The sequence below is a fragment of the Paraburkholderia sp. EB58 genome, assembly GCF_050436665.1.
Taxonomy (GTDB): Bacteria; Pseudomonadota; Gammaproteobacteria; order Burkholderiales; family Burkholderiaceae; genus Paraburkholderia.
In genome coordinates this window covers 1-57,545 of the sequence record NZ_JBNDMQ010000042.1, presented here as the reverse complement: position 1 = coordinate 57,545, position 57,545 = coordinate 1, and the positions used below count along the sequence as shown (strand labels likewise).

52 protein-coding genes and 2 pseudogenes are annotated in these 57,545 nt (G+C 60.3%); 36 read left to right on the top strand and 18 right to left on the bottom strand.

Annotated elements, in window-relative coordinates; translation table 11 throughout:
* Window positions 1-6: 6 nt before the first annotated feature.
* The 12 genes from P3T40_RS38245 to P3T40_RS38190 all read left to right on the top strand — a co-directional run bounded on the left by P3T40_RS38245 (window position 7) and on the right by P3T40_RS38190 (window position 11,761).
* The gene (locus P3T40_RS38245) at window positions 7-879 is read left to right on the top strand and encodes a LysR family transcriptional regulator (protein ID WP_429272887.1); all 873 of its coding nucleotides are present in this window, start codon (window positions 7-9) and stop codon (window positions 877-879) included.
* A 159-nt stretch (window positions 880-1,038) separates the two neighbouring features.
* Window positions 1,039-2,037 carry an ABC transporter substrate-binding protein gene (locus P3T40_RS38240; protein ID WP_429272886.1) on the top strand — a complete coding sequence of 333 codons (999 nt, stop codon included), beginning with the start codon at window positions 1,039-1,041 and terminating at the stop codon, window positions 2,035-2,037.
* The gene (locus P3T40_RS38235) at window positions 2,034-2,891 is read left to right on the top strand and encodes an ABC transporter ATP-binding protein (RefSeq protein WP_429272885.1); all 858 of its coding nucleotides are present in this window, start codon (window positions 2,034-2,036) and stop codon (window positions 2,889-2,891) included. Before P3T40_RS38240 ends, P3T40_RS38235 begins: the two co-directional genes overlap by 4 nt.
* 56 nt (window positions 2,892-2,947) lie before the next feature.
* Window positions 2,948-3,697 carry an ABC transporter permease gene (locus P3T40_RS38230; protein ID WP_429272884.1) on the top strand — a complete coding sequence of 250 codons (750 nt, stop codon included), beginning with the start codon at window positions 2,948-2,950 and terminating at the stop codon, window positions 3,695-3,697.
* Window positions 3,698-3,723: 26 nt separating this feature from the next.
* A complete protein-coding gene (locus P3T40_RS38225; RefSeq protein WP_429272883.1) occupies window positions 3,724-4,455 on the top strand; it encodes an ABC transporter permease in 732 nt (243 codons plus the stop codon).
* Window positions 4,456-4,515: 60 nt separating this feature from the next.
* On the top strand, window positions 4,516-5,352 hold the full coding sequence (nadC, locus tag P3T40_RS38220) for a carboxylating nicotinate-nucleotide diphosphorylase (RefSeq protein WP_429272882.1): 837 nt from the start codon (window positions 4,516-4,518) through the stop codon (window positions 5,350-5,352).
* 216 nt (window positions 5,353-5,568) lie between these two features.
* Entirely contained in the window at window positions 5,569-6,390 is an 822-nt protein-coding gene (locus P3T40_RS38215) for an ABC transporter ATP-binding protein (RefSeq protein ID WP_429272881.1), read from the top strand.
* Window positions 6,387-7,205 (top strand): ABC transporter permease, encoded by an 819-nt coding sequence (locus tag P3T40_RS38210; RefSeq protein ID WP_429272880.1) that lies wholly within the window; start codon window positions 6,387-6,389, stop codon window positions 7,203-7,205. Before P3T40_RS38215 ends, P3T40_RS38210 begins: the two co-directional genes overlap by 4 nt.
* Entirely contained in the window at window positions 7,187-8,230 is a 1,044-nt protein-coding gene (locus P3T40_RS38205) for an ABC transporter substrate-binding protein (RefSeq protein ID WP_429272879.1), read from the top strand. The genes P3T40_RS38210 and P3T40_RS38205 overlap by 19 nt, the downstream gene beginning before the upstream one ends.
* On the top strand, window positions 8,227-9,507 hold the full coding sequence (locus tag P3T40_RS38200) for an amidase (RefSeq protein ID WP_429272878.1): 1,281 nt from the start codon (window positions 8,227-8,229) through the stop codon (window positions 9,505-9,507). Before P3T40_RS38205 ends, P3T40_RS38200 begins: the two co-directional genes overlap by 4 nt.
* A gap of 3 nt (window positions 9,508-9,510) precedes the next feature.
* Complete coding sequence (locus tag P3T40_RS38195; protein WP_429272877.1) at window positions 9,511-10,191, top strand: GntR family transcriptional regulator; 681 nt, start codon at window positions 9,511-9,513, stop codon at window positions 10,189-10,191.
* 67 nt (window positions 10,192-10,258) lie between these two features.
* Window positions 10,259-11,761, top strand: coding sequence for an amidase (locus P3T40_RS38190; RefSeq protein WP_429272876.1), 1,503 nt, complete (start codon window positions 10,259-10,261; stop codon window positions 11,759-11,761).
* A gap of 47 nt (window positions 11,762-11,808) precedes the next feature.
* Here the strand turns inward: P3T40_RS38190 and flhD are convergent, their stop codons facing one another.
* From flhD to P3T40_RS38170, 4 genes are all read right to left on the bottom strand, one after another.
* On the bottom strand, window positions 11,809-12,126 hold the full coding sequence (gene flhD / locus P3T40_RS38185; protein WP_429272875.1) for a flagellar transcriptional regulator FlhD: 318 nt from the start codon (window positions 12,124-12,126) through the stop codon (window positions 11,809-11,811).
* Window positions 12,127-12,393: 267 nt separating this feature from the next.
* Window positions 12,394-12,771, bottom strand: coding sequence for a YkgJ family cysteine cluster protein (locus P3T40_RS38180; protein ID WP_429272896.1), 378 nt, complete (start codon window positions 12,769-12,771; stop codon window positions 12,394-12,396).
* A 272-nt stretch (window positions 12,772-13,043) separates the two neighbouring features.
* Window positions 13,044-14,444, bottom strand: coding sequence for a mercuric reductase (locus P3T40_RS38175; protein ID WP_429272874.1), 1,401 nt, complete (start codon window positions 14,442-14,444; stop codon window positions 13,044-13,046).
* 125 nt (window positions 14,445-14,569) lie between these two features.
* Window positions 14,570-15,109, bottom strand: coding sequence for a carboxymuconolactone decarboxylase family protein (locus P3T40_RS38170; RefSeq protein WP_429272873.1), 540 nt, complete (start codon window positions 15,107-15,109; stop codon window positions 14,570-14,572).
* Window positions 15,110-15,221: 112 nt separating this feature from the next.
* On the opposite strand from P3T40_RS38170, the gene P3T40_RS38165 reads away from it, so the two are divergent.
* Window positions 15,222-16,196: an AraC family transcriptional regulator gene (locus P3T40_RS38165; RefSeq protein ID WP_429272872.1), complete on the top strand. Its 975-nt coding sequence runs from the start codon at window positions 15,222-15,224 to the stop codon at window positions 16,194-16,196.
* On the opposite strand, the gene P3T40_RS38160 is transcribed toward P3T40_RS38165, so the two are convergent.
* Window positions 16,193-18,493 carry a bifunctional diguanylate cyclase/phosphodiesterase gene (locus tag P3T40_RS38160; protein ID WP_429272871.1) on the bottom strand — a complete coding sequence of 767 codons (2,301 nt, stop codon included), beginning with the start codon at window positions 18,491-18,493 and terminating at the stop codon, window positions 16,193-16,195. The genes P3T40_RS38165 and P3T40_RS38160 overlap by 4 nt on opposite strands.
* A gap of 222 nt (window positions 18,494-18,715) precedes the next feature.
* Between P3T40_RS38160 and P3T40_RS38155 the strand changes: the two genes are divergently transcribed.
* From P3T40_RS38155 to P3T40_RS38135, 5 genes are all read left to right on the top strand, one after another.
* The gene (locus P3T40_RS38155; RefSeq protein WP_429272870.1) at window positions 18,716-20,905 is read left to right on the top strand and encodes a S46 family peptidase; all 2,190 of its coding nucleotides are present in this window, start codon (window positions 18,716-18,718) and stop codon (window positions 20,903-20,905) included.
* Window positions 20,906-21,389: 484 nt separating this feature from the next.
* Window positions 21,390-23,657 carry a beta strand repeat-containing protein gene (locus P3T40_RS38150; protein ID WP_429272869.1) on the top strand — a complete coding sequence of 756 codons (2,268 nt, stop codon included), beginning with the start codon at window positions 21,390-21,392 and terminating at the stop codon, window positions 23,655-23,657.
* 56 nt (window positions 23,658-23,713) lie between these two features.
* Window positions 23,714-25,429 (top strand): ShlB/FhaC/HecB family hemolysin secretion/activation protein, encoded by a 1,716-nt coding sequence (locus P3T40_RS38145; RefSeq protein WP_429272895.1) that lies wholly within the window; start codon window positions 23,714-23,716, stop codon window positions 25,427-25,429.
* 196 nt (window positions 25,430-25,625) lie between these two features.
* Window positions 25,626-27,539 (top strand): potassium transporter Kup, encoded by a 1,914-nt coding sequence (locus P3T40_RS38140; protein WP_429272868.1) that lies wholly within the window; start codon window positions 25,626-25,628, stop codon window positions 27,537-27,539.
* Window positions 27,540-27,563: 24 nt separating this feature from the next.
* Window positions 27,564-28,769 (top strand): alpha/beta hydrolase family protein, encoded by a 1,206-nt coding sequence (locus P3T40_RS38135; protein ID WP_429272867.1) that lies wholly within the window; start codon window positions 27,564-27,566, stop codon window positions 28,767-28,769.
* Window positions 28,770-28,794: 25 nt separating this feature from the next.
* On the opposite strand, the gene P3T40_RS38130 is transcribed toward P3T40_RS38135, so the two are convergent.
* Window positions 28,795-29,679 (bottom strand): LysR family transcriptional regulator, encoded by an 885-nt coding sequence (locus P3T40_RS38130; RefSeq protein WP_429272866.1) that lies wholly within the window; start codon window positions 29,677-29,679, stop codon window positions 28,795-28,797.
* 151 nt (window positions 29,680-29,830) lie between these two features.
* On the opposite strand from P3T40_RS38130, the gene P3T40_RS38125 reads away from it, so the two are divergent.
* Both P3T40_RS38125 and P3T40_RS38120 read left to right on the top strand, forming a co-directional pair.
* Window positions 29,831-30,862: an NAD(P)H-quinone oxidoreductase gene (locus tag P3T40_RS38125; RefSeq protein WP_429272865.1), complete on the top strand. Its 1,032-nt coding sequence runs from the start codon at window positions 29,831-29,833 to the stop codon at window positions 30,860-30,862.
* Window positions 30,863-31,020: 158 nt separating this feature from the next.
* Window positions 31,021-31,785: a ParA family protein gene (locus P3T40_RS38120; protein ID WP_429272864.1), complete on the top strand. Its 765-nt coding sequence runs from the start codon at window positions 31,021-31,023 to the stop codon at window positions 31,783-31,785.
* A 180-nt stretch (window positions 31,786-31,965) separates the two neighbouring features.
* On the opposite strand, the gene P3T40_RS38115 is transcribed toward P3T40_RS38120, so the two are convergent.
* The 4 genes from P3T40_RS38115 to P3T40_RS38100 form a co-directional block, all read right to left on the bottom strand.
* On the bottom strand, window positions 31,966-32,427 hold the full coding sequence (locus P3T40_RS38115) for a hypothetical protein (RefSeq protein ID WP_429272863.1): 462 nt from the start codon (window positions 32,425-32,427) through the stop codon (window positions 31,966-31,968).
* A 199-nt stretch (window positions 32,428-32,626) separates the two neighbouring features.
* Window positions 32,627-32,995 carry a BON domain-containing protein gene (locus P3T40_RS38110; RefSeq protein ID WP_429272862.1) on the bottom strand — a complete coding sequence of 123 codons (369 nt, stop codon included), beginning with the start codon at window positions 32,993-32,995 and terminating at the stop codon, window positions 32,627-32,629.
* Between the two features lie 316 nt (window positions 32,996-33,311).
* The gene (locus P3T40_RS38105; protein WP_429272861.1) at window positions 33,312-33,935 is read right to left on the bottom strand and encodes a LysE family translocator; all 624 of its coding nucleotides are present in this window, start codon (window positions 33,933-33,935) and stop codon (window positions 33,312-33,314) included.
* A gap of 573 nt (window positions 33,936-34,508) precedes the next feature.
* Complete coding sequence (locus P3T40_RS38100; RefSeq protein WP_429272860.1) at window positions 34,509-35,399, bottom strand: LysR family transcriptional regulator; 891 nt, start codon at window positions 35,397-35,399, stop codon at window positions 34,509-34,511.
* Window positions 35,400-35,773: 374 nt separating this feature from the next.
* Between P3T40_RS38100 and P3T40_RS38095 the strand changes: the two genes are divergently transcribed.
* The 8 genes from P3T40_RS38095 to P3T40_RS38060 all read left to right on the top strand — a co-directional run bounded on the left by P3T40_RS38095 (window position 35,774) and on the right by P3T40_RS38060 (window position 43,056).
* Complete coding sequence (locus P3T40_RS38095; protein WP_429272859.1) at window positions 35,774-36,553, top strand: SDR family NAD(P)-dependent oxidoreductase; 780 nt, start codon at window positions 35,774-35,776, stop codon at window positions 36,551-36,553.
* A gap of 44 nt (window positions 36,554-36,597) precedes the next feature.
* Window positions 36,598-37,281, top strand: a complete 684-nt coding sequence (locus tag P3T40_RS38090; RefSeq protein ID WP_429272858.1) for a hypothetical protein — start codon at window positions 36,598-36,600, stop codon at window positions 37,279-37,281.
* A 35-nt stretch (window positions 37,282-37,316) separates the two neighbouring features.
* Window positions 37,317-38,156 carry a fumarylacetoacetate hydrolase family protein gene (locus tag P3T40_RS38085; RefSeq protein WP_429272857.1) on the top strand — a complete coding sequence of 280 codons (840 nt, stop codon included), beginning with the start codon at window positions 37,317-37,319 and terminating at the stop codon, window positions 38,154-38,156.
* A 162-nt stretch (window positions 38,157-38,318) separates the two neighbouring features.
* A complete protein-coding gene (locus P3T40_RS38080) occupies window positions 38,319-39,047 on the top strand; it encodes an SDR family oxidoreductase (protein ID WP_429272856.1) in 729 nt (242 codons plus the stop codon).
* Between the two features lie 22 nt (window positions 39,048-39,069).
* Window positions 39,070-39,399, top strand: a complete 330-nt coding sequence (locus P3T40_RS38075) for an NIPSNAP family protein (protein ID WP_429272855.1) — start codon at window positions 39,070-39,072, stop codon at window positions 39,397-39,399.
* Between the two features lie 43 nt (window positions 39,400-39,442).
* Complete coding sequence (locus P3T40_RS38070; protein WP_429272854.1) at window positions 39,443-40,324, top strand: alpha/beta hydrolase; 882 nt, start codon at window positions 39,443-39,445, stop codon at window positions 40,322-40,324.
* Between the two features lie 73 nt (window positions 40,325-40,397).
* Window positions 40,398-41,807 carry an MFS transporter gene (locus P3T40_RS38065; protein ID WP_429272853.1) on the top strand — a complete coding sequence of 470 codons (1,410 nt, stop codon included), beginning with the start codon at window positions 40,398-40,400 and terminating at the stop codon, window positions 41,805-41,807.
* A 166-nt stretch (window positions 41,808-41,973) separates the two neighbouring features.
* Window positions 41,974-43,056: a porin gene (locus P3T40_RS38060; protein WP_429272852.1), complete on the top strand. Its 1,083-nt coding sequence runs from the start codon at window positions 41,974-41,976 to the stop codon at window positions 43,054-43,056.
* A gap of 314 nt (window positions 43,057-43,370) precedes the next feature.
* Here P3T40_RS38060 and P3T40_RS38055 read toward each other — a convergent pair whose 3' ends face one another.
* The 4 genes from P3T40_RS38055 to P3T40_RS38040 all read right to left on the bottom strand — a co-directional run bounded on the left by P3T40_RS38055 (window position 43,371) and on the right by P3T40_RS38040 (window position 47,774).
* Window positions 43,371-44,195: an alpha/beta fold hydrolase gene (locus tag P3T40_RS38055; protein ID WP_429272851.1), complete on the bottom strand. Its 825-nt coding sequence runs from the start codon at window positions 44,193-44,195 to the stop codon at window positions 43,371-43,373.
* A 195-nt stretch (window positions 44,196-44,390) separates the two neighbouring features.
* Window positions 44,391-45,038: a cysteine hydrolase gene (locus P3T40_RS38050; protein ID WP_429272850.1), complete on the bottom strand. Its 648-nt coding sequence runs from the start codon at window positions 45,036-45,038 to the stop codon at window positions 44,391-44,393.
* A gap of 487 nt (window positions 45,039-45,525) precedes the next feature.
* Window positions 45,526-46,896, bottom strand: coding sequence for an MFS transporter (locus P3T40_RS38045; RefSeq protein WP_429272894.1), 1,371 nt, complete (start codon window positions 46,894-46,896; stop codon window positions 45,526-45,528).
* Window positions 46,897-47,228: 332 nt separating this feature from the next.
* Window positions 47,229-47,774 carry an arsinothricin resistance N-acetyltransferase ArsN1 family B gene (locus P3T40_RS38040; protein WP_429272849.1) on the bottom strand — a complete coding sequence of 182 codons (546 nt, stop codon included), beginning with the start codon at window positions 47,772-47,774 and terminating at the stop codon, window positions 47,229-47,231.
* Window positions 47,775-47,960: 186 nt separating this feature from the next.
* Here P3T40_RS38040 and P3T40_RS38035 point away from each other — a divergent pair, with 186 nt between their 5' ends.
* The 7 genes from P3T40_RS38035 to P3T40_RS38005 are packed head-to-tail and all read left to right on the top strand — an operon-like array spanning window position 47,961 to window position 52,763.
* Window positions 47,961-48,293 carry an ArsR/SmtB family transcription factor gene (locus P3T40_RS38035; protein ID WP_429272848.1) on the top strand — a complete coding sequence of 111 codons (333 nt, stop codon included), beginning with the start codon at window positions 47,961-47,963 and terminating at the stop codon, window positions 48,291-48,293.
* A complete protein-coding gene (locus P3T40_RS38030; protein WP_429272847.1) occupies window positions 48,290-48,730 on the top strand; it encodes an ArsI/CadI family heavy metal resistance metalloenzyme in 441 nt (146 codons plus the stop codon). The genes P3T40_RS38035 and P3T40_RS38030 overlap by 4 nt, the downstream gene beginning before the upstream one ends.
* 27 nt (window positions 48,731-48,757) lie before the next feature.
* Window positions 48,758-49,279 carry an arsenate reductase ArsC gene (locus P3T40_RS38025; protein WP_429272846.1) on the top strand — a complete coding sequence of 174 codons (522 nt, stop codon included), beginning with the start codon at window positions 48,758-48,760 and terminating at the stop codon, window positions 49,277-49,279.
* Window positions 49,266-50,336, top strand: a complete 1,071-nt coding sequence (gene arsB / locus P3T40_RS38020) for an ACR3 family arsenite efflux transporter (protein WP_429272845.1) — start codon at window positions 49,266-49,268, stop codon at window positions 50,334-50,336. Before P3T40_RS38025 ends, arsB begins: the two co-directional genes overlap by 14 nt.
* A 12-nt stretch (window positions 50,337-50,348) precedes the next feature.
* Entirely contained in the window at window positions 50,349-50,771 is a 423-nt protein-coding gene (arsC, locus tag P3T40_RS38015) for an arsenate reductase (glutaredoxin) (RefSeq protein ID WP_429272844.1), read from the top strand.
* Window positions 50,771-51,535, top strand: a complete 765-nt coding sequence (gene arsH, locus P3T40_RS38010; protein WP_429272843.1) for an arsenical resistance protein ArsH — start codon at window positions 50,771-50,773, stop codon at window positions 51,533-51,535. The genes arsC and arsH overlap by 1 nt, the downstream gene beginning before the upstream one ends.
* Window positions 51,504-52,763, top strand: coding sequence for an MFS transporter (locus P3T40_RS38005; RefSeq protein ID WP_429272842.1), 1,260 nt, complete (start codon window positions 51,504-51,506; stop codon window positions 52,761-52,763). The genes arsH and P3T40_RS38005 overlap by 32 nt, the downstream gene beginning before the upstream one ends.
* Here P3T40_RS38005 and P3T40_RS38000 read toward each other — a convergent pair.
* The 3 genes and pseudogenes from P3T40_RS38000 to P3T40_RS37990 all read right to left on the bottom strand — a co-directional run.
* Window positions 52,738-53,769, bottom strand: a pseudogene (locus P3T40_RS38000) (multidrug effflux MFS transporter); the annotation flags it as partial. The gene P3T40_RS38005 and the pseudogene P3T40_RS38000 sit on opposite strands and share 26 nt — an antisense overlap.
* A 78-nt stretch (window positions 53,770-53,847) precedes the next feature.
* Window positions 53,848-54,543, bottom strand: a complete 696-nt coding sequence (locus tag P3T40_RS37995; protein WP_429272841.1) for a glutathione S-transferase family protein — start codon at window positions 54,541-54,543, stop codon at window positions 53,848-53,850.
* Window positions 54,544-54,552: 9 nt separating this feature from the next.
* A complete protein-coding gene (locus P3T40_RS37990) occupies window positions 54,553-55,305 on the bottom strand; it encodes an SDR family NAD(P)-dependent oxidoreductase (RefSeq protein WP_429272840.1) in 753 nt (250 codons plus the stop codon).
* Between the two features lie 233 nt (window positions 55,306-55,538).
* Between P3T40_RS37990 and P3T40_RS37985 the strand changes: the two are divergent.
* A pseudogene (locus P3T40_RS37985) lies at window positions 55,539-56,433 on the top strand (LysR substrate-binding domain-containing protein).
* A 713-nt stretch (window positions 56,434-57,146) separates the two neighbouring features.
* Here the strand turns inward: P3T40_RS37985 and P3T40_RS37980 are convergent.
* A partial coding sequence (locus P3T40_RS37980; RefSeq protein WP_429272839.1) for a transposase occupies window positions 57,147-57,545 on the bottom strand: 399 nt, incomplete at its 5' end.

Genomic DNA, 57,545 nt, shown 5'->3' with positions numbered 1-57,545 from the left:
CCCATCATGATGCGCGAGCTCAAGACCTTCCTGGCGGTAGTGCGCTACGGCACGTTTGCGGGCGCCGGCTCGCACATCGGTTTGACGCAGTCAGCGGTGAGCGCGCAGATCCAGCGTCTGGAAGAGGATCTGGGATTCGCGCTGTTCGATCGAACCGGCCGCTCGGCGACGCTCAACGCAGCGGGCAAGCAGACCGTCGAAGTGGCGGAAGAACTGCTCTCGGTCTACGCGCGGCTTGCCGACCGGGGCGGCGCGGCGGAACAGTCGGGCTTGCTGCGGGTGGGCGCGATCGCGTCGGCACAGGGGTCGTTTCTGGTCAGCGCGATCCAACGGTTTCGCCAGGACTCGCCGGGCTGGCGCATTCGGGTCATTCCGGGAGTCTCGCTCAATCTGCTGGCGCAGGTGGATTCCGGCGAGGTGGATGTGGCGGTGATCATCAAGCCGCCGTTCGCGCTGCCGTCTGAATTGAAGTGGCGTACGCTGACGTTAGAGCCTTTCGTTTTGCTCGCGCCGCGCGAGCTGGCCGATCGCCCGTGGCGTTCGCTGCTCAAATCCGAACCATTCATCCGCTACGATCGCAATTCGTTCGGCGGCAGGCTAGTCGAGCGCTTTCTGCGCAGAATTCGTATGACAGTCAACGACGTCGTCGAACTCGACGAATTGCAGGGCATTGTCGGGCTGGTGGCGCACGGCGTCGGCGTCGCAATCGTGCCGCAGGCGGCAGGGCTCCACGTGCCGAAGACGGTAGCCGCATTGCCGCTTGGCGATGACACCTTCATTCGCGAGGTCGGGCTCGTCGAACGGAACAGCCGCAATCAGCAAAGCGCGGCAGCGGATTTGGCCGAGTGCATTGACCTCGTGACCCGCACACGGCGTTAAAGTCGTGCCGTGGCGTGAGTTGTGCATCGTGCGCGAGGCATGGGATGATCCCGCCCAGCGTGCATTTATGGCGTGTAACTATCATTTGCGATGCGGCGTGTTTGTGCTGGAAGCCCGCGAGGCTACAGTTGTCCGCTTTCCTGGTCGGGAGTGATCTATATGAAGTGGTTCGTCAAGCGGGTCTGCGCAACACTCGGTGCGTGCCTTGTGCTATCGGCGGCCAGCCTCCTCTACGGGCCGGCAACGCAGGCCGATGAAATCTCCGTCACACAGTGGGGCAGCAGCCTCTACGGCCTTCCGTATGCGGTCGCGATGGACAAGGGCCTGTTCAAGAAGGCCGGCGTCGATATCACCGGCATTCTCACCTCGGGCGGCGGCGGGACGACCGTGCGCAACATTCTCGCCAGCAAGACGCCGTATGGCGAAGTCGCGGTAGCGGCGGCGCTGGCCGCGCAACGCCAGGGGCTCGACCTGGTCATCGTCAATGTCGGCACGCGCAGCGTTGCCGAAGCCTCGATGGTTACGATGCCGAGTACCAACGTGCAAACGGTTGCGGATCTGCCAGGCAAGAAGGTCGCGATCACGTCGCCCAAAGGCGTCTCCGAAATGCTCTTGCTGATGGTGCTCAAGCAAAAGGGCGTCGACGCCAGCAAGGTGACCCGGGTCGCTTCGGGTGGCTATGTCAACGGCCTGACGATGCTTGAACAGGGCGCGGTCTCCGGCGCGGTGCTGATCGAACCGCTGTCGATTGTGCGCAAGGCCAATTACCGCACCGTCTATCGCGCTGGCGATGTCCTGCAGCCGATGACCACCTCGGTCGGCATCACCACCCGCGAATTTGCCAAGACGCATCCCGACGAACTGCGCGCCATCATTGCAGGCCGCCGCGCAGGCGTGGACGCCGTATACGCGGACCCAGCCAGTGCCGCCACGCTGCTGCAGACGAGTTTCAAGCTCACGCCCGACATCGCGCGCGAAGCCGTGAACAATATGGTCAAGTCGCGCATGTGGAGCGACGGCGAATTCACCCGTGCCGAACTGGACCGCATGACCGACGGCCTGAAACTGATTGGCGAACTGAATGGCGATGTCGACTGGTCGAAGCTGGTGGACACCAGCTTCCTGCCGGCTGACCTGAAAGCCAAGAGCACGCTATGAAGGCACGACCCTCGCATCCCACGCTGCAGGTAGTGGAATCGCCCACTCAGCGAGCGCCCGCGTCGCCCGAGGCGCATGTTGAACTCGCAGGCGTCACCCGTTACTTCGCGAAGAACGATTCGAAGGAGCTGTTTCATGCGCTCGGTCCGATCGATCTCACCCTGACGCGCGGCGAATTCTTCTCCGTGGTGGGGCCGTCAGGTTGCGGCAAATCCACTTTGCTCGAAGCGATTGCCGGGCTCTCCAAGCCGAGTTCCGGCACCGTCACGTTTGAAGGTCAGCCCGTGAAGGATGTCCCCGACGGCGTGGGCGTCGTGTTCCAGGAGGATGCGTCGTTTCCGTGGCTGAATCTGCGCGACAACATTTCGTTCGGCCTACGCATGGCGGGCGTCGATGGCGCCGAGATCAAGCGCCGCGTCGACTACGCGATTGGCTTCATGGGACTGAAGGACTTCGCCAACGCGTACCCGTCGCAGTTGTCGGGCGGCATGCGGCAGCGCGTGTGTATCGCCAGAACGTTGGTGCTGCAACCGCGCCTCATTTTGCTCGATGAGCCGTTCGGCGCGCTCGACCAGCAGACACGCTTGCTGATGGGCGACGAGTTGCTGCGCCTGTGGCGCGAAACTTCAGCGACGGTGCTGCTGATCACGCATGCACTCGATGAGGCCGCGATGCTCTCTGACCGGGTTGGCGTGATGTCGGCGCGGCCGGGTTTGTTTATCGACATCGTCGAAACGGGCTGGGAGCGTTCGCGCGACAGCCGCGTCGTTTCAACGCCGCGTTTTGGCGAGATCAACGCCCGTTTGTGGGAAAAGCTGCGCGTCGAATCGCTGAAGGTGATGGGCGCTCACTAGGCGCACGGTGCGTGTGGGTGCGCCCGGTTGTTTGCATACGAGCCTGGGAGTTCGAAGTGAAGGCCGAAAGTCTGATCCGTATTGCTGTAGTGGCCGGCTTTATCGTGTTGGTCGAGTTGCTGTGCCGCAGCGGCATCATTCCATCCAGCGTACTGATTCCGCCGTCTGCGATGGTTACGCACGGCATTGACCTGCTGCGCGGCGGCAAATTCGATCACGACATCGTGACGAGCCTGGTCAATATCGTCGTCGCCTCGATTGTCTCGGTGCTGCTTGGGTTCGTGCTGGGGCTTGGAATTCACGCGCTGCCATCGGTGCGCCGCTCGATCGAACCGCTGTTATCGAGCTACTACGCGATTCCCACCTTCATCTTTTATCCGGTCTTCATCGTCATCTTTGGCATTGGCTCGCTGCCGATCATCGCGATTGCCGTGATGCTCTCAGTCGTGACCATGATCACGGCGACGCTGAACGGGCTGGATCGGATTCCGCGCGCGTTGCATAAAAGCGCCCAGGTGATGCGGCTCTCGCGCTGGCGCTCGGCCATCTACATCAAGCTGCCTGCCACGCTGCCGTATCTGTTCACCGGCGTGAAGCTGTCGGTGGCCTATGCGTTCATCGGCGTGATTGCCTCGGAATTCATCCTGTCGGGCTCGGGGATCGGCTATGCAATCGGCTATGCGTATAACAACTTCCAGAACGACGACATGTATTCGCTGATGCTGTTCGTGCTCGTGCTGGTCACGCTCGTGAACGTCGTGCTGAACCGCATCGATCAGCGGTTTCAGGCGCGCCGGCGACGCTGAGCATGCGAACACCAGGAGAATTCGCCATGAAGAGATTCGTCGATTCGTTGCTGGTTGCGCTGGCCGTTGTCGTGTGCTGGCAGTGCCTGCACTGGGCCGTCGGCAACAGTTCGCTGTGTTCGCCATGGAGTGCCGTGCAGGCGCTGGCCCAGATGCTCGGTACCACGGCGTTCTGGGGCAACGTGGGCGAGACCGCGAGAGCCCTGGCTTACGCGCTTGTTATCGCGCTCGCCGGTGGGGTGGCGCTCGGCGTGGTGCTCGGTGTGAACCGCCTCTCCGGCGTGGTCGCGGAGCCGATTTTGCTGAACCTGTATTCGCTTCCCAAGGTCACGTTGTATCCGCTGGTGTTGCTGGTGTTCGGGTTGGGTCTGTCGGCCAAAGTGGCCTTTGGCGTCATGCACGGGCTGATTCCGATCCTGATGTTCACCATGAACGCGATTCGCGAGATGCGGCCGGTCTACCTGCGTGCGTCGAAAGCCATGCGTCTGTCGCTTGCCCGCACGATTGTTCACGTCGTGCTGCCGGCGATTATTCCCGAAGTCGTGTCCGGCTTGCGGCTCGGTTTTTCCCTGACGTTGCTGGGCGTGTTGATCGGCGAAATGTTCGCTTCGCAGCGCGGGCTCGGCTATCTGTTGACGAGCGCGATGAACCTCGGAGATATCCGCACGATCATGGCGGTCGCCCTGTTTCTCACGGTGTTTGCCCTCTCATGCAATGGCTTGTTGATGATGGCCGACCGGCGCCTGAAGCATCGCTGAGCGGTCCGTCACGTTTTGTGAAACACTGATTTTATTTCTTTCAGGAAAGGCAGAGACAACATGTACGACGTATTTCAGACGGATCGCCTGATCGACCTTTGGTTGACCGAGGACATCGGCTATTGCGACCTGACCGCGCAGTTGATGATCGAAGCGCACGAGACCGGCGCATTCTTTATGAACGCACGCGAGACGCTGATTGTGGCGGGTGTCGACGTCGCCGCGCGCATCTTCAAGCGCTATGACCCGACGCTCGAAGTGTCTGTGCGAGTCAAGGACGGTGACAAGATCGAGCGCGGCACGGTGATGCTCGACGTGAGCGGCACGGCGCGCAGCGTGCTGACGGCGGAGCGCACGGCGCTCAACATCGTGCAGCGCCTATCGGGTATCGCGAACCTGACCGAGCAGTATGTGGCGGCCGTGGCCGGCACCAAAGTGCGCCTGATCGATACGCGCAAGACCACGCCGGGTTTGCGCATGCTCGAAAAGCATGCGGTCACCTGCGGCGGTGGCCTGAACCACCGGCTCGGCCTCGACAACGGCGTGATGATCAAGGACAACCACATCGCTGTGTGCGGCGGCATCGCCAAGGCCGTGCAGCGCGCCCGCAAGCAGTTGCCGGTGCTGACGAAGCTCGAAGTCGAATGCGAGAGTCTGGAGCAGGTCAAGGAAGCGCTCGCCGCGAACGTGGACGTGATCATGCTCGATAACATGTCGGTCGAGGACATGACCCGCGCGGTCGAAATCGTCAGCGGCCGCGTCTTGCTGGAGGCATCCGGCGGCATCAGCCTCGCCACCATCGGCGCGATTGCGAAGACCGGTGTCGACTATATTTCCACCAGCAAGATCAATCAGGCGGCAGCGTGCGTCGACATTGGTCTGGACGAGGCGGAGTGAGCGTTTTTTTTATTTCGAGTTGTGGAGCATTTTTTTTTCGCTCATTGTGCATTGTGCACAACCGATTCCGGCACAGCTCGTTGAGCGACTTTCTGGCACCTTGCAGGCTCCCTGATTGCGAGCCTGGTGGGGTACGTTCGTCCGCAAAACCTGCCGCACCGGGTTTTGAGCATGCCAACGTACTCACCGAACAGGATGATGCCAGTGGATTCTGCAATGGCCGCGCCTTCGAGTCAGCCCGAAGCAGGCGCAAGCTTGATCGTAGCGGGGCTCAATCATGGATTCGAAACCGACGACGGCGTACAGACCGCGTTGTTTTCGAGTCTTAACTTCAGCGTAGGGCCGGCCGAGATCGTTTCGATCGTCGGCCGCAGCGGTGCAGGCAAAAGCACGCTGTTCAACCTCATTTCGGGTTTGCTCACCGCGCAGGCGGGCCGCATTGAAATCGGTGCGCGTCCGGACGGCACCAGGGGCCGCATCGCCTACATGCTGCAGAAAGATTTATTGATGCCGTGGCGTTCAGTACTGCAAAACGCGTTGCTTGGCATCGAGCTTTACAGAAAGGTGACGCGCGCCGATATCGAGCGTGCCCGCGACATGCTGGCGCGCTATGGTCTCACCTCGGTGCTCGATGCGTATCCGCAGGCGTTATCCGGCGGCATGCGGCAGCGGGTGGCGTTGACCCGGACCTTGCTTGTCGATCCCACCCTTGTGCTGCTTGACGAACCCTTCTCGGCGCTCGACTATGAGACGCGGCTCGCGCTTGAGGACGACGTGATGTCGCTGCGTCAAAGCACTGGTACGAGCGTCGTGCTGGTCACGCACGACATCGAGGAAGCGATTGCCATGAGCGATCGTGTGATCCTGCTCGGCGGGCGGCCGGCGCGCATCGAAGACTCGGTTGACGTCAAGCTTTCGACCCAAGGTCCGCGCACAGCCGTATCGGCCCGCGAGGCGCCGGAGTTCCGTACCTTGCATAAGCGAATCTGGGGCGGACTGCGCAGTAATACCATCCATCATGCGGGAGCGTCGACATGAGTGACGCAGTAATTTCAGCAGGCGCAGCGCGCCAGCGGCCACGCGCCAAACGTTTGAAGAGCCGGGCGGCCACGGGTACGGTCGTCACGCTGATCATGGTCGCGTTGGTGGTGTTCTGGCAGGTGGCCGCCGGGCATGCCTGGATCAACGGTCAGTTGTTCGGCTCGCCGCTCGGCATCTACAAGGCTGCGGACATCGGGCTGACGCAGGGTACGCTGGTGCCGGACACGCTCACCACCCTTATCGAAACAGTCCTCGGGCTCGTGATTGGCAGCGGGCTGGGGATCGCGCTCGGTCTACTGCTGTGGTTCGTGCCGCGCGTCGCCGGTGTCACGGAAGGGTTCGCAGTAATCCTAAACAGTATTCCAAAGATTGCGCTCGGACCGCTGATCGTTATCTGGTTCGGTTCGGACATGACTTCGAAAGTCTGGCTAGCCGGCATCTCCACCTTCGCAGTGGCCATGATTTCTTCGTGCGCGGCCGCGCGCGAGGTCGACATTGACCTGTTGAACCTGTTTCGTTCATTCAATGCGAAACCGGGCATGATCTTTCGCAAGCTGATCGTGCCGGGGGCGTTGCCGTGGATTTTCTCCACGCTGCGCGTGAATATCGGCTTCGCGTTGATCGGCGCTGTCGTCGGTGAGTACATTGCATCCCAATCTGGCCTCGGTCACGCGGTATTTGTGGCCGGCTCGCTGTTCGACCTCAATACGGTCTGGCTCGGCATCATCATTTTGACGTTGATGGCGACGCTGCTCTCCTGGATCGTTCAACTCGCGGAAAATCGGATCATTTCATGGAAAACGAAACGATGAAGCAGTCATTCATGTCAGTGCAAAACAGATCGTTGCGCAACAGGCTCGTCGCAAACGGGTTCAAACAGGTCTTGGCTAGGGGCGCGTTGCTCGCCGCAGCAGCGGCCGCAACGCAACCGGCAGTCGCCGCGCCGGAGAAGGTCGTCGTCTATCAGGCGTTCCAGTCCATCATGTACCTGCCGCTCTATGTTGCGATGGACAAAGGGTTCTTTGCGCAGAATGGTCTGGATGTGCAGAAAGTGACGGCGGGCAGCGGCGCGCAGGGTGTGGCTGCCGTGATCGGCGGCCATGCCGATTTCTCCCTGCAGGATCCGATGACGGCCGCGCTGGCCAATCTGAAGGGTGCGACGCTTGTCAACGTGGCTAACGTCGTGGCCGGGGTGCCGGTATGGGTCATCGCGCCACCGGATTCCGCACTCAAGAGTCAGGCCGATCTGGGGGGTAAAACGGTCTCGACGGCGCTGCCGCCTACGACCAGCACCTATCTGTTGCAGCGCTTGATCAAGCAGGAGAAGCTTGCTGACGTAAATCTGAATACGGTGCAGATCGGCACCGAGCTCGCGCCCGTCACAGCGGGACGCGCCGCTGCCGCCGCGCTTTACGAGCCGCAAGTGGATCAGGGCATCGCCTCGGGCTACAAGGTGATCTATGCGTTTCCCAAAGCGTATCCCGGCGGCTACGCCTTTTCGACGATGGATACGCTAGCTGCCACGATCAAGTCGAAGCCGGCGATGGTGGCGGCCTTCGTGAAGTCCATTGCCCAGGCAGAAGCGCTGATCCAGCAATCACCCGACATGGCAAAAGCGGTGGCCGTTGCCGAGTTTCCGACGCTCGACAAGAAAATCGTGGAGAGTGCAGTCGACCGCCTGACCAGCCAGAAAATCTATGCTCCGACGCCTGAGATCTCCGAGCAGGCATTCCGCAATGCGCTGGACCTGCAGGAGTACATCGGCAATATCAAGCCCGGCAGCGTGACGTACGACAGCGCGGTAGACGATTCCTTTGCCAAGGCCACTGCAAAATGAGCGCAAAAACGGACTCATTCGTTGCTGGGCTGATGGCGAGTCGTGGCAATGAGCAAACTTGTCGCGCACGACTTGAAGCGGCGCAGCGCCGCGCGCAGGAATGCGAACCCTGGTTGAAGGCCTTTGTCTACCGCCCTGATGCTTATGAGACCGGAGGCGCTGCGGCAAAGCCACTCGCAGGCGTGCCGATCGGCGTGAAGGATCTGATGGCAACCAAGGACATGCCCACCACCTACGGTTCGCCGATTTACGCGGGATTCAGGCCAACTGAGGACGCGTGGATTGTCGACCGTATCAAGGCGTTCGGCGGTGTCGTATTCGGCAAGACGGTGACGACCGAGTTTGCCTGGCGCGAACCGGGACCGACGGTGAATCCATGGAACCGGCTTCATACGCCCGGCGGTTCGTCGAGCGGTTCGGCGGCGGCAGTCGGGGCCGGCATCGTGCCGCTTGCCATCGGCACGCAGACGGTGGGCTCGGTGATCCGGCCGGCCGCGTTTTGTGGCGTGGTCGGCTATAAACCGAGCCACGGTAAGGTGCCTTCGGTGGGCGTGCATCCGTTAGCGCCTTCGCTCGATCACATTGGTTTTTTTGCCCGCACGGTGGAAGGTGCTGCGGTTTGCCACGCACTGTTCGTGGACGCCAATCCCGACGCGATTGCGGATCTCAATGCGTGGAGCGAATACTTTACGGTGCGGCGGCCGAGCAAAATGGGTGTCGTACGAACGCCTTTCTGGGAGCGTGTGAGCGACGAACAGAAGGCCAATTTCGAAGCAACGCTCGCACGGCTGCAGGCCTCCGGTGCGACGCTTGTCGAATTGGACCCGTTTGACAGCATGCCGTCGATGCTCGACGCGTTGCAGACTATCTTGCAGGTGGAGGCGGCGCGCGCGGTCGGGCCCGCGGCGGCGGAGCATCCTGACCTGATCAGCCAGCATATGCGCGCGTTGACGACGGCGGGCGCGGCGGTCCCGGCCGAGAAGTATGCGGCGGCGTTGGAACTGCAGGCGAGGATGCGCAACGAGTACGAGGCCTGGATTGACGGTTGCGACGCGATTGTGACCGTCCCGGCGACCGGCCCAGCACCCGAAGGTCTGGCCGACACCGGCGACGCGACCTTCTGCGCGCCCTGGAGTCTGCTTGGTGTGCCCGCCGTCACGGTCCCCTCAGGACGCTCGCAAAGCGGTCTGCCATTGGGCTTTCAGGTGCTCGGCAGACAGGGCGACGATTTACAGACCCTGCAAACGGCCGCATGGATCGAAACGGTACTGGGGTAAGCATTGGCCAGATTCTATCGGACAGCTCAACAATATGTGCTGAGCACGTTGCGGGCGGAGATCCTGCAAGGCCTTTATCCGGCCAACACGCACCTGCGCCAGGAAGAGGTGGCGAAGCGCCTTCATGTCAGCACGACACCGGTACGCGAGGCGTTTCGTGACCTGCGGGCGGAAGGGCTTGTATCGATCGACACGAATAAGGGTGTATTGACGAGAGGACTGACAGTGGCGGACGCGGCAGGCATCTATGAACTGCGGATGATGCTCGAGCCCATGCTTGCGCAACGCGCCTGCGTGCGCATTACGGCCGCCGATCTCGAGGCCGCGAAACGCAGCCACGAGGCCATGGTGGCCACGCGTTCTCCGGAGGAGTGGTCGCTGCTCAACGAGTCGTTCCACGAAAGCCTCGTGAAGAGTCAGGCGCAAACGCGCTTATTCGATATCGCTGAGTCGCTTTCGCGTGCGGCCCGTCCGTACGTGAGTCTTTCGATGCATGTGAACGAGGACATCATGGCATCGAACAACAGCGAACATGCGGCACTTCTGGCAGCATACGAGGCGGGCGACGCCGAAGCCGTGTATTCACAGACCCGCAGTCATCTGGAGAACACGCGGGATGCGGTGGTCGAATATGTGAACCAATGGCTGGCCGCTGAGAGCCCGCTTCAGATGAAATCGGGCTGACGCTGTGACCTTGCGCTACTGTGGACCGGGTCGCGGAGAGCCGATAGTCGGCCGTTAAAGAGTGAATATGGATTCCCTTGCCTTGAACACCTTGTCGGCGGTGGACGCCCGACGACTGATCGCAAGCCGTCAGGTTTCGCCGGTCGAACTGCTCGAAGCGTGCATCGCGCAGATGCATGCGCTCAACCCAGCGGTCAATGCCCTTGCGGCAACGCGTTTCGAGCATGCGCGTAGTGAAGCACGCGTCGCGGAACAGGCCGTCATGCGCGGCGAAAAGTTGGGCCTGTTGCACGGTTTGCCGCTTGGCGTGAAGGATCTGGAGGAGACCGCAGGCTTACTGACGACCTACGGTTCACCGATTTTCCACGCCAACGTGCCGTTGCACGATAGTGCGATGGTCGCGCGTTTGCGTGCAGCGGGGGCGATTCTGACCGCGAAGACCAATACGCCGGAAATGGGCGCAGGCGCCAATACACGCAATGCCGTCTGGGGCGCCACCGGCAATCCGTTCGATCCTGCGTTGAACGCGGGAGGCTCGTCGGGCGGCTCCGCAGTTGCTTTGGCAACGGACATGCTGCCGCTGTGCACGGGTACCGATACGGGCGGCTCACTGCGCATCCCTGCGGCGCTTTGCGGTATCGTGGGCTTTCGGCCTTCACCAGGCCTTGTGCCGGGCGATACGCGGTTGCTCGGCTGGTCGCCGCTGTCGGTATCGGGACCGATGGGTCGCGATGTTGCGGACACGCGTTTGCAACTGGCGGCGATGGTGGGCTTGCACGATGGCGAGCCGCTCGGGGTCGAGTGCGATTTCCGGACGATCCTTCGGGCACGTGAAGTCGATCTCAACACGCTGCGAATCGGCTACACAGAAGACTTCGATGCATGTGAGGTATCTCACGCGACGCGGCAGACCTTTCGCGCGAAGATCGCCGCACTGTCGCGTTACGTCGGGGTATGCGAACCGGTGAAATTGGAGTTGGGCGAGGTGGACCGCTGCTTCGACGTGCTCCGCGCGCAGAACTTTATCGCGAGCTTCAAGGAGATCTACGAGCGCGATCCTGACCTGCTGGGATCGAACACTCGGACCAACTACGAGATGGGACTCGCCATGTCGCTCGGTGACGCGGTGTGGGCACATGCCGAGCAAACCCGGATATTCCGCCGTTTTCAGGCGATGTTCGATCGCTACGACCTGATCGTCTCGCCAACCTGCCCGGTTTCGCCATTTCCCTGGCAAAGGCCTTATCTCGCGGAAATGGATGGACGTCCGCTCGAAAACTACTATCGGTGGCTTGGGTTGACGTATGTCGTGAGCTTGTTGACGAATCCCGCGCTGTCGTTGCCGTGCGGGGCGGATCATGCCGGCCTGCCGTTCGGGCTCCAGCTCGTGGGGCCGTTTCGCGGCGACCGCCGCGTCCTGGATATCGCTCAGGCGCTTGAAAGCGCGTTCAGCCGTGACGACGCGTTGCGACGGCCCACGCCGGATCTCGGCAAATTGGCCGAGGCGCGGGTGGCGTTGAAATCGATTGTCACGCATGCGCCCGACGAGGTATTGGCACGGGGAGGCTAGGTGATTCAAGAAACTGGAACCCGGTACTCGAAATTCAGGAATCCTCCTTAGACGAATTGTTCAGCCTTTTGACTGGCGAGCAGGATCGCCGTATGCGCGGGCGTCACATCTACGTGTCCGTCGGATTGAGTCAATGTAGACAGGATGGTGTGGTTGTTTAGACGAGACTGGCACAGCAACTGATCGGACGCAGCGAGCTTGACCACTTGCGCGAGGGTGAGCGTCGCAAGAAGCTCGGCGCTTTGCGCCGACAGCCCGAGCCGGAACATGCCGATCAGCCTGTCCTCGCGAAGCAGACGCTGGGCCAGCATGACATAGGACAGGTTGACCTCCCTGATGAGGCTTAGCGTGTCGCCCTCGTTCATGTTCTTCAATTCCCTCGGTGAACGATCCGCCGTGTTTATTACCGCGATCGCGTGGCGCACTGATGCCTCGTACGCGGGTACAGGCGCACGTTTCAGCTTGCGGTGATTTACGGCTAGAAACACTAAGTTACATTTAGATACGTTTGAGAGGAGTGTGGAGAATCCCTCAGCTAAAGACAACTTCGGTGAAAGTTGCGGAAAGGTAAATGGCCGGCTGGCGATTACGGCGTCTTACTTTGGGCTAAGGTCAGACGCTGTCCTCGAAGATTAAAGCCACGAAGCTTGTGCGTGTGTGCAACAAGTGGCCTGAAGTGGCGGCAATCCAATGTTCGCGCGGAGGCGCTGACAATCAGGATTGGGAGACCCGTCTTCAAGCCATACGCGATACTCTCGACACGGCGTGGGTCGCTGCGCATAGATGGCGCAGCCAATTCCCGGTTTCCCCACTTCACCCAGCAACGCAACGCATCGCCCAGCCCCGGCTTCGGTACCCTTCATGCATGCGATGACTGGGTTGACCTTGCTCACGAGTTCATCTGGAACCGTCCCGCCGTGACCGGCCATCTCGCCGATGTACATGGAAATCCTGAAGTGCTTGCAGCAAGCTCCACATGAAAGGCATGGGTTGCTCGCGTCGTCGGGCATGTCCACGAAAACACGATTATCTTCTTGAATCCTGATGATTTGTACTTGCTCGTCGGCTGACATTTTTTCTCGACCTGCGCGACTTATTCAAGGCAGGGCAAGATTAAACGCATCGATATAAATGCCGCGCAAAAAAATACGCGCAAGTCGAAAAGAATGCAGCACGAGTGACCAGCTTCCGGGTTGAGCGTACGCCACGCGAGAAGCCCGTCGATCTCTGACGGGCTTCGCACAACAAGCGCTTTTTGCCTTGACCTAGCCGCCTACGGTCCTCATTCCGTTGCTCTCGCAGGCACGTTCGACAGAAGCGGCCCGAATCCTTCAGCGAAAGTCAGGTGCGAGATGACCGCATCGCGGAGCGTCTGATATGGAAGCCCAGCGAGTATCGCCGTCTGCATCGCGGCCATCACTTCTCCCGCTTCCGAGCCGATCATCGTGAAGCCCAGAATGCGATCATCGTTCGCGCTGACGAGGACCTTCATGAAGCCCTGTGTTTCATCCGTTGCTTCCGTTCGCAGCACGTTGCTCATCGGCAGCGTCGCGACACGTACCGCGATGCCGTCGCGCTGCGCATCGCTTTCGCTCAAGCCCACGCGCGCGAGCGGCGGATCGGTGAACAGCGTGTACGGAACCAGACGGTCGGACGTTCTGCGATTTCCGCCGGCCATGTTGTCGCGCACGATCCTGAAGTCATCGACCGATACATGCGTGAACTGCGGACTGCCCGCGACTTCACCGATCGCCCAGACATCTGGCGCCGACGCTTGCAACCGGTCGTTCACGCGAATGTATCCGCGTTCGTCAAGCTGGATGCCTGCCTGCTCCAGGCCGATGTCGGCCGTGTTCGGAATGCGTCCTGACGCAACAAGAATGTCGCTGCCATCAATCGTCTGCTCTCCTGAAGCCATGCGCACGACAATGCGGACCTGCGTTCCGGAGCGGCCTTCGACACCGATCACTTCGGCACCCAGCACAACGTCAATCTCTTCCGCCCGGACAATGCGCATCATCTCTTCGCTAACGTCCGCGTCTTCGCGACTCATCAGCCGGGACCCGCGCTCGACGATTGTCACACGGCTGCCGAAGCGGCGATAAGCCTGCGCCATCTCAATGCCGATATAACCGCCACCCAGCACGACGAGATGCGACGGCGCGTAGTCAAGATCCAGCGCCCCGATATGGGTCAACGGCTCGGCGGCGCCCAGTCCCGGCACATCAGGAATCGCGGCGTGCGTGCCTACGTTCACCACCACTTGATCACCGCTGAGCGTGCGCGTACCGCCATCATTGAGTTGAACCTCGATCGTCTTCGGTCCGACAAACCGGCCAACGCCCATAATCAATTCAGCGCCGCTCGACGCATACGCCTGCACATGAAACGCTGCTTCTCTTTCGATCATGCCGCGCTTGCGCTCGCGCACTTTTGCCATGTCGACGGAGACGGGACCCGTCGTCATGCCAAACTGAGCAGCATTTCGCGTCAGATGCGCAACTCGCGCGCTCCAGATTTCGTTCTTGCTAGGCAAGCAAGCGACGGCGGGGCAGGAGCCGCCTACCCACTGCCGTTCGACCACGGCCACGCGTTGTCCGGATCGGCCCAGATGCCACGCCAACAGCTTACCGCCTTGCCCACTGCCGAGAATCAACGTATCGAAATGTTCAACTTGAGACATGATTTCCTCACATTCAGCTAAAGGTTAGTTAGTACTGCGAGGCAGGAATCCAGCCGTCTGCCTGAGAACATACGCGTAGCGGGCGGTGCGCCATTGCATGAGCTATCCGCCCGGCAACGCGGGTGTCACTTGACCGGCGGAAAATCGACGTCGGTGTCGTTAATGCGGTTGAACGTGTTAGTGAAGATCGTCATGGCGATAGTCAACGAGATATCGGCCAGTTGCGTGTCGCTGTAGCCGGCAGCACGAATGGCCGCAAATTCGCTTTCGCTGATCGTGCCGCGCGTGGTCTGCAGATTCAGCACGAAGTGGACAAGCGCATCGCGCTTTGCATCTCCCGTCGCCTGACCTGCGCGAATCTGCTTGAGTGCTTCGGGCGACAGGCCGACCATCTTCCCCAACATCGCGTGCGCGGCGACACAGTAGTCACAGCCGGTCTGCTCGCTAACGAGCAGCTTGATAGTTTCCAGATCCTGCTTGCTCAGACTGCTGGACGCCAGCGCACCTTCGGCGTTCAACGCGGCGCTCAATGTTGCGGGAGCGAGATGGCCCAGCGCCGCGAACAGGTTAGGCACGCTGCCGCCGGCGATTTTCCGGACTTGTGCATAGACATCGGCGGTAGCGCCAGTGGCGTTCGTAACAGCGGGGATAGCGATGCGACTCATGATGGACCTCATTCAGTGGTGGTTAGGAGCCTCCACTTTAGAGCGACATAATGAGCTTGTTGAGACCGTAAATTATCAATAAAATGCTCAAAAGTATCATCTGAGGCAAAACATGTCACCTCCACTGGATTGGCTCAGCCGCCTGCTCGGCATGATGACCGTGCGCGGCCAACTGGAACTTCGATGCTCGTATGGCGCACCCTGGCAGGTCGTCTACGGCGATTCGGATGCAGGCGAGATGCCCTATCACATCGTGCTCAGCGGGTCCGCCATCCTGGAGACGCCCGGCACCGGCAGGCCGCAGAACCTTTGCGCCGGCGACATCGTCATGTTGACGCACGGTTCCGCCCATATCCTTCATGACGGCAGTGGGGCGCGGCCGAAGCCTGCACGTCAACGTGAAGGCTTAAATCTGATCATTAGCGAAAATAAAGGGACTGGCGAGCGCCTTGACATGCTCTGCGGCCGAATCGTTTTGGCGCCGCCACATGACCGGTTTGTTCGCGCGTATCTGCCTACTCGGCTTGTCATCCGAACATCGACCGCCGAGGGTTCCGGTGACGGCGAGACGCCTGCCCAACTGAACGGCCTCGTGGCGCTGATGCGGGGGGAATCGAACCTGGGCAACCTGGGAGGCTACGCGATGATGAACGCGCTGTCGGCGGCTCTTTTCGCGCTGGCGCTACGCATGGCCAGCGAGTCCGACGAAGCCGCCACCGGGCTACTGGCACTCGCTGGATATCCGCGTCTAGCCCCGGCACTCGCGGTCATATTCAACGAGCCGGCACGCGAGTGGACCCTGTCCACATTAGCCGACCTCTGCAGCATGTCGCGCGCGACACTGATTCGTCACTTTCAGGAGAAGGTGGGACGCTCGCCCAATGACCTTTTGACCGATGTCCGAATGGCGTTGGCCGCCAATGAGCTGAAACGGCCAGGCGTTTCCACCGAGGTCGTGGCCGAGAACGTCGGCTACAAGTCCGTGGCTGCATTCAGGCGCGCCTTCACTCAACACATGGGCATGACGCCGGCGGACTGGCGCCGTTCCGAGTTGCAGAAGCTGCATGCCCCGGTCACGAAACCTTAGCCCGATCCACCAGCCGGTGTTTGCTGCCGATGCTTTTCCACCCAGCGCGCAAAGTCTTCCGGCGGCAGCGGCGGCGAGTACAGATAACCCTGGTACATTAGGCAGCCGTGGTGATGCAGAAAATCGCGCTGTGCTGGCGTTTCTACGCCTTCAGCGACGACACTCAGCTTCAACATGTTGCCAATGTTTATGACAGTCTGTGCCAGAGATTCGGCCATTGCGTCGACCCCGATACCCCGCACAAAGCTTCTGTCAATCTTGAGCTCTTTGACGGGGAACCGGTGCAGATAGGTCAGCGACGAGTAGCCTGTACCGAAGTCATCGATCGACAGCGCTATTCCAAGGGCATGGATCGCCTCGAGCGACGTATGAATACCATCGGCCGACTCGTCAAACATGACTCGCTCGGTCATCTCCAGGATGAGGCTGGCAGGCTTCAGACCATGAACTCGCAAGGTGTGCGCGATAAAGCCTGGATAGTCTGGACGCTTGAAGTCGGCGGCACAGACATTCACGGATATGTTGGGTACGTTGATTCCCACGGCGCGCCACTCAGCGAGTTGACGGCAAGCCTCGTCCAGCACCCAGGCATCCAGTTTTGCAATCAGGCCGCTTTCTTCCGCGATGGCAATGAAGCGGTCCGGTGGAACGATCCCGAGTTTCTCGTCGTGCCACCGAACCAGGGCCTCGGCCCCATGCAGTGCTCCCGTCACATCGACCTTGGGCTGGTAGGCAACGCTCAGGCCTCTCCCTTGCAAGGCACGTTGCAGCGCGATTTCCAGTTCGAGCTGTTCTTTGGCCTGACGCTCATACAGGGGAGCATAGAAATGCACCTGGTTGCGTCCCGTGCTCTTCGCCTTGTACATTGCCATGTCTGCATTACGCAGCAGGGTATCGGCGTCCTGTCCGTCGTGTGGATACAGTGAGACGCCGATGCTCGCACTCAGCGTGATGCTGGTGTCGTATTTTGCGTTGACGGTGATAGGTTGGTACAGGGCCTGCAGGATCCGCCCGGCTACGTGGGCCGCCCTATGTACGTCACAGTTTTGCAGCACGGCCAGAAATTCGTCTCCACCGAGGCGACCAATCACGTCTTCACCTCGGACGCAATTGCGCAGACGCCGCGCGATTTCGCTCAACACTTCGTCACCGGCAGAATGGCCCTGCGTATCGTTGACGCGCTTGAAACGGTCCAGATCGATAAACAGTATCGCGAACTGTGACGAATCCCGGCTGGCGTTCGTTAGGATACGGAACGTTTCCTTGTTGAGTTGCGCCCGGTTGGGCAAGCCGGTCAAGGCATCGAACCATGCCAGCGTCTGCAACTGACGTTCCATTGCGAATCGCGTACGCAATTGTCCGCTGAACATCAGAACCAGCATGATGGTAAGCGCGTTCAGTATGGCAGTCACCATACCAATGGCAAATGCCCGCTTACGCCAGCCGGCGTAGATGTCTTCAGTCGCCAGACCAACGACCACGACCAGTGGATATTTCCCGATCCGTCTGAAACTGTACAGGCGCTCGATGTGGTCGAGTACAGCAACGTCGACATAGGTTCCCTGATCCGATTGCACGAGCGGGGGAAAGGAATGGCCGCCGGCGAGTGTGCTGCCTATATCGTCCCTGTGATACGGTTGCCGCATCAGGACAGTGCCGTCTGTGCGCAACAGGGTGAGGGTTCCGTGATCGCCGAGTATCGAGCCTTCGAACAATTGATGGAAATAGTTTAGCCGGAGCGTACCTGCAACAATACCTGCGAATTGGCGGTTTGCATCATTGAGACGCAGGCTTAGCGCTATCGACGGTTGCACAGTATTGCCCACCCGCGGCACGAAGGGCTTGCTGAGATACAGCCCCGTCCCTTTCTGCTGTTGTTGAACTACGAAGTAATCGCGGTCGCTCACATTGAACGTTGGCGGCGGATTCGAACGGGAGTCGAGGACGGCGTTGCCAGCAGCATCTGCCGCGAATATCACGCCCAGTTCTCCTACACTGTTGGCCGCGCTGAAAGCGACGAGCCGCCGGACTTCGGGAGGGAGCTGGAGGATGCTGGGGGTCTCCATACTGGTCACGACATCCCGCATTGCAAGCTGGTAGATGTCGAGATTACGCTCGGTCTCCTTTTGCAGGGAGAGCACGAGGTTCTGTGCGGTATTGCGGGCCTGCGCCATGGCGTCCAGCCTCATCTGATACAGCGAGACCGCCGTGACGCCGGTGGTGGCAAGCGTGATGCCAATCCCCGCGAAAATGAACAGGACCGGCTTTGCCAGAAGGGAATTCCTGATTCGAATCATAGTCTTCCGGAACGAGGAGCCAGCCACGCGATGGCGCGGCACTTCAGGCAGTATATCGACAAGGATGGCGAAATCTTTACGCCCAGCCTGGTCACGACGATTGCAGAGCTTTCGCGAACCTAACGAATGTCGACTTTGTCATTTTGGGCGGATTGCGAGGAAGAATCGAGTGAGTTAGGCTAGCCCGTTCGCGAAAGTCACACAAAAACCCTTGAGGACATAATGCTAAAGACTTCGTTGGCGGCAGGCATGATGCTCGTTGCGTGGACAATATTCAACTTGAATGACGCGTACGCCGATGAAGGCATGTGGCAGCCGCCGCAACTGCCAGGCTTGGCTGGCCGACTTGAACAACGCGGGCTGGCTCTCGATCCCAAACAACTCTCAACGCTTAAGTCATGGCCGCTCGATGCAGTCGTGAGCCTTGGGTTTTGTACGGCATCCTTCGTTTCGCCGGATGGCCTGCTTGTGACGAATCACCACTGCGGCTATTCCGCCTTGCAATACAACTCCACGCCGCAAAAGAATCTGATCAACGACGGATTTCTCGCGCACACCAAGGGCGACGAACTGCCGGCCGACCCAACCCAACGTGTCTACGTGACCGAGCAGATCAGCGACGTCACGGATCGCATCAACGCTGCGCTCAAGCCGGAGATGGACGGCTATGCACGCTTCGTTGCCATCGATCAGGTAAAAAAGGATCTCGTAGAAGCCTGCGAGCAACCAGGCTATCGCTGCGACGTGTACACCTTTAGCGGCGGCTATGACTATCAGCTCATCAAGCAGAAGGAACTGCGAGACGTACGGCTCGTGTATGCGCCGCCATTATCCATCGGCAACTTCGGCGGTGACGTCGACAACTTTATGTGGCCGCGTCACACAGGCGATTTCACCTTCCTGCGAGCTTACGTCGCGAAGGACGGCAGTTCGGCATCGTATTCGAAGGACAACGTGCCTTATCGTCCGAAGGACTGGCTTACGGTCAATCCGAAAGGTGTGCGTGCCGGCGACTTTGTGATGGCGGCGGGCTATCCGGCGCAGACAGACCGCTACCGGCTGGCCGACGAATTGCAAAGCACGATTGATAGGGAATACCCAGAAAGGATCAGCGCCTGCAAGGACCTGATCGCGATGCTCGATACCGCAGGCAAGACCCATCCGGAAGTCGACGTCAAATACGCGGACTTCGTCGCGAACCTGAACAACGCGATGAAATTCTGGCAAGGCACTCTCGATGGGCTGGCGCGCAGCAATGCACTTGCCGTGAAGCGTTCCCAGGAAGCCGCGCTCGATCAATGGCTTGCTCAGCAAAAGCCCGGCGGCGCACTCGACGGCGCCGGGTTGCAGGCGGGCGTCGCGAATCTGCGCCAACTCGTCGATGCACAGTTGAAATTGAGTGACCGTGATTTCGTACTGCGTATCATGCAATATAACGGGTTGTTTCACGCGTCCTATCAGATCGTACGTCTTGCACAAGAAAAGCAGAAGCCCGACCTTGCGCGTGAGGACGGCTTTCAAAAGCGCGATGAAATCAGCTTGCTCGGCGAGCAGCAACAGCTCGATCGCCGGTTCGATCCGGGTGTCGATCAGCGGATGTTCGTCTACGACCTGCAACACTACGTAAAACTGCCGTCCGGTGAACGTCTGCCGGCACTTGACCGATGGCTTGACGGCGCGAGCGACGAAGCCGCCCTGACGCGTAAAGTTGCGGCGCTTTATGCCGGTACGAGGCTGACCGACACCGCGGCGCGGGTAGCGTTGCTGTCGACGACGCCCGCGCAGATCGACGCGAGCAACGATGCGTGGATCAAGCTGATGCGCGACCTGATGCCCGATCTGCTCGCCGTTGAGCACGAACAGAAGACGTTTGAAGGCAACGAATCCGCTGCCCGCGCCAAATACATGGCTGCGCTGGTTGCGTTCAACGCAGCGCACGGGCTGCCGGTTTACCACGATGCGAACAAGTCGCTGCGCGTCACTTTCGGCACGGTACAGGGCTACAAACCACGTGATGCGGTCGAATACATGCCGTTCACGACCGTCGAAGGCATCGTCCAGAAAAACACCGGAGTCGAGCCGTTCAACGCGCCGCCGGCGGAACTGGCGGCGATTCGAAGCAAGGCGTTCGACGGGTTCGGTTCGGCGGAGAACGGCACGCTGCCCGTCAATTTTCTTGCGAACCTCGATATCACCGGTGGCAACTCTGGCTCGCCGACGTTGGACCGCAATGGGCAACTGGTCGGTCTCGCATTCGACGGCGATTGGGAGGGCGTTAGCTCCGGCTGGCTGTTCAACCCCGATGAAACGCGCTCGATTCAGGTCGACGTACGCTACATGCTATGGGTGATGCATCACCTCGACCACGCGGATAATCTGCTCGACGAAATGCAGGTGCCAACGATCCACTGACCGTGCGCGACGGCCGCTTCGCAAACTGTTATTTTGTGCCGTCGCAAATGATTCAACGCCTCAAATCGACCTATACAAGTATTGTCAAGGGAACTGTGCGGTAGACCACTTAACCTTCATTATTCCTCAGACATATTGGGCTAATTTTCGTGGCGAGTGCTTTTATAATGAATCTTGCCCGGTCGATATTGATTCACCCCATTCCATCGTTTAATGTTTTTCCGGGCGTCAAATACCTGGTATCTCGACCGGTATTGCGAGTTTTTTGTATGCCGGGCAGTGCCGTGGCCAAAGCGGTCGTTGTGCCCTGGAGGAAGACATGTCGCGACTTGGATATCGAGTAGCGTTGGTCCTGCCGATTCGTTATTTTTCCTTTTCACCTCGCGTTCCACTTTGTTACAAGAAACGGGTGCATGGTTTGCATCTCCGCTTTATGCACCGGCCCGTTGTCACACTGCTTATACCCATCGCGGCCTCTTTCTGGGTGCCTTTAACGCACGCGGCGGGCGTGCTTCCGCAAGGCGGCCAGTTTGTTGCAGGCAGCGGCAAGATCACCAGCGGCAGTTCCGGGCTCAGCATCTCGCAGACAAGCACGCGCGGTGTGATCGACTGGAATACCTTTTCGATTGGTGCGGGGCAACACGTCACGATCAACAATGGCTCGGGCGCGACGCTGAACGTTGTCACCGGCAGCAGTCCTTCGTCGATTAGCGGGTTGCTGAGCGGGACCGGCAGCGTATACCTGATCAATCCGCAGGGTGTGCTGGTGGGGCCCACTGGCGTCATCACCACAGGTGGCCGCTTTGTTGCCTCGACGCTCGGCGTATCCAACAGCGCGTTCATGAACGGCGGATCGCTAACGCTCAGCGGCAATGGTAAGGGCACTGTCGTTAATCTCGGCGCGATCAGCTCGACTGGCGGCGATGTATTCCTGATTTCGCGCACGACCGTCTCGAACCAGGGCACCGTGACGGCGCCCAACGGAACCGCCGAGCTTGCCGCCGGTAGCCAGGTTCTGTTGCAGGATTCGTCTTCAGGTCCGCAGGTGTTCGTGCAAGCCGGCAGCGCCGGGCAGGTGCTCAACTCAGGCACGATTCGGGCGGCGCAGATCAATCTGCAGGCTGCGGACGGCAACGTGTACGCGCTTGCCGGAAGTCACAGCGTGCTGCGCGCGACGGGCACAGCCACGCGCGACGGCCATGTCTGGCTGGTTGCAAGCACCGGCAACGTCAATGCCCAGGACACCATCGAGGCGGCGAATGCAAACGGCAGCGGTGGCACGGTCGATATGAGCGGCAAGACGTTGAATGTCCACGGCGCGACTGTCGATGCGGCACAGTGGAATCTGACCGCGCCCACCTTCACGATCGACGCGGCCACGGCCAGCGCACTCGCGCAGAACCTGTCGCTCGGAACCTCAGTGGACGTGACGACGACGGGCGCCGGCGGCACTAGCGGCGACCTGACCGTATCGTCCAGCCTGAGCTGGAAGGGCGCTGCGTCGCTTGCGCTGAATGCCTATCACACGGTCGACCTCGGACAGCATGTCGCCGTCGCCAATACAGGAAGCGGCAATCTGACCTTGCGCGCGGATGCTGCCGGAATCGACAACGGCGGCAGCGTAACCAACGCCGGCACGATCGACTGGTCGAAGAGCACGGGCATCGTTTCTGCGCTCTACGACATGACCGGTAGCTGGCAACCCGGCACGATACGAAGCAATAGCGCGTGGAGTGCTGCTCCGTTTAGCGGACTGCTGACGCAGGTCACGGCGTATCAACTCGTGAACACGCTCGCGGATCTGAACAACGTCTCGCAGAACCTCGCAGGCATCTACGCTCTTGGCAACAATATCCAGGCTGACCCGTCAGTCTCATCCAACCCAATCGGCGGCACACCGGCTACGCCGTTTACCGGCCAGTTCGACGGAATGGGACACACCATCAGCGGACTTGATTATGCGACGACGAATTCGGAGTCCACTACCGGGGCCATCGGTTTATTCTCGACAGTAGGCACAGCAGGTGTCGTGCGCAACCTGGGCGTGGTCGATGCATCCGGCTCGAGTATATTCGCACGCATCGGCCTCATTGCAGGCGACAACCTTGGTCTGATCACGAACTCGTACAGCACCGGCGCGTTGAGCGAAGGAAGCTTCGGAACGGGCAGTGGCGGCGGAGTGGCCGGTCAGAATGACGGCACAATCGAGCGCTCCTGGAGCAGCGCGGGACTCAACGGGCAGGGCTCGTCTGGCGGCCTTGTCGGCACCAACAACGGTCTGATCCTGCAGTCATACGCCACGGGCAACGTAAACGGCGGGACTCACGGCGTGCAGGGCGGCCTCGTTGGTACGAACTCGTCGACCGGCGTCATCAACCAGTCTTACGCCACCGGAACGATCAGCACTGAAGTTGGGGCCGGCGGTCTGGTCGGGAACAACGCCGGATTAATTGAAGAGTCCTACTCTGCTGCGACGCGGGCGGCGGGAGGTCCCCCGGGCGCGCCGTACGGCGGGATTGCCGAGGAGAACACGGGCACCATCGCGAATAACGTCTTCTGGGACGCAGACACCGCGGGTGGCGCTCCGGGCGTAGCCAACGGTACGCAGATTCCCGCTGCCAATGGTTTGACGACCGCGCAAATGAGCGTTCCGGCCAGCTTCGGTTCGAGCTGGAATTTCAGTCCCAACGGAACGTGGGCGATCCCGGCTGGTGCGACTTCGCCTGTACTGCGATGGCAAGTTGAGCCTTGAGCGGCCAGCGTTGCGAGTCGCCGCGTAAGCGGGCGCTTGCTGCCACCCGCGCGGGGATGGGCGCCGCCCTGATCGCTTTTGCGAGCGCGGCGGCGGCGCAATCGTATCGTGACGTGACGCCCCAGCCACCCCCCGCAGCCGCGCACCAACCAGCGCCACCGGTTCCCTCCACGGGCGACCTCAACGCCACGCAGGTGGCCGTCGAGACGCTGCGCGGCCTGGTCTTCGCCGCCGATCACCGTGTTCAGTCACCCGTCACGCAGGCAGCGCAGGGAGCGATCACCGCGCAGGGTCTGCCGCTACTCGACGCGTCGTTCCTCGCCGGCTTCTTAACCGACCTCGGCCGGCCCATGACGTTCGGACGGCTTGCGCAGATACGCCGCGCAGTTGTGCAGCGCTATCGCGAGGCGGGGCAACCGCTTGTCGACGTGTATGTTCCCGAGCAGGATGTGTCGGGCGGCGTCGTGCGGATTGCGGTGGCAAGCTACCGCCTGGGTAAGGTGATCGCGCGCGGTAACCGCTATTTCTCCGATCGGCTGCTGACCGGAGAAATGCCGCTCACCAGCGGCGAATCGATCAGCGAAGCCGAGGTGACTTCGGGGCTGGCACTACTCAACCTGAATCCATATCGGACGGTGGATGTGGTGTACACGCCTGGGGCGGCTGAAGACTCGACGGACGTCGTGCTGGAAACGCAAGACCGTCTGCCGCTGCGCCTGAGTGCCGGCTACGACAATGCGGGTGTGAGCCAGCTTGGCCGGGACCGCTTCTTCGCGGGAATCGACTACGGCAATCTGTTTGGTCTCGATCAGGAGATCGGCTACCAGCTCACGACGAACAGCGACCTGTTCGACGGCCGCCCGGATATCTTCGGCGGTGCTAACCGCCCGCGCTTCGTAGGTCATTCATTCAACTACAGCGCGCCGCTGCCGTGGCTCGATCGGGTCGAGCTATTCGGCATGTATGCGCAGAGTACGCCGGATCTGCCGGACAGTTACGGACAGACCGGAATCTCAGCTCAACTGAGCTTTCGTTACGACTGGCGGATCGTGTCGTCAGGGCAGTGGCAGCAGCAGTTGCAGTTTGGCTATGACTTCAAGCGGTCGAATAACAACCTCGAATTCGGCGGCTTCCAGGTGTTCGGTTCGAATACCCACATCCATCAATTCGTCTTTGCCTATGACGTCAGCAAAACCGACACGCTCGGCCAGGCATCCGCGAATGCAACGCTTGTCCTGAGTCCCGGGCACTTCGACGGCGATGACAATGACGCGGCCTTCAACACCTCGCGCCTCGGCGCGACAGCGCGCTACGCGTACCTGCAGTCTTCGGCGCAGCGCGATGTGGCGATTGGCGCCGGATTTTCGCTGTATGCGCGAGGCGTGTTCCAGTGGACGCCGAATACGCTGCTGCCCAGCGAGGAACTGGGGTTGGGCGGCGATAGCAGCGTGCGCGGCTACGAGCCGTATGTCGTGCTGGGCGACCGGGGCTGGAATCTGCAGACGGAACTGCGCACGCCGCCGCTCGGATTCGGCGCGACGGGCACAGCGCTGCAGCCTTTTCTGTTCGTCGATGCCGGACACGTCTGGAACCGCATCGATGAGCCGGCCGAGCAGAGCAACGGTTCGCTGGTTAGTGTCGGCGCGGGCTTGCGCTTTCAGATGTCGCGATTTGTCGCCGTACGCGGTACCGTTGGCTTTCCGCTGCGCGCAGCCTTGCCGGGAGGCTCGACAGCGCCGCTGGCAGTCGTGTATGTCGTGATTGGCACCTAGGGGTAGTGTCAGGGTAAGCGCCGAAGCCAGAGCTCTTTGAGACGCGCCCTTTATTCTGTACGCTGTAGCAGATAGGCTGGCGCCGCTGGGCAGCCCATTGCAGGAGAAGCAGCGTGACCAGACGGGCCGCCCGGCGCTTGCGGGCCGGCCCACCGTTCGCTGGCGGAAGGCACCATCCACTGAGAAGGAGCCATTCATGCAATCGTCATCAGGCCCACAAACCGGCGCCCATGCCGGCCACGTCGACAAGTCAATGGCGAAGCTGGCGCTGGCCGCCATCGGCATTGTGTTCGGCGACATCGGCACCAGTCCGCTCTACACGATGAGTACGGTATTCGACTCGGGTCACGGGTTAACGCTCACTCATGCCAACGTGGTGGGAGTGGTGTCGCTCATCATCTGGTCGTTGATGATCGTGGTGACGCTGAAGTACGTGACGCTGATCATGCGCGCCCACAATCACGGCGAGGGCGGCATCATGGCGCTGCTGGCGCTGGCCTCCAGTTCGGTGATGGATCGGCCACGCCTGCGCAACGGGCTCCTGCTCGCCGGGGTATTCGGCGCGGCGCTGTTCTACGGCGACGGTGTCATCACACCGGCCATCTCGGTGCTCAGCGCGGTGGAAGGGCTGCAAGTGGCGGAACCGCAGCTCAAGCCCTTCGTGGTGTCGATCGCGCTTGTCGTGCTGATCGCCTTGTTCCTGGTGCAGCGGCGCGGCACGGCCGGCATCGGCGCGGTGTTCGGGCCGGTGATGGTGCTGTGGTTCGGCGTCATTGCGGTGTCGGGACTGCTCAACATCGGTCGCTCGCCGGCCATCCTGGCCGCTTTCAACCCGTTCGTGGGCCTCGCATTCCTGTTGCGCAACGGCTGGGTGGCCTTTGTCTCGCTCGGCGCGGTGGTGCTGGCGCTGACCGGCGCCGAGGCGCTGTATGCCGACATGGGCCACTTCGGCGCGCCGCCGATCCGCCTGTCGTGGTTCGCCCTGGTGCTACCGGCTCTGGGGCTCAACTACCTGGGCCAGGGCGCGCTGCTGTTGTCGGACCCCAAGACCGTGGACAACCCCTTCTTCCACCTCTTCCCGGCGGTGACGTTGTTCCCTATGGTGGTGCTGGCCACGGTGGCGACGGTGATCGCGTCGCAGGCGGTGATCAGCGGCGCGTTTTCCATGACCAAGCAGGCCATGCAGTTGGGCTTCATGCCGCGCATGGGCATCGTCTACACCTCCGAGCGTGAGGCGGGCCAGATCTTCGTGCCCGCCATCAACTGGCTGCTGCTGATCGCCGTGGTGGCGGCGGTGCTGGGCTTCGGTTCCTCGACGGCGCTGGGATCGGCCTACGGTATCGCGGTCACGGGCACCATGATGATCACCACCTTCCTCACGTTCTACGTGGTGCGCTACGCCTGGCACTACAACTGGTTGCTGTGCGTGCTGGCCACCGGCTTCTTCTTCGTCATCGACTTGACGTTCTTCTCGGCCAACCTGCTCAAGTTCGCGGATGGCGGATGGTTCCCGCTGCTGCTGGGCGCCATCATGTTCGTCGTCATGTCCACCTGGCACCGCGGCCGTGAGCTGATGGTCGACGAGGCCCGTACCCATGCCGGCGAGCTGCCGCTGGCCGAGTACCTGGACTGCCTGTTTGCGAAGGACACGATACGCGTACCCGGCACCGCCGTGTTCCTGAACATCGACATCAACGCCGTGCCGCACGCGCTGGTCAACAACCTGGAGCACAACCACGTGCTGCACGAGCGTACGCTGTTTGTGCACGTGACCAACCTGGATGTGCCATTTGTGCCCCGCGAGCAGCGCGTGGCGATCACGCCGCTAGGCCACAACTGTTACTGCATCGTCGTGGCCTACGGCTTCAAGGACGAGGCCAACTTGCCGCAGGCACTGCGCGACTGCGAACCGAAGGGACTGGTGGTCGATCCGGCGCAGGTGTCCTTTTTCCTCAGTCATGCCACCGTGGTGGCGACCGGAGGCAAGGGCATGCCGGTGTGGCGTGAACGGCTGTTCGGCGTGATGGCGCACAATATCGGCAACATTGCGGCTTATTTCAAGTTGACCGCAAACCGGGTGATCGAGCTGGGTTCGCGCGTCGAAATATGAGGTGAAACTTGCGGAGCGTAAATCGTGAGCAAAATTTTCAGCGATGCCCTGCATGAGCAACTCGGAACATGGCCGATAGGTTACATACCTTATGGTGGTGCCGATTTCGGTGAAGTTCGCAGCGTTGCGCAGGCGATAGGCGAGGGCGACGACGATGCCTTCCATGCCGCATGGACGGCGGCGGCAGACAGGATGATGGACGAAGGCCGCGATGCCGAGGCGCGCGGGCACGCAAGCAGCGCCCGCGACTTCTACCTGCGCGCGGCGTGTTTTTATGGAAAGGCCTTTCATCCTCTCTTTGGCTATCCCGTGGACCCACGGGTTGTCCAATCTTCGCGACGGCAGATCGAAGCATTCAATCTGGGACTGGCGCTTGGCGATGATCCTGTCAGGCCCGTTCGCATCCCGTTCGAGACGTCGTCGATGCTTGCATACGTCATTCCGGCGCAGGGACGGGCAAACGAGCGCCGCCCTCTAATCATCTTGACCAACGGGTACGACGCAACCATTACCGACGCGTTCTTCGCATCGGCGGTTGCGGCTTCGCGCCGGGGGTACCATTGCCTGATTTTCGACGGTCCGGGCCAGGGAACCACACTCATTGAACAGGGCGTCCATCTTCGGCCAGATTGGGAGACTGTGATCGGGCCCGTCGTGGACTTTGCACTAACGCTGCCGAACATCGACTCAAGTCGTATTGCGTTGAGCGGATGGAGTCTCGGAGGTTATCTTTCACCGCGCGCCGCGTCCGGTGAATCGCGGCTCGCTGCCTGCGTCGCCGACCCTGCCCAGTCTTGCATTGCCGACGGCTTCCGCGCATACGCAATCAAACTTGGTGCGACGCCCGAGCAGGCTGCTCATCTTGGGTCGCTCCCGGAAGCATTTATCGAACGTATGGAAGAGATCATTGCCCACGACCGAAAGCTGCACTGGAGTGTCGCGCAGCGTGGGTACTGGGTAAACGGCGCGAGCAATCTGCGTGACTATCTTGCATCCGTAGAGCGGTTCACGATGTCCGGCCGGATTGAAAGCATCCATTGCCCGACGCTTTTTACGCTGGCGGAGAACGATCCTCTCGCGAGCGGTACTGAGGCATTCTTCGACGCACTGCGGTGTCCGAAAACATTGCTTCGCTTCACCGATTCGCAAGGCGCGGGAGACCATTGTGAAATGAGTAACCGCTCGCTGGTTAACCGGAAGGTGCTCGACTGGCTGGATGAGGTGTTGTAAAGCCAGTCGCTAACGTCGTGCGTGGCTATTTTGTGTGGGTGGTGTGATCTTCGAACGCGGCGACGATACCGTCAATCATTGCTGCGATGCGCGCGGTATGCCGAAGGTCTTGATGCGTGACGAGCCAGATTTCGTAGACCGCCCCACGTGCGGGTTCCGGCCATATCTGCACGAGGCCGTCGTGTTCAGCCAGATGTATCGGGAGCTCACCGATGCCGAGGCCGGCCTTTACCGCGGTACGCAGCATGAGGCTGGAATTGAAGGTCGATACGATGCGCCCCGCGTGTATCGGTTCACCGGCAAGAGTCGGTGCTCGATTACCGGTCCAGTTCCCCTGATAGACGACAAGATCGTGGCCCGCGAATGCGGAGCCGGCGGCGGGCTTGCCGTGCTGCTCGAGATACGCATTCGATGCAAAGAGCGCCATGGGCCAGCGAGCCAGGCGCCGCGCGACGAGATCGGGATTCTCCGGCCTGACTGACCGGACCGCGATATCCGCTTCACGCTTGGCCAGATTGAGCATTCGCGTCGACGTGTCCAGCAGGACGCGCACTTCGGGATGCGCAGCATGCAGGCGTTCGATGGCGGGAAGCAGGAATTCGAGCGCGATCGAGTCGGTGCTGGTGACTCTTACGTCCCCCGCAAGCCGCGTATCCGTGCCTTGAGTTCGTCTGACGAGTTCATGTGCGGAGTGTTCCATTTTCTCCGCTGATTTCAGCGCGGCCTCGCCTGCGGCGGTCAACGCGTAACCCTCAGAGGTACGCAGGAAGAGCGTTGCACGGAGGGCGTGCTCCAGGGCCGCAATCCGTCTGCCGACCGTCGCCTGATCGAGGTTGAGCGTCCTGGCCGCTCCACGGAGCGTTTTTTCGCGCTCCACCGCGAGAAACACCCGCGCGTCATCCCAGTTCATCGTGCCACCCTCGTGATGCAAATTTGCATCTCACTACATGAATAATGCTGCATAGATTCATCAATGTCGACGCCTATACTGAACTCAAGAGTTCCTCGTTCAACGATCCGCCCGGATCAATCGAGCCTCAGCTATAGAAGGAGTGGTATCCATGTCTGCTTCAACTTATCGTGTACCGTCGTCCATGACGGCCATTGAGATCAAACAGCCCGGCGGTCCTGAGGTCCTGGTGCCGACTACGCGCCCTGTGCCGACGCCGGCCGCCGATCAGGTTCTGATTCGCATCCACGCGGCTGCCGTGAATGGGCCAGACGTTTTCCAGCGCAAAGGGCTGTATGATCCGCCCCCCGGCGCTTCGGACATTCCAGGGTTGGAAGTGGCGGGTCAAGTGGTTGCCGTTGGCGCCGACGTGTCCCAATTCCAGATCGGCGAACTGGTGTGTGCATTGATTCCCGGCGGTGGCTATGCGGAATATGCAGTCGCGCACGCCGATAACGTGATGCATATCCCCAAAGGTCTGACGTTGGTGGAAGCGGGGGCCATGCCCGAAACGTTTATGACGGTATGGCTGAATCTGTTCCAGCGCGGCAAGCTGGTTGCCGGCGAATCGGTGTTGATCCATGGCGGCGCGTCGGGTATCGGTACCACGGCAACCATGCTGGCGAAGGCGTTCGGCGCTGCGAAAATCATCACGACGGTTGGCTCGCAGGCGCATCGGGAGGCGAGCCTCGCGCTAGGCGCAGATCTCGCGATAGATTACCGCGCAGACGATTTTGTCGCCGAAACGAAGCGGTCTACCGATGGAAGAGGCGTCGACGTGATCCTCGACATCATTGCCGGCGACTACGTGGCGAGAAACTATGACGCCGCAGCCATGGACGGACGAATCCTCCAGGTGGGCGTGATCAAGGGGCCGGCGAAGGATCTTAACCTCGTGCCAATGTTGACGAAACGTCTGACGCATATGGGCTCGACATTGCGATCGCGCACATCCGCGGACAAGGCGACCATCATCAATGAACTCGAGCGGCAGGTCTGGCCGCTCATCGAGAGCGGCAAGATCAAGCCGGTTGTCTACAAGACCTTTGCGCTTGCCGACGCTCGAGGCGCTCACGAGCTGATCGATTCCGGCACCCACTTTGGAAAGATTGTCCTTACGACAGGTGCCGATCTCATTGACTGAAGTGTCGCTTGCCGCCAAGGCGGCAAGCCTCTTGCCGGCTTTTGATCGTCCCTAACCGGCACTATTTTCCGTGCCAGAAAATAACCGATTGCATTTAATCCGGTCCGCTGGCTCAGGTATGCTGAGCGCTTTGGGTAGCATCCGTTCAAGGGGAGAACATGCGGCGCGTCGTATTCAATCAGAAAGGTGGCGTTGGCAAATCGACTATTGTTTGTAACCTGGCGGCAATCAGCGCCAGCGAAGGTATCCGCACACTGGTCATCGACCTGGATGCTCAGGCGAATTCAAGCCAATACCTTCTCGGCTCGCAGGTCGGCGAGGCTAGCCCCACGGTTGCCGGCTTCTTTGAAACCGCGCTAACGTTCAGCTTCAGGCCTGTAGAAGTCACGTCGTTCATTCATGCAACGCGGTTTGAGAACCTCGACGTCATGCCTGCTCATGCTGATCTGGACACATTGCATGGCAAACTGGAATCCCGTTACAAGATCTACAAGTTGCGTGACGCGCTGAACGAGCTCGACATGTATGACGAGATTTATATCGACACGCCGCCTGCATTGAACTTCTACACCCGCTCCGCGCTGATCGCGGCCGAGCGTTGCCTGATTCCGTTCGACTGTGACGACTTTTCCCGTCGCGCGCTTTACACGTTGTTGGAAAACGTGAAGGAGATCCAGCAGGATCACAACGACGCGCTGGAGGTGGAAGGGATTGTCATCAACCAGTTTCAGCCTCGCGCGAGCCTGCCCCAAAAGCTGGTCGATGAGCTTGTCAGTGAGGGCTTGCCGGTGCTGGCTTCACGGCTATCTTCTTCCGTGAAGATCCGCGAATCGCATCAGCAGGCAACACCCCTCATTCACCTCGAGCCGGGACACAAACTTTCGCAGGAATATCGGGCCTTGCATCGGGAGTTGACCGAATAAGGGGGAAACCGGCGGATGGGCGGCCAGGGCCTTGGGCCGTTTCCCGAAAGGTCGAGGAAGTGACCCAATCGTCAGGCAGAAGGCGCAGGAATCAAGAGGACCTAAAACCTGCCCCCAAGGTCGGGCTCAGCGCAACGCATTGCAAGCGCATTAGCGAGCGTGAATCCATCCGGGACTCGACTAACGGAAGCCGTAGACCAGGACCTTTTTCCCCTCAAAGCTTTCTTGCACACCTTGCTCGCAATTCGGTGGACACACTGCTTGGCCGTCCATGCTAGCGCCTGACACGGTGACTGCCCTGTACACAACGGATTCGATGAGCGTCCCATCGGCAGCGACGACGATGTTCAGATCAGTCTCGACGCCGGCCGGCACGGATCCGCCGGCTTTATAGACGATTTTCATGGTGCCGGTGCAATCGGAGTTCACCGTGTAGGTGCCGCTCTGGACCGGATTGAATGTAATCTGCCCCCCTTTCGGCAGCCCGCCTATAACCCCGAAGTCGGTGCGCGAAAAATTGCCCGCGCCGTCGAACGCGATGAGAGAACGAGAGGCCGTGGATACGGCCGGCTGTTCCGGTGTGTGAGGCGAGAAAGCCCCTGCGTGGGTCAAAGTAATGAATGGAATGGCGAAACGCTTCACCAAGCAGTCATTTTTCGCTCGGTGTCGGCAGGCACGTGCAGAAGGGGTGCACGAAAGTCCGCGCAATTGTGACTTCGTGAGTCAGCCACGCTTTAAAGTCGCATAGCAGAAAGTAGCGTAATCCACAATATTCGCAGATGCCAGATGTATATCGGACAAAAGGCAGGCGCACTCGGAATCGCGCGGTGCGAATAATGCGCTATCGCTGGGGAGAGAATGACTGCGAAGGCTGCCTGAGCTGCAGTTCGTTGCTCACGGATTGCACCCCCGGCACGGCGCGCGTCACGGCAAGCGCTTTCTGAATCTGTACCTCCGAATCCACGTATCCCGACAACTGCACGACGCCTCGATACGTCGCGACGCTCATCGGCAACGATCTCAGTCCCGGGTCCGCGACGAGCGCCTGCTTCACCCGGGCGGCGAGCGCAGCGTCGCCAGTGGCGATCTCACCCGGCGCGGTCACGGCCGACGTCGCCGTCGACTTACAGCCGTTGGTGAACACGAACGCGGGCAACGCGAACGCTGCGACGATCAGCAGCCGGTATTTGATGAATGGCGCGTTTCGCATGTCGGTTATGACGCCCAGATTCGTGCGTTAAGCAGGGACCGCGCCATGAAATCGATTCTCCTATAAAAGCGTTAATGGAGAGCTGAAAAGCGGGCCAGGTGGCGTTGCCCAAGTTTATCGAAACATTCGTGTAGCGTGAATATCCCTGGTTACAGGTCGAGGTTCTGCAATACGCGCTGTTTGCCGTCGGTGGGTTCTTGCCAAGGGATGCAAATAGAATGATTCGTTTGTCTGATCTTCGTAATGCTTGCTCTATCTTTTTGCTTCCCGAAACGGCGTGAGCCCAGGAAAGCCGGCCCTGCCGTTCGGGCCGGATTTACAGTTGGGTGCTGGCGAGTTTTGCAGCGAGCGCGACAAACACCAGGCTGGCAAACCGGTTGAGCGCCCGCTGGGTGCGCGTTGATCGCAGCAGCAGCTTTCCGCCAACGCCCGAAGAGAATGCGATCACGCTGAACACGACGAGGCTCGCCGCAATGAAACTCATCCCGAGCACGGCAATTTGAAGGGGGATATGCCCTCGGTCGCCGATGACGAACTGCGGCAAAAACGCGAGGAAAAATATCACCACCTTAGGGTTGCTAAGGTTCATGATTAGGCCGCGCCGATACAGGTGGGCCGCGTCAACATCTTCGACCTTGCCTGGATTTATGCCGACCGGCGCACGCCACGCCTGCCACGCCAGATAGACAAGATACGCGGCACCGACGCTTTTGAGCAGCGTGAAGGCGACTTTGGAAGCCACCAGCAGAGCGCCGAGTCCAACTGCGACAACAAACGTGTGCACCAGAAGCCCCGTACACAGTCCCAATACGATCACCATGCCTGAGCGGGAACCTCGCATCGCGGACTGCAGCAGCACGAAGAGATTGTCCGGACCGGGAGTGAGCCCCAGCACAAGCGAAATTCCGAAGAATGGCAACAACGTCGAGAGGGGCGGCATTTAGACAACTCCTTGCGATTCCATACGAGCGACTCGGGCAGTCAATGGATCCAAGCATAGACGGCTGACTGGGCGCCGCGAACCGTCAAACGACTCAAAACGATGCTCATTCGTCTCAATCGATTGCAGGAATTCCTTCGCGCACCGGTCAACCTCGTTTCGCCGCCGTCCAACCCAGCCGTACGCGTTCCAACGATTGCTTCCGCCGCGAGTATCCGTACATGGATGCCGTTCCGGCGCCTTTCAGCGTGGCGCATGTCGGTAGGTTCCGGAAGGCACGGCGCAGAGACTATTTTCTGAGCAATCGTCTGGCACGCAGTAGTCCGGGGCGGCACATAACATTTATTTCGGCAGGGCATACGGAGACGGTGACCTCCTGGTATCCACATCGAGCACTTCCGGTCCGCTTCGCCGAAATGCTGGAAAAATGGATTTTCATGAGGGTCCCTTGCGCGCGTTGAGTCATCGCACGGCCATTCGTCATTGCAACCATGATAGTAGGGCAACTCGACATGCCTCTATGCCTCATCGATCAATGTCGCAGCGGCATCCCGACATGATGCGCCGTGGCGTCTAGCCGAACTGCTGGATCACGAAGCTGATGAACTGACTAATCTTCGGTGTCATCTGATGATCCTTCAGATAGACGATATGTAGGGGCGACGGCACGACCGCGCATTCGGGCAACACCGCGACAAGCTCGCCGCTGTCGAGGTACGGTCTGACGAGTTCTTCGGGCTGGAATATGATGCCGGCGCCGGACAGCGCGGCCGCGCGAAGCGCATGGCCGTTGTTGATACTGAGCGTGCAGTTTACGTGTACGAGATCGACGTCCCCGCTCTTCAGTGGAAACTTCCACTCGCGCTCGATGCCGTTCGGATACGCGAAACACAGGCAGTCATGTGTGCCGAGGTCCTCCAGTGTGGCCGGTGGGTCTCGACGAGTGAGATAGCTGGGCGCCGCGCAGAGGATCCGACGCCACGGCTTCAGCGGCCGGCCGACATAGACAGACGAATCGGCCAGCACGCCAACGCGGATCGCCGCGTCGAATCCTTCCTTCGCGATGTCGACCAGACGATCGGACAGCGACAACTCGATCGTGACTTCCGGGCACTGCTGCATGTAACGGATGACTTCGGGCGCGAGACATGCGCTGCCGAAATTTATCGGCGCAGATACGCGCAGGTGGCCGCGCGGCGTCATTCGCAACTCGCGCGTCGTCATCTCCATCTCGTCAACCTGCCGCAGGATCTCGACGCAGCGAGAATAGTATTCCTTGCCGGCTTCCGTCAGCGATTGATGGCGTGTCGTGCGCTGCAATAGCGTGACGCCAAGCATTTTCTCGAGATCGCGAACGTGGTTACCGACCATCGTCGACGTCATGCCGCTGGCTTCTGCCGCGGCGGAAAAACTGCCGCGCTCCACGACGCGAACGAACACGTTCATGCTTGCAAAGCGATCCATCGGATTCACTCGGGTTGTGATAGCGCTCGAATACGCGCTACGTCGTTCATGCCGATTCGGACTGTGTTGACGACCGGGGCGAATGACTACATTCGCAAAACCGGGCGGCTCAGCGGCGCGTTCGTCATTGTCCCCGATTCGGCCGGCATGCGTGCAATGGGGTTTTTCCCGACAGGAAGCGGGCAGACGAGGTGCCATTCCAAAGCGTGGGTTACGACTGCTGCAAGCCGTACACAGTTTTTTCCCGGAGCGGCATGACGCAGAATTGGATCATCAACACATCGTCGCCGCTGACTGTTCCTCGGGCAGCGACCGCACAGGAGACAGACCATGCCCCATTCATCCCGCCGTGGACGCTCAACCCGAACCCTACTATGACCATGGCACGACTCAACGACAAGGTCGCACTCGTCACGGGCGCGGCGGGCGGTATAGGCAGCGCGGTCGCACGCGCGTTCGTTGGACAGGGCGCGCGCGTGCATCTCGTCGATCTTCAGGAAGAGCCACTCGTAGCGCTGGCCAATTCGCTTGGCGCCTTGGCGAGTTATTCGCTCGCCGACGTGTCGGACGAGAACGCGACACGCACCTACATCGCCGATGCGCTCTCGCGCGAGGCGCGCATCGACATCGCGTTTCTGAATGCGGGCATCGTCGGCGCGGTGTCGCGTATTGAAGAAACACCGAACGAGGTGTTCGATCGTGTGATGCGTGTGAACGTGCGCGGTGTCTGGCTCGGACTCGCGGGGGTGCTTCCGATGATGCGCGCACAGGGCGGCGGCAGCATCGTCGTCACTTCGTCGATTGCCGGCACGCGTGGCACGGCGGGGCAGGGTGCTTACGTCGCGTCGAAGCACGCAGTGCTTGGTCTCATGAAGACGGCCGCCCTCGAGGGGGCACCGCATCGGATCCGCGTTAACGCGATCTGCCCGGCGCCGATCGACACCGAGATGATGCAGGCGCTCGCCGCCGGCATCGACCCGGGCGATCACGAAGCCGGCAAGCGCAAGGTGCTGTCCGCGATTCCGCTCGGCCGATACGGTACGGCGGACGAAGTCGCGAAGCTCGTGATGTTTCTGTCCGGAGACGATTCGTCCTACTGCACAGGCGCCGCCTACATGATCGACGGCGGTGGCACGGCTGGCCCGGTGCGCTGATCTTGCAGCGGGCTTTCGCCCATCACGTTTAATCGGAGGAAAGCATGGAACGACGCAGCAATGCGCTCGTCGCGTTCTGGGCGGATATCGAGCCGTCCTACGTCGAGCGATATCGGCAATGGCACACCGAAGAACATATTCCGGAACGCGTCGCGATCCCGGGGTTCGATACCGGGCGGCGCTATGCGCGTGTCGACGGCGGCCGGATGTTCTTCATGTACTACGACACCGCATCGCCCGAAGTATTGAAGAGCGACGCCTATCTGCATGCACTGAATCATCCGACGCCGTGGACGACGGAATCGCTGCGCTATTTCCGCAATCCGTTGCGTAACCTGTACCGCTTGTTGCAAGAGCAGGGGGCAGCGCCTGGCCGCGCGTCGGACTTCGTCGTATGCGCGCGTTTCGACGTGGCACCGCGCGCCGGCGCCGATCCGACCGACGTTGCGCTCGAGATCCTGGACGCGTCGTTGCCGGAAGGCGTACATCGGGCCCGATTGTTCGAGATCGACCAGGCCGCGACTGGCGTGACGACGAAGGAGCGCGAAATCTACGGGCGGCAGGCGGAAGACCAGCGCTACCTTGTGCTCGTCGAGCGGGTCGAGCCGGCGGACCGCAAGAGCCTCGACGCGCTTGTGCGCCGGCTGGGCGATGCCGGTGCCGATTCGCTCGCGCTCGATCAGTACGCGCTGGAACTTGGTTTGCGTTCGACGGCGCTTGTCGTCTGACACGTATTTTTCAACGGTTCTGACAGGAGTGGTTTATGAAATTCGTCCGCTATGGCGAGCTCGGCAACGAACGGCCCGGTGTCCTGCATCTGGACGGGACGCTTCGCGATCTGGGTGATCTCGTCGGCGATATCGATCCGGATACGCTCGCGTCGGGCCGCCTCATGGCACTCGATATGGCGGCGCTCGATGCGCTACCCCGCGTGCTGGGCGGTGCGCGGATCGGCTGCCCGATTGCGCATATTGGCAAGGTTATCGGGATCGGTCTCAACTATCGCGAGCATGCAAAGGAATCCGGTGCGCCGATTCCAGCCGAGCCCATCGTGTTCCTGAAGGCGAATTCGTCGATCAATGGCCCCTACGACGACGTCGTGCTTCCGAAGCAATCGACGAAGACGGACTGGGAAGTCGAGCTTGGCGTGGTGATGGGACGCGTCGCGAAAAATGTGTCGGAAGAGGATGCCCTGGCGCACGTGTTCGGCTATGTGATCGTCAACGACGTGTCAGAGCGCGAGCACCAACTCGAACGTGGCGGGCAGTGGACGAAGGGAAAGAGCCACGACACGTTCTGCCCGATCGGCCCGTGGCTGGTGACGCGAGATGAGGCGGGCGACGAGCAGGCGCTTGATCTCTGGTGCGAGGTCAACGGAGAACGACTGCAGCACAGCAACACGGCTGACATGATCTTCAGTGTGGCCGCCTGCGTCAGCTACGTGAGCCGTTTCATGACGCTGTATCCGGGTGATGTGCTGACAACGGGCACGCCGCAGGGCGTCGGACTTGGCCTGAAGCCACCGCGCTATCTCGCGAGCGGCAACACGATGCGGCTCGGCGTCACCGGTCTCGGCGAGCAGTTTCAAACCATACGAGGCTGATATAGCGCGGGGCCGCTGTTCGTCGCGTGTCGGCATTGGCAAGCTTCACTTCGAGGTGATGCAACCGAAGCCCACTGTTTCGGACAGTGACCGCGCGTCATACTGAATCCTGAATCCGGCTGGGAATCGCGGAAGCTGGGCCACTTTTTTTCGGAGAACACTATGTCGCTTGAAGGAAAAAGAATCGTAATTCTCGGCGGTTCGTCGGGACTTGGCTTCGCTACCGCGAAGGCCGCCGCTGCGGAAGGTGCGCAGGTCGTGATCGCATCGAGCAACGCAAAAAAGGTTGCGAACGCAACGGAGCGCATCGACTCGCGGGTCGAGGGCCGGGTCGTCGATCTGCTGGACGAGCGCGGCATTGCGGCTTTCTTTGATGACGTCGGCGCGTTCGATCATCTCGTGTATACGGCCGGCGACGCTCTGAAGGCCGTCGAGCTGAAAGACATGACGTTTGCGGATGCGCAGGCGGCGTTCGGCATCCGCTACTGGGGGGCGCTGCTCGCGACGAAGTACGGGGCGCCGAAGATCCGTGCGGGCGGTTCAATCGTGCTGACCTCCGGACTCGCGTCGCAGCGCGCGCGCAAGGGCTGGTCGGTGATTTCTAGCCTCTGCGGCGCGACGGAATCGTTCGCACGAGCGCTCGCGGTGGAGCTTGCACCCGTGCGTGTCAACGTCGTCAGCCCCGGGACGGTACGTACCGAACTGTGGGATGGCCTGCCCGACGCGGCGCGCGACGCGCTGTTCCAGAAGGCGAATCAGCTCTTGCCCGTCGCGCATGTCGGTGAGGCCAGTGAACTCGCCGAAACGTATCTGTATTTCATGCGCAGCGGTTTCGTCACCGGCTCGATCGCCTACGTCGACGGTGGCGCTGGCGTGATGGCCGCCTACTGAACGACCAACGGTAACCAGGGGTATGACGATGATTTACGAGCTCAGGACCTACGTGTCGGCACCCGGACGTCTCGACGACGTGCTTGCGCGATTCCGGCAACCCGTATTGCAGATCTGGGAGGAGCTCGGAATCGAGCCACTCGGCTTCTGGACGGCCGAATCCGATGAGCGCGGCGAACTGGTCTACCTGCTGCGATGGGATTCGGAACGACAGCGCGACGAGAAGATGGCGGCTTTCCTGAAGGATCCTCGCTGGCTCGATGCGAAGGCACATTCGGAGTGCGACGGCCCGATCGTCGAGTCATTCGCGACGAAACCGCTGCGCCCGACGGATTTTTCACGTCTGCGGTAGGCGGACGAAATGAACGTGACGGAAACAGGATGTGGAGATGAACATGTGTGAGGTCAGGACAGAAGACGTGAGCTTCTTCGGCGCGGCGGGGGCGAGCGTCTCGGGCAGGCTGTATCTGCCGCCCGCGGGGCAGAACCATCGGATTGGCATCGTGATGTGCCACGGTTTCGGCGGCGTGAAGGAAGGCGTGCTGCCCGGACTGGCGACGCTGCTCGCCGGGGCCGGCTATACGGCGCTGACATTCGATTTTCGCGGCTTCGGTGGCACCGGCGGGCAGGTCGGCCGTCTCGTGCCGGACGAGCAGGTCGAGGACACGGTACACGCACTCGAATATCTGGCCGGTAGCGGCCGAGTCGATCCGGAGCAGGTCGGACTTTACGGAACGAGTTTCGGTGGCGGCGTGGCGGCGCTCGCGGCCGCATACAGCGACCGGCCCAAGGCACTGGCGGTATCGGTGCCGGTCACATCGGGCAGCGGCTGGCTAAAGAGCATGACGCGCTATTACGAGTTCCGCGACCTGAAGGCGAAGGCCATGGCGGCGATTCGGGAGAAGACCGCGACGGGAACGATCGCGATGGTTGATCGCTTCGACATCATGATTCCGGATCCGCTGTCGCTCGAGCGCTACACGCAGAAAATTCCGATGGCGATGGAGACGTTCTATCACGTCTCGCACCACGAGCCGATCGCTCGCGCTGCCGACATCGCGGTACCGACGCTGATGTTTGGCGTGAAGACGGATCAGCTTGTGCCGGTCAGTCAGACAATTGATTTTTATGAACGTCTGACGGTGGAGAAGGCGCTCGACCTGTCGGATTACGGCACGCACTGGGCGGTCTACGACGAACTGTTGCCCGTCGTGTCCACAAAGGCGATCGCATGGTACGACCGTCACTTGCGCGGCGCGGCGCACGTGGATCGCTGATTCGCATGTCGCCGTGCGTCGCTTCGCCGGCGCGCGCTTCGCAGCGCAACCGATAACGATTCAGGAGACATGCATGGAGCCGGGCACAATGAGCGGCAATCCGCTTGCTGCTGACACGCAGGCCGGGGAGGTCACGCAGCGAAGCAATGCCGACGCACTGGCGGCGAGACTCGAACGCCTGCCGATCTGTTCGTGGCACGCGAAAGCCCGGCTGATGCTGGGCGTCGCAACGTTTTTCGACGCGTTCGACGCGCTCACGATCGCACAGGTGCTGCCTGCGCTCGTGCCTCTGTGGAAACTCAGTTCGGCCGACGTCGGCTGGCTGATCGCGGCCGGCTATGGTGGCCAGCTGCTGGGTGCGATCTTCTTCGGCTGGCTCGCCGGACGTATTGGCCGACTCCGCACGATTCAGATAGCCATCCTGATCTTCGCGGTGACGAGCGTCGTCTGCGGGCTGGCGAGCCAGTATTCGACGCTCGTCGCCGGACGCTTCGTGCAGGGTTTCGGGCTTGGCGGCGAGGTGCCCGCCGCAGCCGTCTACATCAGCGAGATCACGCGCGCGAAGACGCGCGGCCGGTTTCTCCTGCTGTATGAATTCATCTTCTCGGTGGGTGTGTTCCTGAGCGGTGTCATCGGCACGTTGGTTGTGCCGCGCCTCGGCTGGGAATGGATGTTCTTCATCGGCGCGCTACCGATCGTGATCGTGCCCGTGCTCCGCCGTATGCTTCCGGAATCGCCGCGCTGGCTCGCATCCCGCGGCCGGATGCATGAGGCGCAGGCAGCGACCGCGCGAATCGAGGCGGCGATCGTGAAGGCAACCGGCCGGGATCTGCCGCCTGTCGTCGCGCTTCCGCCGCGCATCGAGCCGAAGAACAGTTGGCGCGACTACTTCGCGGCGCCGTATCTGTCGCGCACGCTCGCGCTCTGGGCGATCTGGTTTGGCGCGTTCATCGTCTACTACGGTCTCGGCACGTGGATGCCGACGCTTTACCGCAGTGTCTTCGGGCTCGGGCTCGACGATGCGCTGCATTACGCGCTGATCACCAACGCGTGTGGGGTTGCCGCCGTGTTTCTGTGCATCTTTACGGTAGACGTGATTGGGCGGCGGCCGATCTTCATTCTGTCGTTCGTCGGCTGCGCGGCGTCGTTCGCGTGGCTCTACGCGATGGGGATTCGCGATCTCATGATGTTCGTCGTGGTCGTCAGCGCCGCGTATTTTTTCGCGACGCTGTCGGCGCTCTGCGTCTACCTGTACACACCGGAATGCTATCCGACCCGCGCGCGCGCTCAAGGCATGGGGATGGCGACTGCATGGTGCCGCGCCGCGTCGATGATCGGGCCGGCGTTCATCGGAATGGTCGTGAAGACCGATTTGAACAACGTGTTTCTGGTGTTCGGCACGGTCGCATTCGTGGTCGGCGCGATCGTCGTGACTCTTGCACCGGAGACAGCGGGAAAGCGGCTCGAGGAAATCTCGCCGTAGACTTAACGCCGTAACACCGAACGATGCCCCCCGCACTTGTCGACTGAGCCGGCCACCGAGCCGGAAGATCAAGCGTGACTCTCTGGATCTTCCGGCATAAAAATTCGGATTACGAAATATACCGAGCTGCCGCACGAGTCGGCGGCTCGCATGGAGACAGCGACGAATGAGCCACGGAATGCAGATCGGCCGGGCCGCTCACGGGCGCCCGGTCCGCCGCGGCGCGCGCGCGTGCCGGGTGCTAGTCCTTTGTGGCGTGTCGTTGGTGATCGCCGACGACGCCCGCGGGCAATCGACCGTCACCCTGTATGGAATCGTCGACACAAGCGTCGAGATCACGAATACCGGGACTCATACAACGATCCGAATGGATTCGGGAAGCCAGATCGGTACGCAATACGGGCTGAAGGGAAGCGAGGCGATCGGTGCCGGCTACGCGATCGAGTTCCAGCTCGAGAATGGCTTTTCCGCCGTGAACGGCGCTGCCGCGAACGCGGCAGACGCATTCAGCCGGCAGGCATGGATCGGACTCGCCGGTCCGTTCGGATCGCTTCGCTTTGGCCTGCAACACTCGCCGCTCTACAACGTCGTCGCGTGCAGGCTCGATGCGTTCTGCGTGGCCTTGATGGCCTCCGGTTTCAACAATTTCCTGACGATCGTACCGCGCGCGGCGAATTCGATCCGCTACGACTCGCCGTTGTTTCGCGGCTGGAGTTTCCAGGCGATGGTGTCGTTGCGCGATCCGTCGAGCGCAGCGGCGAGCGGAATCGGCGGCTACCACCTCGCTTTCGAATACGACGACGGCGGCCCGCTGCAGACCGAGGGAGGGTATCAGTGGGTCCACAATCCTGGCACGAGCCCGACCCGCGCGTTGTTCTGCGGACTGTCGTACGGCTTCGGCGGACTGCGTCTCTACGCGGCAATCGAGCATGCGACGTCCGCCGCGACACTCGCGAGGAATGACATGGGTGTGTCGGCCCGCTATGAGCTGACAGCGTTCGACGCGATCTCGCTTGGCTACACCTACCTCGACGACACGACGGCTGCGCACGACGACGCGGACCAGTTCGGTGCCGAGTACCAGCATTACCTGTCGAAGCGCACGTTTCTCTATATCGATGGCGGCTATCTGCGCAATCGGCGTGCTGCGAAATTTACGTTGAACGGGGCGGTCGTTGCCGGCGTGCCGGTCGACTATGCGGGCGCGCCGGTCAAGGGTATCCAGTTCGGTATTGAGCATCATTTCTAGCCGTCGGGATCCGCGTGTTGCGATGACGCATTGTCATCTTAGAAGTCATCTTTCCTCGCTGCACGCGTCCCGGGCGCAGGAATACTGTCATCTTGGCTGGCAGGTGGTTGCGACCTCGCGCCTCCCTTTGTTCCCCGGTGCCCGCGACGGACCCGTGCCGATTGATGTGCTCATGACAATCTCATGGCCCCTGTCGAGAAAATCGAATGCTCCTAGCCGACCCACAGCGGACGGCCAAACGGAATTGAAGGCAATGGCCGCTTCCGAGGTAGATCAGTGGTTGCTCGACCCAGCACACAGGGATGCCCGACGATTCAGGAATTAATGAAGGCGAGGAGATCCGCATTGATCGTATCGGCTTGCGTGGTGGGCATGCCGTGCGGGAAGCCCTTATAGGTTTTCAAGGTGCCGTTCTGCAGCAATTTCGCGCTCAACGGCCCAGAGTCGGCATAAGGTACGATTTGATCGTCGTCGCCGTGCATCACTAACGTTGGGACTGTGATCTTCTTCAGGTCTTCGGTGAAATCCGTCTGGGAAAAGGCCACGATCCCGTCGTAGTGCGCTTTTGCTCCGCCCTCCATTCCCTGACGCCACCAGTTCATGATCACGCCTTCGGACGGCTTGGCCCCTGGACGGTTATAACCGTAGAACGGCCCGGCAGCGACATCCCGGTAGAATTGTGAGCGGTTGCTGGCAACCTGCGCTTGAAATCCGTCAAAAACATCCTTGGGAACACCTTCCGGGTTATTAGCTGTCTTAACCATGAGCGGCGGCACGGCACTGATCAGCACCGCCTTGGCTACGCGGCTCTCGCCGTGACGCGCGAGATACCGAACGACCTCACCGCCCCCGGTTGAGTGGCCAACGTGGATTGCATTTTTAAGGTCAAGATGCCCGGTAACGGCTGCAAGATCATCGGCATAGTGATCCATATCATGACCGTCGGCCGTCTGCGTTGACCGTCCGTGACCACGACGGTCGTGCGCAATGACACGGAAGCCGAGGTTCAGGAAGAACATCATCTGGGCGTCCCAATCGTCGGCGCTCAGTGGCCATCCGTGTGAGAAAACTATGGGCTGCCCTGTTCCCCAGTCCTTGTAGAAGATCTGAATGCCGTCTTTGGTCGTAACCGTGTTCATCGTCATTCTCCTTACTAAGGCAACCTGTCAAAGAAAAATGAACCACGGGCGTGAACTCGTGCGCCGTGAGACATTGCCACGGGATAGGTAGACCGTCGGCGATCCGTTCTGGAAACCTGCTGGGACGTATCAACTGGGCAAACGCGCCTTTCAGGCCGAGAGTCTATTCGGCTGTCAACCGATCTTACTTGCGCGTCATCCCATTGAAGCCACTACTTCGTCGGTAGTCACGACGCCGTGCGCGAGAAACGCGTAGTTGATCATCGCCGCCTTATATCCGTCGCCCCAAACGGGATGACGCGGTCCGGCAGTGGCATCGCTAACTACATGTACCTCGAATCCCTGTTCGAGCAGATCACGCAGATGTGACTCCACGCACATATTGGCGAGCATGCCTCCCAGTACCACCTTTCTCACTCCTCGCTTGCGTAGTTGAAGGACGAGATCGTTGGTTTGCGGTCCGAAGACCTTGTGCGGACTCACAACAACCGTCTCACCGTCGTTGATGTAAGGTTTGAATTCGTCGAGCCAGTCAGCGCCGGAGCCTTCAAAACCTTCCAGACTCAACTGACCACTACGCGCAAACGTGCCGGTAGCGAATTCATCCGCCTCCAACGGTCCATTGAATTTCCATACTCGATCAGTCGGGAAAAAGTAGTGTGGCGAGATAAAGACCGCGAACTTCGCGGACTTTGCCGCCTTGAAGATTCGCAGCATGTTTTCTACCGTCTTGTTCTCTGTCACGCTTGCTCCCACCGCGCCCCAATTCTTGCCGTTTTTGCTTAAAACATCGACTTGCGGGTCGATGAAAACCACGGCTGTCTCAGTTCGATCAAAGGACACTTCGGACCCCCAATAGAGTGCATGACGGCTAGCCGACTTCGTCGACCCAAGCCTGTCCGATCAGATTAGGAAACGGGGGACTGAAAAGCAACGACGGTCCGACAGATTTCGATGGCGCATCCAAGTTCTTGCGCGGGGGCGCCGAGCGACAGGGCGTTTGGAGAATTGTGCATGTTGGCGCCGCGTGCATGCTATTAACAAGCTAATGATTAAGAAGCCAACGCGACCGATGGGATCAGGCCGCAAAATGCAATCGCCGAGTTAGCCTTTCTCTGCAGAGCAACTCCGCGACGAGCCCTGCGGACCCCCAGCCTGCCGAGAATGATCCGAGCGCACAACATCGTGGCGGAGGCCGATGTCTTCGCCAACGTGCATGACAGGACCGTGCTCGTTGGCCGCCGCGTCAACGCCACCATGCGGCCGTGCTGAACCCGGCCTGACCCACTTACTTCGTCGTGTTGACGGAAGCGGCGACAAGCATGATTGATCATGCGGCCGGGGTGGCGTGTCCGCTATCGTCCATCGTTCGCGCTTCGTCGTATTCCCGCGAGATGTCCTTGTTCGTGTAGTCGCCCAGCTGCGAAGCGGCGAACAGGCTGAGCACCGCGCACACCAAGATATAGCCCGCGATCGCATAGCCCGAATGGTAGTAAGCAAAAAGCGCGGTCGCAATCAGCGGTGCAGGGCCGCCGGCAATGATCGAAGCCAACTGGTAGCCCATTGACGCACCGCTGTAACGCAACCGTCCCGTGAAGGATTCAGCGATCAAAGCGGCCTGGGGACCGTACAACATCGAATGCGGTACCAGCGAGAGCACGATGGCGGCGAAGATCCACATCGGATCCTTGGTGTCGACCATTGCAAAATAGAGGAAGCCGAATACGCCCACGACGGCGGCACCGATCATATACATCCGCCGTCGCCCGATCAGATCTGACACGTGGCCAAAGAACGGGATGGTGAAGAATTCCAGCACGGAAGCCGCCAGCACCGCCATCAGCAACAGGTCGCGTGACACGCCCAGTGTCGTGACGCCATAGGTGAAGACGAACGCCGTGAAAATATAGAAAGGTGCCTGTTCGGCCATGCGTGCAAAGGCCGAGAGAAGGATGTCTTTCGGCTGGCGGCGCAACACCTCGAGCATCGGCGTCTTCTCGATTTTGCGCTCAGCCAGGAGCCGCGCGAAGATCGGCGTCTCGAGAATATTCAGGCGTATGTAGAGGCCGATCGCGACCAAGACGATACTGAGGAAGAAAGGTACGCGCCAGCCCCACGTGAGGAAACCGCTGCCGGAGATCTGACTCATGGCCAGCACTGCAAGGTTGGCGAGGAACAATCCCGCCGGCACCCCGAACTGCGGCCAGGAGGCAACGAAGCCGCGATGAGCGTTGGTGCGGGCCCACTCCATCGACATCAGGACCGAGCCGCCCCATTCGCCGCCGACACCCACCCCCTGAATGAAGCGCAGCACCGTGAGCGCGACGGCGCCCCAGATGCCGATCGTCGCATAGGTAGGAACAAAGGCCACGGCAAACGTGGCGAGTCCCATCAGTAGAAGCGTCACGATCAGCGTGGCCTTGCGTCCGATGCGATCGCCGTAATGGCCGAAAATGGCCGCACCAACCGGTCTCGCTATAAAGCCGACGGCGTAGATCAGAAAAGCTTGCAGTGTGCCGACCAGTGGATCCGATCCCGGAAAATACAGCTTTGCGAAAATCAGACCGGTGACCGTACTGTAGAGGAAGAAGTCATACCATTCGATCGTGGTACCAATCGTGCTTGCGATGACGGCGCGGCGCAACTGGCGGCGGGCGTCCTCATCGGAGAGGGGCATCGCCCCTGATTGCGTAGCGGTCATTTGAGATCCCCCAAAAATTAAGGGTGATATTTCAATATAGACCGTTTGCGCGATGAGAGGTTCGGGTGGCGGCAAGGTGCGGCCGACAAGAACGCGTCACAATGATTAGCATGGCTACTGACCTGCCACACCGGAGATCCTCGTAGTGCGTTCAAGTGATTATTCGCAAGGAACAGAAATCAGTTTCAAAGAGCGTTGTCTCAAGCTGGTCGCAAAGCAGACGCTCGGAGCGGTTCCTCGACAGTAGCGAAATTGGATTCCGACAGCATGAAATTACGCGTCCCTCGCGTACTTGGCCGAGTTGATATCTTCTTGATACCCAATCGAAGCATTCAGAAATTGCCGGTTGCGTCGAATGCTTTCGGCGCGACAGGTTCACTCGCGTAAGAACACAGCGTCTTTTGCCACCAACCGACGTCGCGCCATGCACCGAGCTTGAATCCGACCTTTTCATAGACGCCGATATGTTCGAATCCAACCGCTTCATGCAGCGCGACACTCGCGTCGTTCGGCAGTGCAATGCCTGCGAACGCCTGCGCGTAACCGAGTTTCGTTAGCTCCTCCAGCAAGGCTTCGTACAGTCCGCGCCCGACACCCCGCCCTCGACTGGCAGCCCGGACATAGACCGTCATATCGACTGACCATTGATAGGCGGCCCTCTCACGATGCGCGCCGGCATAGGCATAACCACTCACTAGACCCACATCATCCAGACTGACCAGCCACGGGAATCGTCCCAATGTCCCGATTAATCGCCGGCGCATCTCATCCGCTGTCGGTGGTTCAAGTTCGAAAGCGATTGCAGTGTCCGTTACTACAGGGGCGTAAATCGTGGCGATCGCCGCAGCATCGTCAGGGGTCGCGATGCGTAGTCGCATAAGAGCCTCCATGGCTGACAGGTGGACAAGAGCTGATTTTGCTGCACCAATTATCGGACGGGCATGGCGTGTTCTACCCCGTCGAACCGCAGCGCAACGCAGGTGACACGCCCCGGATCAGCGGCACCCAGCGCTTCATTTCAATAATACTTGAAATATTAAAACGAATGATCTATCGTTCCGGGCATGGACTCAAACCTCGTTGTACGCGCCCTGAGCGCGCTTGCCCACGAATCGCGCCTTGCGATCTTCCGCCTGCTGGTCGTCGCAGGCCCAGATGGCATGGCTGCCGGTGAAATCGCGCAGCAGATGGGGCTATCGCCTTCAGGCCTTTCGTTCCACCTGAAGGACCTGTCGCATGCTGACCTGGTGAAGCCGCGACAGCAGGGGCGTTTCGTGATCTACACGGCGAATTTCGACGCCATGACGGGCCTGATTGGTTTCCTGACGGAGAACTGCTGCGCGGGCGCAACCTGTGTCGCGAGCGATCTCCCCAACTGCTGCGGAGACACACCATGAAGCGTATGCATATCCATGTCGCAGTCGAAAATCTGAGCGACAGTATTCGGTTCTACAGCGCCATGTTCGGCAACACCGAGCCCACCATTCGCAAGAGTGACTACTGCAAATGGGAACTCTCAGATCCTGCCGTGAATTTCGCGATTTCGCAGCGTGGTGCAAAACCAGGTGTCGATCACATCGGCATTCAGGTCGAAACCGATGCCGAGCTGGCCGAAATGAATGCGCGCTTCGCCGCTGCTGAACTGCCGGTACAGGCCCAGACGGGCACGACCTGTTGCTATGCGCGGTCGGACAAGGCATGGACGATTGATCCGCAAGGCGTCGCATGGGAAACGTTTCGAACCCTCGAAGCCGCGCCGGTCTACGGTCACTCGCGCGAGCAAACGCAAACACATCCTCAATCGTCGGCCGCATGCTGCACGCCGACTAATTAAACCCATCGTGACCTTCCGGAGCCGCCCGTGAGCGACAAACCGTGCTCGATTCTCATTCTCTGCACGGGCAACAGCTCGCGCAGCGTCATGGCAGAAGCGCTATTCAACGTGCTGGGAAAGGGCAAGTTTCAGGCGTATAGCGCGGGCAGTCACCCTTCCGGGGTCGTGAACCCGTTCGCCGTCGAGCGCTGCGATGCGCTGGGTTACGACACCGCGAAGCTGCGTAGCAAGAGCTGGGATGAGTTTGCTACCCCTGACGCCCCGCACATGGACTTCATTATCACGGTGTGCGACCAGGCTGCGGGCGAAGTTTGTCCGATCTGGCCGGGACGCCCGATGACGGCGCATTGGGGTTTCGAGGACCCGGCCGCGTTTGAAGGTAGCGACGACGAGAAGCTAAAAGTCTTCAATAAGGTCTATCGGCAGATCATGACCCGGGTGAGCCAGTTCGTGAACCTGCCGCTGCACGTGCTGGACCGAAACGCGATCCAGCGTGAGATGCGTGCGATCGGTGAGAAACCCGTAGAGGAATCAAATGAGCAGCACTGACACAGCGATCGGCGACGCACGGCCAGCGATTGGATTCTTTGAGCGTTACCTGACCGTCTGGGTCGCGCTCTGCATCGTTGGCGGCATCCTGGTCGGACAGGTGCTTCCTCAAGTCTTTCAGGCGATCGGCAGCATGGAAGTGGCGCACCTCAATCTTCCGGTCGGTGTGCTGATCTGGGTGATGATCATCCCGATGCTGGTCAAGATCGATTTTGCCGCGATGACCCAGGTTAAGAGCCAATGGCGCGGCATCGGCGTTACTCTGTTCGTGAACTGGTTCGTCAAACCGTTCTCGATGGCATTACTCGGCTGGATCTTCATCCGTCACGTATTCGCGCCGTGGCTTCCTGCCGACCAGCTCGACAGCTATATCGCCGGCTTGATCCTGCTGGCCGCCGCTCCCTGCACGGCCATGGTGTTCGTATGGTCGCAACTCTGCAAGGGCGATCCGTATTTCACGCTATCGCAAGTGGCGCTCAACGATTCCATCATGATCGTGGCCTTCGCGCCGCTCGTCGCGCTGCTGCTCGGCCTGTCAGCCATCACGGTGCCGTGGGATACGCTGATCATCTCGGTTGGCCTGTACATCGTTATTCCAGTCATCCTCGCGCAACTGCTGCGGCGGAAGCTGCTTACCAAGGGTGACGCGCATTTCCGGCAGGCGGTTGCTCGTCTCGGTCCCTATTCGATCAGTGCATTGCTCGCGACTCTCGTGTTGTTGTTCGCCTTCCAGGGGCAGGCAATAGTCAAGGAACCACTGGTCATCGCGATGCTCGCCGTGCCGATTCTGATTCAGGTGTTCTTCAATTCCGGCCTCGCCTATCTGCTCAATCGCCGGCTTGGCGTCGCGCATTGCGTCGCAGGTCCGTCGAGTCTGATCGGCGCAAGCAATTTCTTCGAGCTTGCGGTGGCCACGGCGATCAGCCTGTTTGGATTTCATTCGGGTGCGGCGCTTGCCACGGTGGTCGGCGTGCTGATCGAGGTACCGGTGATGCTGCTGGTGGTCGGCGTCGTCAATCGTTCGCAGCACTGGTACGAGGCAAAAACACAGCGTTAAAGGACAACGTATATGAGCGTTACGATCTATCACAACCCGGATTGCGGCACCTCGCGCAATACGCTGGCAATGATTCGCAATGCCGGCATCGAGCCGGAGATCATCGAGTATCTGAAGAGCGCGCCCGATCGAGCCACGCTGAAGGACCTGATCGAACGCGCGGGCCTCACCGTGCGCGCCACGTTGCGCGAGAAGGGCACGCCGTATGCCGAACTCGGGCTTGCGGATACGTCCCTGAGCGATGAGCAGTTGCTCGACGCAATGATGGACCATCCGATCCTCATTAACCGCCCGTTTGTCGTCACGCCGCTTGGCGTGCGCCTGTGTCGGCCCTCCGAGCTGGTGCTCAACATCCTGCCCGCTCAGCAGAAAGGCTCATTCACGAAAGAGGATGGCGAGCAGATCGTCGATAGTGAAGGAAGGAGGCTTCTCTAATGACGCAGGACATTCCGAACGTCAGCGCCCCGCACCTCGACACGCCTGATCTGCAGAAGCTCGAACCGCGCACTGTTTCGCAACACGCCGCGCGAATCCTTTTGCTGTTCGGCTCGTTGCGCTCGACCTCATACAGCCAGCTTCTCACGCTCGAAGCCGAACGCATCCTGCGTCATTTCGGCGCGGACACGCGGGTATTCGATCCGCACGGCTTGCCGCTTGTGGACAGCGTGCCGGCCGATCATCCAAAGGTGGTCGAACTGCGCAAACTCTCGGAGTGGTCGGAGGGGCAAGTCTGGTGCAGCCCGGAACGTCACGGAACCCTGACGGCAGTATTAAAGAATCAGATCGACTGGCTACCACTTGAAAGCGGCGGCGTTCGTCCAACGCAAGGTCGCACGCTTGCGGTAATGCAAGTCTGCGGCGGTTCGCAATCGTTCAACGCCGTAAACGCGCTGCGCATTCTCGGCCGGTGGATGCGTATGGTGACCATCCCGAATCAGTCGTCAGTGGCAAAAGCCTGGCAGGAGTTCGATGTACACGGCCGGATGAAACCATCCGCATATTACGATCGCGTCGTCGACGTGATGGAGGAACTGTACAAGTTCACGCTGCTGGTGCGTGATCGGTCCGACTACCTGACCGATCGCTACAGTGAGCGGAAAGAAGCGCACCCGGAGCTTGCAATGAGACTGGCAGCCGCCGCCATGAATCAGGAAACAGTGACCGCCAATGCTGACACTGACGACGACGAAACGGAGTGACAGCGGCGGCGGCCGGGGAGCTATCGCGACATGGGCGCTCGCAGTTGCGCAGCTCGTCTCCTGGGGCTCGATCTATTACGCGTTCTCGCTTTTTGTTGTGCCGATGGAAGGTGCGCTGGGATGGAGCCGGACGGCGACTAACACGGCCCTCTCGGTCGGCCTGCTGATTTCAGGGTTGGCGGCTTACCCGGTCGGAACGTGGATCGATCACGGTCACGGCCGGCGCGTCATGGTCTGCGGGACCGTGCTGGCCGCGGCGATGCTGGCGCTGTGGTCGCAAGCACATAGCCTCATAACGCTATTCGTCGTCTGGATCGGCCTCGGTGTCGCAATGGCCGCGACGCTATACGATCCGGTTTTCGCAGTGATCACACGGGACTTTCCTCGTAGTTTTCGCACAAAGATTACGTTGGTCACACTGGTGGCCGGCTTCGCCAGTACTGTCTTTATCCCATTGACGCAGGTTCTGGTTGACCGTCTCCAATGGCGAGACGCGCTTCTCGCGCTGGCCGGGTTTAATCTGGCGATCTGCCTACCCATCCACATCTTTGCAATCGGTCGCGATACGCCCCGCGAAGACGATAGGGATTACAAGGCCGCACTGAAGGCAACCAATGCGGCGGCAACCGGGCGCGCCCTACGGACCCCGACATTCTGGGCGCTGGCTGTGTGCTTCACCGCCTATTACGCGACATTTGCAGCACTAACCTTCCACCTGGTACTGCTCATGGCGGAACGGCGGGTGTCGCCAGCACTGATCCTGACCACGATGGCCGTCATTGGTCCCGCACAGGTTCTCGCGCGCGTGCTGTGGTTCACGATTGGCCGAAATATGCGTCCGTCGATCATCGGCATGGCGATCACGACGGCCTTTCCCGCGTCAGTTCTTGTTCTCATCTACGGACGTTCGCTCACCCTTTCGCGGGGACATTTGAACGTCGGATTCGCCCTGACAGCGGTCCTTCTCTGGTCGATGCCCTCCAGCCTGTCGTTCGCCGAATCCAACACTAATCAGCCGCACAAGCGTTGTAGCTGCGTGTCGATCCGCTATCCAACAGTATCTAGTGCGGAGATAAGTTGCTTTCTGCAACTGCTCCCAACTCCAAGATCCATAGCCCAAGACCAACAAGTCCAAAAGCCATCTGACCCGCAGCAAGCCAAAGTACTGACCTATCGAGCGCCGGCGCGACGAAACCCGTTACCAGCGCTGCGAGCAGAACCATCGTGAACGCCTGACAGGAAGCGACGAGGCCCCTTATATTAGGAAACAGGTCCAGCACCATTAACGTTATGCTGGGTGCGATAACCGACATGCCAAACGAGTAAAAGAGGAGCGGCGCTATGGACCAGGGCAATGCTGGTGCGTGAACTGTATGAAAGGCGACGTTGGCGACACTCGAGGCCATCATGATTGCAAAGCCTGATGCAATCTGTGTACCCTGCGAGACCTTTCCGGCCATGCGCTCAGCACCGAGCGAACCGAGAAAGATGCCGGCGACCAACGGCATGAATTCCCATGCAAAGCCCTCGGAGCTCAAACCCAGGTGTGTACCGAGAAAAACCGGTGCGGCTGCGACATAAAGGAAAAGGCCCGCGAAGTTAAACGCAATCGCACCGGCACCGCGCTGGAACGTGGGCGATGCGAAAACTCGTCGATAGTCGCTCAGCAGTCTTTTCGGTTCGAGCGGACGTCGGTTTTCGAATGATAAGGACTCGGTGAGGTACCGGAAGCAGTACATCAGGAGCGATGCTGTGTAGACGAACAAAAAGACAAAGATTGCTCGCCATTGAAAATTGGTGACAATCCAGCCGCCAATTACCGGAGCGACCGCTGGCGACAGCGAAAAAATCATGCTGACAAGTGATAACAGGCGTGCGGCGAGCGGGCCGGCATGGAGGTCGCGGATGATGGCCCGACCTACCACGGTCCCGGCGCCGGCTGAGACGCCTTGAAGAACCCGGAAAACCCAGAGCCAGTTGAGGTCGGGCGCCGCTGCACAACCCAGTGACGCAATCGAGAAAACTGCGAGCGAGCCCAGAACGACGTTGCGGCGACCCAATGCGTCCGACAACGCGCCGTGCCACAGGCTCATGATTGCGAAGGCGAACAGATAGGTCGTGAGCGTGAACTGGACCTGATGCGCTCCCACGTTAAATGAACGTTCGATTTGGGAGAACGCAGGCAGATACGCATCGACCGAGAGCGGTCCCACAAGCGCGAGGCCGCCGAGCATGAAGGCAAGGGAGCTGACCTTTGCTTCTTTCATTGGGTTCAGTCCGGCTGGCTCTGTGTGTGTTGCCACGATTTTTCCTTAGACGGCCGGAATTGCCATTCCGCGTTGAACTGCAGGGCGCGCGCCAACGCGTGCAAACCAGTCCTGCAAGGCGGCCTTTGCGGCCATGTGTTTGGACAGCACGTCAGCCAGGAACGTATTGGCCGTCACCACCCACGGATAGGCCGCAATATCGGCGATTGAGTATGCGTCGCCGGCGAGGTGGTGATTCCTCGACAACGCCGCTTCCATAACCAGCATCAGGCGGCCTGCTTCGGCGATGAAGCGTCGACTGGCCAATTCCGATTTTTCCTTCGAAAACTTCTCGAAGAAGCCAAGTTGACCGAGCATCGGCCCCAGGCCGCCCACTTGCCAGTTCAGCCATTCCAACTGCTTGTAGCGGGCGGGACCGGAAGCGTCGAGAAAGCGGCCGTGCTTTTCTGCCAGATAGGTGAGAATCGCACCGCTCTCGAACACAGATAGGGAACTACCGTCGGTCAAGTGATCAGTGATGGCAGGGATTTTGTTGTTCGGCGAGATCGCGAGAAACTTGGGTGCGAACTGTTCGTTCTTGCCAAGGTTCACAGCATTGACCTGATACGCGATACCAAGCTCTTCCAGCATAATCGAGACCTTCCGCCCGTTGGGCGTGGTCCAGGTGTGTAGCGTAATCATGGGGATCTCAGTGATGGTCCCGTGGGTTTCCGGGACGCACGAGCTCGTTCCGGAACCCACGCAAAAGGCTTAAATTTGTGCAGTACCGCCATCGACAAACAGTTCGATGCCGTTTACGAAGCTGCTGTCGTCAGATGCGAGGAATGTGACGGCCTTCGCGACTTCGGAGGGTTCGCCCAAACGCCCCATCGGCACTACCGAGGACAGATGTGCGAACAGGCCTTCCCGATGCTCTGCGGGAACGAGCTCGCCGAGGCCAGGCGTGCGAACCGGTCCCGGGCTGACTGCGTTCACGCGGATGTTCCGGGGTTTCAGGTCGAGCAACCACGAGCGGGCGAAGTTACGCACCGCGGCCTTGCTTGCGCTGTAGACGCTGAAATTGACCGTACCCTTCACCGACGTCGTCGACGCCATCAGAATCACCGAGCTACCATCGCGCAGAAGTGGAAGTGCCTTCTGAACGGTGAACAGCACACCCTTGACGTTCACGGAAAAAATCCGGTCGAACTGCTCTTCGGTGATGGAGCCGAGCGGCAGCATGTCGCCGCCGCCGGCGTTCGCAAAGAGGACGTCGAGGTGAGCGGCCTTTGCCGCGATTTCCTGGTACACGCGGTCCAGGTCGTCCAGATTCGAAGCGTCGCCGCGAATGCCCACCGCGGCGTCGCCAATTGCCGCGACCGCTGCGTCGAGTTCTGCCTGCCGGCGGCCGGTGATGAACACCTTCGCGCCTTGCGCCGCGAATTCCTGCGCGGATGCCAGACCAATACCGCTCGTACCGCCAGTTACCAAAGCTACTTTGCCTTCAAGTTTGCGCGTCGTCATGATTGACTCCAGTTCGTTTAGTGAGGCGGTGGTAGGGTTCTACCCGACCGCTGGTGACCTCAGAGCTAGCGGTAGACCTCTACTCGATTGCCGGTGACCATGGGGCTCAATGTACGGTCCGCGAATCATTAGAAAAAATAGCGAAATGCGAATGCTTTATCTACTATGGTAGATAATCAACGCGGCTAATCGTCGAAGCCCGAAATCGGTAAGTGCGCAAAGGGGCGCTATCTTTGGACCAGTTACTCGCAATCCGGGCGTTTGCCCGTGTGGTAGAAGCCGGCACCTTCACGAAGGCGGCCGACTCGCTGCAGATTCCCTTGGCAACGGTGAGCAAGCTCGTGCGCACCCTCGAAAAGCACCTCGGCGTGAAGCTACTGCTTCGTACGACGCGACGGGTCACGGTGACCACGGACGGAGCGGCTTACTATGAGAAAACGGCTGCGCTCCTCCAAAGCCTGGAAGACATCGACTCAAGCTTCCAATCCGCGCAAGGCAAGCCGCGCGGTCACCTGCGTGTCGACATCGGCGGGCACGTTTGCCCGCCTGGTAGTTATCCCCGCTCTTCCCGACTTTCTCGCGAAATATCCGGACATCAGCATTGACTTCGGAGTCAGCGACCGACAGGTCGACCTGATTAGTGACAACGTCGATTGTGTTATCCGTGGTGGCGAACTTAGTGACCTCTCGCTGGTTGCCAGATTGATTGGCAACGCGCCGCGGGTGACTTGCGCAACCCCCGGCTACCTCGAAAAGCACGGCGTGCCACGCAAGCCTGGCGATTTGGAAACTGGCCATTCGATAGTCAATTACATATCGACACGAACCGGTCGACCGACGCCAATGTACTTCGCTCGCGGCAAAGAGAAAATCGAACTTGCTGTACCCCATGTCGTCGGGGTGAACGAAAGCAACGCACACTTTGCGGCGGGTCTGGCGGGCCTCGGGATTATTCAGACGTTCAGCTACACGGCGCAATCGCATATCGAAGCAGGTGACATCGTGCCGATTCTTGAGGACTGGACACCTGCGCCGTATCCGTTCTACGTGGTGTATCCGCCCAACCGATATTTAAGCAATCGGTTGAGAGTTTTCATCGACTGGATAGCAGGGCACTTCGTCACATGAGCTGTCGAACGGGCCTTGGAAGCATATCGTCGGTCTCTGTTGCGAATCGATTTTCCGCCATTAAACAAGGGGCCTTGACCTATGATGGCCAAGGCCGCTTACAACCGGACCTGACTCTTACGTCCGCTTTCGGCAAAACCGAACTGCTCATGAATGTCGACGGCGTCGGTCCGCCGCGTTTTGAACAGGTCGTTACGAAATGGCCGCAAGCGGGACAGTATGAACGGCTGGTCTGGCCGAGTACTTGCCGGCCGCCGCTGACTCACGGATGGCCGCTGGACCTCGGAAGCCGTCGTTGAAGTGGCGCCGGATCGAACGGCGGTTGAGGGTCGTCCTGAGCCGGTCGTTGTCGGGCTCCGATCGTTAAGGGTTATTCGATGCCTGCCGTCGGCCGCAAGAATGTGCCTGCCTCCGCGCATGTCGGCAGGCGTCGAATAAACCCGATGGAGGAAACCACGGAGTGCCCCAATGCGGCTGGAGGCTTCACGGCTATGGCGATTGATAGGCCGGGATGCTCGGTGGTGTCGGATGCCGCACGGTCAGGCGGGGTGCCGGACGGGCGCTGACGCCGTAGTGAAGCGGTGCAGTCGTGCATTGGCGATGATGACGGGGGCGGCCAAATCGCTTCGCGTAGCGACACGCGCAAACGTCCGTTCGCGGGCCGCGTTGCCGCAGCGCCGACGTTCGACAGGCAGATCGAGGAACCGTGGAGTTCATGTCTGACTCCGGCGCATGGGCGGTGCGCGGATCGGGGCGCTGCGCGCGAGGATGTCGATGACGATCATCGGGGCGCTGCGCGCGAGGATGTCGATGACGATCATCGGGGCGCTGCGCGCGAGGATGTCGATGACGATCATCGGTGCGCCGCAGTGCCGGCAGATAAAGACGGGCCGGGTTTCGATGATGGCGTGGTCGGGTGATGGGCTGGTCGCGGGTGCGATGTGCAGCAGATCGCGCAGCCTCGCGAGTCTGGCGCGGCGCACCGGGTTGGCGAGCAGTCCGTAGTGACGGATCCGGTGGAAGCCAGCGGGTAACACATGGAGCAGGAAGCGGCGTATGAATTCGCCGGTTTCGAGGGTCATGGTCTTGTAGCGGGTGTGTCCCTTCGCGCG

Excerpts from the sequence above, each read along its gene's own strand:
- P3T40_RS38165 (WP_429272872.1), top strand. The coding sequence starts at position 15,222 with ATGTCACCTCCACTGGATTGGCTCAGCCGCCTGCTCGGCATGATGACC.
- P3T40_RS38140 (WP_429272868.1), top strand. The coding sequence starts at position 25,626 with ATGCAATCGTCATCAGGCCCACAAACCGGCGCCCATGCCGGCCACGTC.
- P3T40_RS38090 (WP_429272858.1), top strand. The coding sequence starts at position 36,598 with ATGGAACGACGCAGCAATGCGCTCGTCGCGTTCTGGGCGGATATCGAG.
- P3T40_RS38175 (WP_429272874.1), bottom strand. The coding sequence starts at position 14,444 with ATGTCTCAAGTTGAACATTTCGATACGTTGATTCTCGGCAGTGGGCAA.
- P3T40_RS38035 (WP_429272848.1), top strand. The coding sequence starts at position 47,961 with ATGGACTCAAACCTCGTTGTACGCGCCCTGAGCGCGCTTGCCCACGAA.
- P3T40_RS38075 (WP_429272855.1), top strand. The coding sequence starts at position 39,070 with ATGACGATGATTTACGAGCTCAGGACCTACGTGTCGGCACCCGGACGT.
- P3T40_RS38080 (WP_429272856.1), top strand. The coding sequence starts at position 38,319 with ATGTCGCTTGAAGGAAAAAGAATCGTAATTCTCGGCGGTTCGTCGGGA.
- P3T40_RS38085 (WP_429272857.1), top strand. The coding sequence starts at position 37,317 with ATGAAATTCGTCCGCTATGGCGAGCTCGGCAACGAACGGCCCGGTGTC.
- flhD (WP_429272875.1), bottom strand. The coding sequence starts at position 12,126 with ATGAACGAGGGCGACACGCTAAGCCTCATCAGGGAGGTCAACCTGTCC.
- P3T40_RS37990 (WP_429272840.1), bottom strand. The coding sequence starts at position 55,305 with ATGACGACGCGCAAACTTGAAGGCAAAGTAGCTTTGGTAACTGGCGGT.
- P3T40_RS38055 (WP_429272851.1), bottom strand. The coding sequence starts at position 44,195 with ATGAACACGGTTACGACCAAAGACGGCATTCAGATCTTCTACAAGGAC.
- P3T40_RS38110 (WP_429272862.1), bottom strand. The coding sequence starts at position 32,995 with ATGCGAAACGCGCCATTCATCAAATACCGGCTGCTGATCGTCGCAGCG.
- P3T40_RS38160 (WP_429272871.1), bottom strand. The coding sequence starts at position 18,493 with ATGATTCGAATCAGGAATTCCCTTCTGGCAAAGCCGGTCCTGTTCATT.
- P3T40_RS38180 (WP_429272896.1), bottom strand. The coding sequence starts at position 12,771 with ATGCCCGACGACGCGAGCAACCCATGCCTTTCATGTGGAGCTTGCTGC.
- P3T40_RS38125 (WP_429272865.1), top strand. The coding sequence starts at position 29,831 with ATGTCTGCTTCAACTTATCGTGTACCGTCGTCCATGACGGCCATTGAG.
- P3T40_RS38105 (WP_429272861.1), bottom strand. The coding sequence starts at position 33,935 with ATGCCGCCCCTCTCGACGTTGTTGCCATTCTTCGGAATTTCGCTTGTG.
- P3T40_RS38005 (WP_429272842.1), top strand. The coding sequence starts at position 51,504 with ATGCTGACACTGACGACGACGAAACGGAGTGACAGCGGCGGCGGCCGG.
- nadC (WP_429272882.1), top strand. The coding sequence starts at position 4,516 with ATGTACGACGTATTTCAGACGGATCGCCTGATCGACCTTTGGTTGACC.
- P3T40_RS38215 (WP_429272881.1), top strand. The coding sequence starts at position 5,569 with ATGGCCGCGCCTTCGAGTCAGCCCGAAGCAGGCGCAAGCTTGATCGTA.
- P3T40_RS38070 (WP_429272854.1), top strand. The coding sequence starts at position 39,443 with ATGTGTGAGGTCAGGACAGAAGACGTGAGCTTCTTCGGCGCGGCGGGG.
- P3T40_RS38045 (WP_429272894.1), bottom strand. The coding sequence starts at position 46,896 with ATGACCGCTACGCAATCAGGGGCGATGCCCCTCTCCGATGAGGACGCC.
- P3T40_RS38120 (WP_429272864.1), top strand. The coding sequence starts at position 31,021 with ATGCGGCGCGTCGTATTCAATCAGAAAGGTGGCGTTGGCAAATCGACT.
- arsH (WP_429272843.1), top strand. The coding sequence starts at position 50,771 with ATGACGCAGGACATTCCGAACGTCAGCGCCCCGCACCTCGACACGCCT.
- P3T40_RS38145 (WP_429272895.1), top strand. The coding sequence starts at position 23,714 with ATGGGCGCCGCCCTGATCGCTTTTGCGAGCGCGGCGGCGGCGCAATCG.
- P3T40_RS38155 (WP_429272870.1), top strand. The coding sequence starts at position 18,716 with ATGCTAAAGACTTCGTTGGCGGCAGGCATGATGCTCGTTGCGTGGACA.
- P3T40_RS38060 (WP_429272852.1), top strand. The coding sequence starts at position 41,974 with ATGAGCCACGGAATGCAGATCGGCCGGGCCGCTCACGGGCGCCCGGTC.
- P3T40_RS38240 (WP_429272886.1), top strand. The coding sequence starts at position 1,039 with ATGAAGTGGTTCGTCAAGCGGGTCTGCGCAACACTCGGTGCGTGCCTT.
- arsB (WP_429272845.1), top strand. The coding sequence starts at position 49,266 with ATGAGCAGCACTGACACAGCGATCGGCGACGCACGGCCAGCGATTGGA.
- P3T40_RS38210 (WP_429272880.1), top strand. The coding sequence starts at position 6,387 with ATGAGTGACGCAGTAATTTCAGCAGGCGCAGCGCGCCAGCGGCCACGC.
- P3T40_RS38130 (WP_429272866.1), bottom strand. The coding sequence starts at position 29,679 with ATGAACTGGGATGACGCGCGGGTGTTTCTCGCGGTGGAGCGCGAAAAA.
- P3T40_RS38225 (WP_429272883.1), top strand. The coding sequence starts at position 3,724 with ATGAAGAGATTCGTCGATTCGTTGCTGGTTGCGCTGGCCGTTGTCGTG.
- arsC (WP_429272844.1), top strand. The coding sequence starts at position 50,349 with ATGAGCGTTACGATCTATCACAACCCGGATTGCGGCACCTCGCGCAAT.
- P3T40_RS38065 (WP_429272853.1), top strand. The coding sequence starts at position 40,398 with ATGGAGCCGGGCACAATGAGCGGCAATCCGCTTGCTGCTGACACGCAG.
- P3T40_RS38190 (WP_429272876.1), top strand. The coding sequence starts at position 10,259 with ATGGATTCCCTTGCCTTGAACACCTTGTCGGCGGTGGACGCCCGACGA.
- P3T40_RS38100 (WP_429272860.1), bottom strand. The coding sequence starts at position 35,399 with ATGGATCGCTTTGCAAGCATGAACGTGTTCGTTCGCGTCGTGGAGCGC.
- P3T40_RS38030 (WP_429272847.1), top strand. The coding sequence starts at position 48,290 with ATGAAGCGTATGCATATCCATGTCGCAGTCGAAAATCTGAGCGACAGT.
- P3T40_RS38040 (WP_429272849.1), bottom strand. The coding sequence starts at position 47,774 with ATGCGACTACGCATCGCGACCCCTGACGATGCTGCGGCGATCGCCACG.
- P3T40_RS38245 (WP_429272887.1), top strand. The coding sequence starts at position 7 with ATGATGCGCGAGCTCAAGACCTTCCTGGCGGTAGTGCGCTACGGCACG.
- P3T40_RS38235 (WP_429272885.1), top strand. The coding sequence starts at position 2,034 with ATGAAGGCACGACCCTCGCATCCCACGCTGCAGGTAGTGGAATCGCCC.
- P3T40_RS38200 (WP_429272878.1), top strand. The coding sequence starts at position 8,227 with ATGAGCGCAAAAACGGACTCATTCGTTGCTGGGCTGATGGCGAGTCGT.
- P3T40_RS38170 (WP_429272873.1), bottom strand. The coding sequence starts at position 15,109 with ATGAGTCGCATCGCTATCCCCGCTGTTACGAACGCCACTGGCGCTACC.
- P3T40_RS38095 (WP_429272859.1), top strand. The coding sequence starts at position 35,774 with ATGACCATGGCACGACTCAACGACAAGGTCGCACTCGTCACGGGCGCG.
- P3T40_RS38205 (WP_429272879.1), top strand. The coding sequence starts at position 7,187 with ATGGAAAACGAAACGATGAAGCAGTCATTCATGTCAGTGCAAAACAGA.